Source organism: Paenibacillus chitinolyticus, from assembly GCF_045038035.1.
Lineage (GTDB): Bacteria > Bacillota > Bacilli > Paenibacillales > NBRC-103111 > Paenibacillus_F > Paenibacillus_F chitinolyticus_A.
Window position 1 is genome coordinate 2529745 of sequence record NZ_CP173427.1, and the last position, 57671, is coordinate 2587415.

Consider the following 57671-nt stretch of genomic DNA (forward strand, 5'->3'; position numbering starts at 1 on the left):
TTCTTAGACGGTGATTTGAAAGGGAAACATGGCGCAGCCGAAATGGTTTACTCGGCATACCGGGGGTCACGGATCAAGGCCGCGGGCCGGACCCTAATACCCGGTTCACTCCATCCGTGAAGGTAAGCAGGCCGTAAAAAGCGGATTTTACCGGGAAATGACTCCATACACAAGTAACCCGCAGGAGGGGCACTTTTTTAAAGTGTCCATCTTACGGGTTACCGCTCAGAGTTGAGGTTAGTGCTGTAATCTCATCCGCTTTGATTCGTTATTTCTTCGAGGATGTTTCATTTTTGTGCTCAATCACTTGCAGCACTTTGGGTTCAATAGCTTTTAACATTTGTTCCATTGAGCGATTGCCTTGAGGAACGTCGCCAATCTTTTCGCTTTGAATTTGGGCATCAATCTGTGTTTTTGCAATGACGTCAATCACTTGTTGTTTAGAGACCTGTTTAGATGCGGCCACTTCCACAACAGATTTGCCTTTTGCCAATTCTTCTTTCAATTCGGCCGGGCTGATTTTTAGTAAGGAAAACAGTTTGGCATCATTTAAAAAGGCGTCGGCAAAATAATCAGGCTTGCCATCTCTTGAGAAGAAGCCTTCTACTTGAACGGTTGAAGGTGTGGTCTCACCTCCGATAAGAGAAACGTTGATCGTATTGCCCTGAACAAATACTTGGTAGAATGGTGTTTTGGATCCCTTTAGGCTGTAATTCAGCATAAACGTTTTTTGATCCGGGTTCTCCATTTGCTCCATAGCAAACTGGTACTCTTTGACGTTGCCGTACAGTTTATCAATCAGGTAATCGGTCTTCGACTTGATTTCCTGATCGGTTAAAGCAGAGAGCGGCTTCTCCTTAGGCTCCCAATTCTCTTGAATCACGTGTTCAATCGCACCCGTAACGGCGTTGGTATGAAGGGTAATCTTTTTGCCGCTTCCTCCTTTTTCCTGCAGGGTGATGCTTGTTTGGACATCTTGAACGCTGCTTGCGTCGATAATCTCAAACGATTTTGTTTCGGGAAATGCGTGATAAAGCTTCTCAAGCGCTGCTTTGCCAATCTCATCCACCTTGACTTGTTCGGCAGTCATTGGTGTCCTTGTTAGCATTTCAATCAAAGTAGGGGCCGCATATGCCGCGGTTGGAATCAGAATCGCAGCAGCAACTATTCCGCCGATTAATCGTTTTTTCATGGTTGTTTCGCTCCTTTTTCGTTGCAAATAGTGAGAATAGGATTGTTCGATTCGTCTGGTAATTGCCGGAGGGCACTCCATCGTTTCCGCTTCTTCGTGCAGATGTTCACGGATTTTGCGTTCAATAGTCATTGATCTTTTCCATCCTTTCCGGGGGGAGATTCCATATGTTTTTTCGAAGCGCCTGGAGACCGGCGTGATATCTGGACTTGACTGTACCCAGCGGGATATCGAGCAATGTCGCGATTTCCTCCAGCGTATAGTCATGATAAAAGCGGAGGACAATCACCGTTCGCTGTTTGTCGGTCAGTTTTTGGATGGCCTGTGATATCATTTGGTTCGTCCCGTCCATCAACACCTCAGGTTGATCCCAATGAGACTCTTCCCTGGAGAAGGCGCGAATGCGTTCAAAAATCCGGAATCTCCGCCAGCTCTTGACCCGAAATCTCTGCACTTGACGGATGACTAAGCCGTGCAGCCAAAAGCGGAAAGGCCGGTTCGGATCGTAGCTGGCAAGTGAGGTCCACATTTGCATATAGATCTCATTCATCACATCTTCCCGATCCTGTCGGTGATCCACCAGAAAGGAGACGGTCCGGTAGACGTCCTGATAGGTGGCGTCATACAACGCGTGAAACGCCTGACCATCACCATCTTTCATTTTTGTGAGCAATTGGTACATAGAATCACTTTGCATTCAGAAGGCCCTCCTGAGTAAGCAGCTTACACCCTATATTGTCTCTCTATCGAAAAAAGGTTCGGTTCTTTAATTCTTTTTTGCGGAAGGCTGAGTATCGGCGGACTTAGATCAGGTAGACAACCGGGAATGTAGCTTCCCGCATGACGGCCGCTGCGATCTTTACGTCCCTTGCGGGAATAATACAAAAGCCGGATTCCTTAGAGTAGGAAACCCGGCTTTTTAACTATCTTAGCGTATATTTTTGTTAAAATGTGGTTGGGGCCCTTATACTGGAAAAGAAGCGGATGGGAACGTAAGCCGATTCGGCTTGCGGCAATTTTCTTCCGCAGCATGCGGCCCAAAATTTGACTGCTCCTGTGTTTTCACGTAAGGTTCTTGCGCTCGTCAAATCGCACTTCTCGTCCGGTCATTTCGTTCCATGTCCGGCGGCGGACCAATGCGGGGGATGAACGAGCGCTGCCGGAATCTTCGCGCGCGCATCGCCTTTCGCCGCATTCAGCTGGGCCTGCGTGAGGAATAAGCTCCCGCGCAGATCGGCTCCGCCGAGATCGGCGTCCCGGAAATCCGCGCCGATCAGGTCAGCCCCTCTCAGATCGGCGTTCCGGAGATCGGCGGCGATGAGGTACGCCCCCCGCAGGTTGGCGCCGCTCAGATCGGCTCCCTTCAGGCTCGCCCCCATGAGGTCGGCACCCCGGCCGACTTTGCGGCGCTGCGTGCCGCCTTTCCGCCGGCTTGAGGCATCGGCGCGGACGAGTTCGCTCGTCCGCAAAAGAAGCTCGTTGACTTTCCCCCTGTGTGCGGCGACGTCAAGCTCCAGAAGCGCTTCCGGGGCGAGGAAAGTCAGGCGCTCCGTCTCGTCCAGCGCGGTGCGCAGCTCGCCGTGTACAGAACGGGCGGGCTGGAGAGTCAGCGCTTCGGACAAGTACCACAGAAGCTCATGGAGCTGCCGCATCACCGGGAACACCTCGAACATCTGCTTCGCGGACCCGGGGACCCGGCGCCAGTCTTCTCCGGCGTAAGTTACCTGCGAAACCTTCTGTCCGGCGCCGAAGCAGTCGAAGACCGTGCAGCCTTTGAAGCCTTTCTGGCGCAGGCCGGTGTGAATGCCGCACCGGAAGTCCTGCCGCAGATTGGGACACGGCTGACCGGCGTCCTTGTCTTTCGCAAAGTCGGCGGATGCCGCATAGGGCAGCGCCACGCAGCAGAGGCCGAAGCATTTCTCGCAGTCGGTCAGAAGCCCCTGCGGGCTTTTATAGGAAACCGTTTCCGGATTTTCATCAGGTTGAGACATGGTAGATACTCCCTTCGTATAACCGTGCGTGTATAGCAGCAACCTCTATTTTAAAGGCAGGTACGCCCGGAGCGAAAGGATTTTTTTCTTATCAATCAAAAAAGCGGCTGTTTCGGACAGGCGAAAGAGGAGGAGAACCATGCCGTTTACGTTCGCGCATCCCGTCGCGGTTATGCCGTGGTGGAACAAAACGACACTTCCGGTATCCGCTCTGATTATCGGGTGCATGTCCCCGGATTTCGAATATTTTGTCCGGTTCCGGGCTGCCGGCGTATGGAGCCACGATGGAGCGGGGATCGTGCTGTTTAATCTTCCGGTGATCCTGGTGCTGTTTCTGCTCTTCGAGACCGTTGTCCGGCCTGCGCTTTACGATTATTTGCCCGGCCGGTTTCCTTACCGGTGGAGAAGGGAAGGCGGAATTCCCGTTTCCTTCAAAGGCTGGTTCACCGTCGCGGTTCTGGGATTGGCAGGTACGGGTACCCACCTGATTTGGGACCAATTCACGCACGAAGGCGCCTGGCTGGTCCATCATATTTCCTTCCTCAGTGGATCGATAACGGTGGGAAGGCTGGAAGTTCCCGTATACAAAGCGGCTCAGCACGGAAGCACGCTGATTGGTTTGATAGGAACGCTCTGGTGGATACATCGGCATTTACGCGTACCGGCAGAGGAGAGACCGCGCGTTTCCGCCGCGCCTTTCTGGTTTACCGTGATGGCCCTGTTTGTCTTGATTCTTGCGATGTCGGCTGTTTTCGTAGTGGACGGCAATGGGCTGGCGCTTCTTTTGCAGCTTGTCGTCCCGGCGATCAGCTCCGTTATGCTTGCCGTTCTTCTGGCTTGTCTGTTTTTTAGCAAAAGCGTAAGCGGAAACGGCCGAAGTTGAGCCGGTTTCAACGAGAGGATTACGGGTCGGCGGCTTTAAAAAGAGGCGAAAAAGAACGGGGGAAATCCTGCTCTTTTCAGCCTGTAGACAAAGTTCCTTTCGGAGCAGGGCCTACAGGCTTTTTGTGTGTGGAAGTAGTGAGGAGAGGTGAAAACGTCTTAGCGTAGATCCTATTGTTCTCATCAACTTGTTCCTATCCAGTATCTGTTTGGTATTCGATCCATGCGCCAGACGATCAAAGAAATTGAAACAAACATCGCCTACCGCTGGTTTATCGGCTACGACTTTACCCAGCCCATTCCTCATTTCACGGCCTCCGATAGGAGGAGCATGATACGGATACAGTTTATATAAAAAAGTTAGAATTTAAGTTTGTTCTTTCATTTAAAAAATGATTTAAAAATGACTAACGATTTAAAATCGTTAGCCATCATCTTCCATAATCGCGCCCGTTTGAGGAACATCTTTATTGCTGCTGATCATTTTGATCAATCGGTTTCGAAATGTTTATGAGCACAATGCCTAGTGCCACTAAAAGAAACGATATGATTTTGATGACAGATATGTTTTCATTAAAAAATGCTATGCCTATAATAGCCTGCACACCTGCTCCTGTCCCACCCCATACGGCATAGGCAATCGATAAAGGAACAACCTTCATAGAAAAAGATAAGAGTAAAAAAGCGATAAAATAAAAAGACAACGCGCCTGTTGTTGACCATGCATTAGAAAATCCATCAGACAAATTTAAAAACGTCCCTCCCGTTATTCCACATGCAATAGCAATTGTTAAATAAAGAGTGTGCTTCTCTAACATTGTTCCCATCCCTTCATACAAAATTTAGCAGAAATAGTCCCAAGAGTAGAGCGCATAATCCTGTTATGGCTTTCATGGTTATTTTTTCTTTCAAAAAAAGAATACCGATCAAAACGGTTAAAGCCGTTCCTATACCTGACCAAGTCGCAAAAACAATCCCCATGGGAAGACTTTTTAAAGACAATGCTAAAAAATAAAAGGTCGTACCATAACCAATTAAAGTAAATAAAGCTGGCCAGAATCTCTTAAATCCTTGCGACAATTTTAACTGAACAGAAGAAAAAACCTCTAACAAAATAGCAATAAACAAATATAAATAAGCCAAAGAATAATACTCCTTTCATAAATTAGATATAACGATCATTATATTTTTATCTAAAAAAAATAAAGGATCATCTCTTTTATTTTATTATTGTTTTTAGCAATCTCCTCGCCTCTTTTACCGCTTTTTCATGCCCGATTATTTCAGCCATGGAAGTAGACCCTTCAATAATGGTATGAATACGAAGATATAAATCTGGCGAACGGTTATTTTGGGATAGCACCTCTCTTAAATAGTTCATAAATGCCTGTTTATGATTTATGGTGAGTTTTTCAATCGCTTCGCTTCTTCCTCGATATTCTTCCAACGCTCGTAAAAAAATACAACCGATGTTCCCTTTTTCGGTCAGCCATTTAGCGTGACCATTCATCACATCTTCTATATCCCACTTTTCAGGATCGCTATTTTGTGGCCTTACAAAATTCCAATAATAAAGTTCTCTCTTTTTTAATACTTCCACAACCAAATCTTCTTTAGAGGAGAAATGATTATAAAAGGTCATTAAAGCTACATCAGCCTCTGATATGATTCTTTTCAATCCAATGGAGTGAAAACCATATTCATAAAACAAAGTCTCTGCTGTATTTAATATAGCTTCTCTTTTCTTTGATCCCATGATGTACACTCCTTTTTATAATGATCGTTATATACATAATAACACTTGAAATCATTTAGTAAAGTCGACCAGTCCTTTTACTTCAACAATCTGGCCTCCCTTGGTTTCGATGGAAACAAGGAAGTTTGTCTGCAATCTGAAAAGAGCGGGGGAATCCCGCTCTTTTTCTCCTTCACACGCCAGCTTTAAAAGTTAGGCGCCAACCGGACCAGCTTATCGGGTGTCCCGTCTCCGTTCTTATCCCCGTTGTTGCTGGTCACGAAATAAAGCGAGCCGTCGGGGGCCTCGACTATGTCGCGGATGCGGCCGTATTTGTTAACGTACAAATAATTGAGACTGCCGCTGTCGATGACGGGCTTGCCGCTTTGTTCCTTGACGGTCATGCGGATAATCTGTTTGCCCTTCAGGTTGGTGACAAGCAGATTACCGGCCCACGGCCCTTTGGTCACAAACGTGATGCCCGAAGGAGCCCAAGTAGTTCCGTTGGCGTAAAGGAGAGGCGGCGTAATGCCCGGTTGATTCTGATTTCCGCCCTCGTACTGCGGCCAGCCGTAATGCGCTCCCGGTTGGATAAAGTTAATCTCGTCTTTGGACGATTCTCCATGCTCGGACTCGAACAGCCGGTTCGTTCCGGGCTGCCAGGCCAATCCTTGCGGATTCCGGTGTCCCCGGCTGTAAATCGGCGAGGAAGCGCCGAACGGATTATCGGACGGGATCGTGCCGTCCAGATTCAGCCGGAATATTTTTCCTCCGAGATAGGTTAGCGTGTCGTCCTTGTTGCCGTAGTTGCCGTCGCTGAAATAGAGCTTCTTGTCCGGGCCGATTTTAAGACGGCCGCCGTTGTGATACACCGCCCCGGGAAGATTCGTGATCAGGACTTTATCGATTTTGGCGGTATTGTTGCTTTCGATCAAACGGACCACCCGATTGGCGACTTTGTTGTCGGAGGTCTTGTAGGAATGGTAAATATACATATAATGATTGCTGGCAAAATCCGGGTCGAGCGCGAGTCCCAGCAGACCGCCCTCGCTCTTGGGCATGTAGTAGAAAGGCGATCCCAGCGTAATGACCGGCGCGGATTTCAACTGCCCGTTCACGACGACACGTACTCTTCCGCTGTTGCGTTCGGTGAAAAAAATCCGGCCGTCCGGCGCGAAGTCGACCGCCCACGGCGTTTCCAGATTGGAAGCGACGACCTCGGGCGTGTAAGGTTCCGAAGAGGCCGGGTTCGTCTTAACCGACAGCGCTTTGCTGGCGGGGGACACATTGCCGGCAAGATCTCTGGCTTTCACCGTAAAGCTGTAGGAGGTATTGGCGGCGAGCCCGGTCACGTTAAACAAGGTCTTGTCGGTGCTGCCGGACAATTTCCCGTCCGTGAAAATATCATAGGCGTACACGCCTACGTTATCCGTCGCTGCGGTCCAGGTTAACTGGACGGAGGTGGAGGTTTTGCTGGAGCTCGCAAGTCCGGCTGGAGCGGCGGGACTCTCCGTATCGGACCCGCTGGTTGTCGTCACCGACAGAGGAGCGCTGGCTGCCGAGCTGTTTCCGGCCGCGTCCCTGGCTTTTACCGTAAACCGGTAAGTGGTGGCGGGTTTCAAGCCCCTAAAGGTATAGGAAGTCCCGGCAACGTTCGCCTGGGTCAAGACATCGTCCTTGTACAAATCGTAGCCGGTGACACCGACATCGTCCAGCGATGCGGTCCAGGCGATTTCCGCGGACGTATCGGTTACGGATCTGGCCTGAACGTTCGTCGGTTCGGTCGGCGGAAACACATCGCCCGCCGCATTTACCGTCACATTAGTAAACGTGGCGGTGCTAAGCTTGGAAGTGTTATGGCTGGAGACGGCAAGGCCGACAAACACGGAGGCGTTCATCTTTAAAGTAAGCGTCCCCAGGTCGCCCCAGTTCAATCCGTTGTTGGACACATACCCCCGGATGACGTTTCCTTTGCGCTCCAGCTTTACCCACGCCGGGCTGGTCGAAGCGATTTTCTCGCTCTCGGAGGCGCCGCCGGTTTCCGTTCTATACTGGAACGTGAATCCGTTGGAAGGCGTCAGAAGCAGATCGGCATGTTTGGAATCCGGCTTCAGCGTTTCCCGGATCGTAATGCCCGCTTTGGCGAAATCGTGGGTATTCGTCTGCGAGGAAACGAGAGCTACGATCGAGCCGTCTCCGGTCCAGGGATGATAGACGAAATTGAACTGGTCCGATTTGCCCCAAATATCCGTGCCGGAGCCGCTGACTTCAAAACGGCCCGCACCCGGGTCATAGGAGGCGCTGCCCGCCAGAGCGGGCGAACCGATGTTTTGCTGCTTCCAGGGAGCCGGCACGCTTTCCGCCCAGGCCGTTCCCGGTACGGGTATTAAAGCAAGCAGAAGACAAAAACAGAGACTTAAAGCAACCTGTTTGCAATGCATAATCATTCCCACACGTCCTTTTGGTTTGGAATGGCACTAAGGGTTTGCTTAAAGACGAAGGCGATCCTCCTTTCAAAAGTTAAAGCGCTTATACTTTCGTATTTCATTTTACCATAAATCCCAGTAAAAGGTATATAAGATATGTAAACGCTTAGCTTCTGGCTCGTAAGGGCCGTATTTCTTCTTCGGAAGCGCCGCGAGCATAGGGGGCAATCCTTTATCGCTTAACTCAATAAACGAAACCTTGGATGCCGATTTGGCATCTTTTTTTATGATTGACGCTTTCCTGCATTGTGAGTATGATAATAGTAATCGTTACGATTACGATTAAAGTTAGTCGAACGACGTGATCCTACATTTTTTTTAAAAAATCGGCCCAGGAGTAGTTGTCTGATGAAACATGAAATCGACTTTGTGAAATGCAATCCCACACAGAATATGACCATTCTTGTGAGAACGAATCACCTGGCTGAGGACTATAAGTCCATCGCCGCCAAAATGATGGCCTACGACAGTGTGTACGCCGAACAAGTAGGTTTCATCGAAAAACCCGGCAGTTATGAAGCCGCTGCCAATTTACGAATGGCGGGAGGTGAGTTTTGCGGGAATGCCTGCATGGCCTTAGCCGCTTTTCTTGCCTCCGAAAAAGGAATGAATCCGGACGATTTCATGGAAATTGTCCTCGAGGCTTCCGGAACGGAGCAGTTAGTCGCCTGTCAGGTGAAAAAAGTCAAGGAAAAGTATGTGTGCCGGCTTGCAATGCCTGTACCCAAAAAAATCGATCGGAAGACAATCAAGTTTGAAGGCGACGACTTGGATATTGTTACGGTGAGATATCCTGACTTTCTACATATTGTGATCGAAGTCGATCATTTCAATGAGACAGTGAGAAATCGGGCACAGACCTTGGCGAAGCTGCTTGGAGCGACTTCGGAAGCCAGCGTGATCGGCATTTTGTTATTTAAGAGTCATTCGGACGAATTGGCTCCGCTCATTTATGTCCCTCCATTGGATAGCATGATTTGGGAAAGAGGGTGCGGCTCCGGCACGGCTTCACTGGGTGCCTTCCTGTCTTGGAAACACCAAAGAGACGTTTCTGCGCAAATCAAGCAGCCCGGCGGCACCATGACTGTCATGGCCGAATGGGAGGAAGATGAGGTAACAAGCCTCGCCGTTGAAGGGTCCGTTGGAATCGTAGCCCATGGCAGAGCTTTTATTGATGTTTAACATCCTCAATCGGATTGGAGAGAAGGTATGCATTCGCACGAACAATTTCTACGAACTTTAACCGGGTTTCAAGCGAAATTTACGCATTTGGCAGATCGTTACGAGGATACCGTCCAACGAAGCGCCGAGTTAGAGGCGGTCCTGGATGACTATTCCGCTTTTATTACGAACGAGGCTAACGAAGAATCATGGGAACAATTGAACCGGCATGACCCCGGCCATATGTCCCGGCTAGTGGAAGATTTGAGGAAGACGTCGGCGTCTTGTGTCGCGATTATGGAAAAATACCGGGCATGGAAGCTGCTGAATGGAGACGCGGAAAGGACGGAGTATTTCCGAAATATAGAATCATGCATCGAAAAAGAATTCGGAAGCTTTCGAGTGAATGCGGATTCGAAAGTGCTGCTGGTGGGCTCGGGTTCATTCCCCATGACGCCATTGTACATAGCGAAGCAAACCGGTGCGGAAGTGGCCGGCATTGATATTGACAGGGAGGCTGTAGAACTTGGAAGAAGGGTGGTAGAGGAGCTGGGAAGCGGACTGAAAATCAGGCTGGAGAACGTGTTTGCAGAGCATCTGGACGGTATACAAGAGGTGACTCACATCATATTCAGCTCAACGGTTGCCAATAAATACGAACTGCTGGACCAATTGGCCGGGCTAACCAATCGGCATGTGATTGTGGCCATGAGATACGGCGGCGGCTTGAAATCTTTGTTCAATTACCCTATGCAAGAGGTGAACAGACGCAAATGGAGCTTAGTTGAAACCGTTTTGCGCCCCGGTCACGTGTTTGATATCGCTTTGTATCAAAAAGCTTAGGTTTCATTTTGGGAGAGGAAGGGTCAGATGGGTGATTTCCAACGGGTCTTAGTGCTGGGAACGGGTCCCGCTTCGATTCAATTGGCCGTACTGCTAAAAAAAGTTGCGAACTGCCGCGTAGGAATCGCCGGTCGCAAGTCCGTTCGTTCCGAACATTTTTTTGCGGCGCTTAAGCAGAGCAGCCGGCGTATCCGCGCAGACATTCAAAATGAAAAGCACCGGCAGCTGCAGGGCGAGTGCGTCATGGATGATGTTTTTCACGGATATGAGAGCATCACCGGAAGCTGGGATACCGTGATCTTGTCCGTTACGGCGGATGCATACATAGGGGTACTCCAACAAATCCGTGAACAGCTTTTACAGCAAGTAAGGTGTGTGGTCTTAATTTCCCCGACCTTCGGTTCAAACAGCTTAATTCGCCACTATATGACGGATATTCGTGCGGATGCGGAAATTATTAGCTTTTCCACCTATCTCGGCGATACGCGCTGGAGGCACGGCAAGCCGTCCGATCAGGTCATCACGACAGGAATCAAGAAAAAAGTGTTCATTGGCTCGACGAAGTCTCCATCCGATCATGTGACGAAGCTTCGTACGTTGTATGAACAACTGGGTATTACCTTGGAAATCATGTGTTCTCCATTCGAAGCGGAAACGAGAAATAGTTCCTTATATGTCCACCCGCCTCTGTTTATGAATGACTTTTCGTTAAATGTCCTATTCGGAGAAGCGGCCCCCAAGAAATTTGTATACAAAATGTTTCCCGAAGGTCCCATTACACCCGGTTTAATCCGCGATATGGTGGCCTGTTGGAAAGAGATGACGGCCATTATCCGTAAGCTAAATATAGAGGGCCTTAACTTGCTTAAGTTCATGACAGACGATAATTATCCGGTGCGGCCGGAAAGCCTATCGCGTCATGAGATCGATAACTTCCTTCATTTCGAAACGATCCATCAAGAGTATTTGGTGTACGTCCGGTATACATCGCTGTTAATCGATCCTTTTTCCGAACCGGATCAGGACGGGAAATATTTCGATTTCTCGGCCGTCCCCATTCGGCAAATCTTTGTCAATAATGAAGGGTACTGGGACATCCCGCGCATGCCCAAAGAAGATTACTACCGGATAAAAATCATACAAGGCATTGCAAGGTATGTGGATTCAAGCTGTCCGACGATCGATACCTTCATTGCAACCTATGAGCGGAGAATAGAGGAAGCGGCTCGACATAAGCTGCAGGACGAGTTGTTGTCGGAGGCATTCACCGTGCAAAGTTTTGAAGAAGACTTGAAGAGGATACGCAGTGAAATAGAAACCAGGTTGGGATCGAAGAAGAATGAGTTGGAGGAGACGACGTGACGAGAAGAATAGCGGGTTTATTAGCTGCTTTAATGATTTCCACTGCACTGCTGGCAGGCTGCGCGGGCGATAAGAGCGGGAAAACGGGGTCCACGGAACGAAGCCAAGAACTGGTGTACGCCACGGCGAAAGATATTAACGATATGAATCCCCACTTGTACACGGGTTCGATGCCGGCGCAGGGAATGGTGTACGAATCATTAGTCGAAAATACGGAAGACGGAATCAAGCCGCTGCTGGCCGAGTCTTGGGAAACTTCGAATGACGGGAAAACATACACCTTTCATCTGAGAAAAGATGTGACCTTTCACGACGGAGAACCGTTTAACGCGGAGGCTGTGAAGAAAAACATCGAAGCCGTTCAAAAAAATGCAAGCAAACATTCCTGGATCAAACTATCCGCTAAGATCGTGAGCTGTCATGTGCCGGATGAGTTTACGGTGGAATTGAATCTATCGGAGCCCTACTATCCGACTTTACTGGAATTGTCGATGACCCGGCCTTACGTATTCATCTCGCCCAAAAATTTCGTTAACGGGGAGACAAAAGATGGCGTGAACGGATACAACGGCACGGGACCCTATAAGCTCACGGAACATAAAACCGATCAGTACGCCACTTTTGAAGCCAATGAAAACTACTGGGCCGGCGCGCCTAAAGTAAAGAAAGTGACGGCAAAAGTTCTACCGGCCGGGGAAATGACATTTTTGGCGCTGCAAAAGGGTGAAGTCAACTTTATCTTTACGGATGATCGAGGCGCGGACAGCATTGATGTGGAAGCGATGAATCGGTTAGTTCAGTCGGGCGATTTCCAGCTTGTCAGAAGTAAAGCGATGAATACGAAAATGATCGTTGCCAACAGCGGCAAATCAGGCCCCGTTCATGAAACGGCCGTACGCGAGGCCATCTGGTATTCCATTGACCGGGAAACCGTCAGCAAGCAAATTTTTAGCGGGATGGAGACGGCGGCTAACTCTCTATTCTCCTCCAATGTCCCGTATGCGGACGTCGATTTGAAGAAGCGGGGCTACGATCCGGAAACAGCGAAAAAGATTTTGGAAGAAGCGGGCTGGAGCCTGGAGAGCGGCAAAACAGTCAGAACTAAAGACGGAAACCCGTTAGCCATGAAGCTTTACTACGACGTCAATTCTTCTTCCCAAAAAACGCAGGCTGAGTTCCTTCAACATGCGCTGACAGCAATTGGGGCTAAGCTGGACCTTATCGGCGAAGAATCTTCTTCTATCGCGAAAAGAAGAGCCACGGGAGACTATGATCTGCTGTTCAATCAAACATGGGGGCTCGCCTACGATCCGCAAAGTACAATTGCCGCATTTACATCGGAAGCTTCTTATCTGCATACAACCAAAGGCATACCGAAAGCGGCCGAGCTCTATAACAAAATCGGTGACGTGATGGTGTCCGCCGACGAGAAGACGCGGAGATCGTTATACGCGGATATTTTAACTCTTGTCCATGACGAAGGCGTCTTTATCCCCATCACCAATGGCAGCGTCACCGTTCTGGCTCCCAAAAATTTAAAAGGGATCTCGTTTAAGCAAACGCAATACGAGCTGCCGTTTGAGCGGATGTACTTTGAGTAGCTAAATAATTCCACAGGGAACCCCCTTGGTGCCATGTGCGAAAAAGGAGACGGCTATGGGCAGTTATATCTTCAAAAGAGCTTTATTATCGCTTCCTTTGCTTGTGATCATATCCTTTTTAACGTTTGTTTTAAACCATCTGTCTCCTTTGGACCCGGCCGAAGTAGTCCTGCACGCGCAAGGCGTGCCGAATATAACCGAACAATTAATCGCGGAAACGAAAGGGGCGCTCGGACTGGACCAGCCGTTTCTAACCCGTTATTTCAATTGGCTTCTTTCCTGCCTGCAGCTCGATTTCGGCCACTCGTACGTTACGGGAAAACCGGTCTGGTCCTTGCTGGGCCCCGCTTTTCTGAATACATTAAAGCTGACGCTGGTTTCGATGGCCGCCATTATCGCCCTATCTATTGTCCTAGGCGTGATCTGCGCATGGAAAGAAGGGACAAGAATGGACAAATCGGTTAGAGGAGTCTCGTTTTTTCTGACTTCTATGCCGTCGTACTGGCTTGCGTCGCTTATGGCGTGGTATTTTTCCGTCCATCTGGATCTTCTCCCGACAAGCGGCATGGACTCCTTCAAAAGCTACATTTTACCGGTTACCGTGATTACCGTCAGTTACACAGGCATTTATTTTCGGATCGTCAGAAGCTCCATGATCGGCCAGTTGAACGAGGACTATGTGCTGTACGGCAGGGCAAGCGGTTTACCGGAAAGGAAAATAACGATGCATATCCTAAGAAATTCGCTTCAGGTGGCCATTTCCGTGTTTTGCATGGCCATCCCCATTATTTTGGGAAGCACAGTCGTTGTAGAAAACCTGTTCGCGTGGCCCGGGCTGGGGACGTTAAGTGTCAAATCCATTCTAAGCAGGGATTTCCCGATCATCCAAGCATATGTCCTTGTGTTGGCGGCGGCCTTCGTTCTGTTCAATACCTTGTCGGACATGATTCTTGCGGCGATGAATCCCAAACTAAGGAAGGGGATGTAATGGAACGATTTAAACCTATAATGAAAGACAAGCCGGCTGTCCTATCTTTATTCGTTATCGTGACAACTATTACTGCCGGAATCTTTGCCCCTCTGATTGCGCCGCATGCTCCCGGGGAAGTTCATATGGAGCTTCGTTTTGCGGGTCCGTCGCTGGAATATCTGTTAGGCAACGATCACTTGGGACGATGTGTATTATCCAGATTGATTTACGGGATCCGTCCAAGCGTGCTTTGGGTGATGGCCGCCTTGATCCTAACGGTAGGGGTCGGTGCTTTTTTTGGCTTTATTGCAGGGTATTTCAGAGGAAGAACAGATGCCGTCGTGATGAGAATTTGCGATGTGATGCTTTCTTTTCCGGGCTATGTCATGATCTTGGCCGTGATCGGTATTGTAGGCGCAGGCTTTGAAAATATATTGATTGCGTTTATATGTACGAAATGGGCCTGGTTTGCCCGCGTCATCCGGACGTCCGTCATGCAAGTTGCCGAAGCGGACTATGTGAAGTTCTCTAAAGCGCTTGGCGCCGGCAGCGTTCAAATTATGGTCAAGCATATTGTGCCCGTCTCGCTTCCCGACATTGCCGTTCTATCAAGCAGTTCTTTCGGTTCCATGATTTTGCAGTTATCCGGCTTCTCTTTCCTCGGTTTAGGCGTTCAAGCTCCGAATGCGGAGTGGGGCATGATGTTGAATGAGGCAAGGGAAGCCATGTTCTCGAGGCCGGAACTTATGTTAGCGCCGGGGTTGGCGATCGTTCTTGTCGTGTCGGCTGTCAACTTTCTGTCCGATGCGCTCCAAGCTGCGTTAGATCCTAAATTAAGGACTTCCAATCCGAAGCTGCAAGGTCAGACCGTCGCTGCCGGTGCGGCGATTCAAGGAAACGGGGTGGCTTAATCCGGTCATGAACAGTTTAGAAGTGAAAAATTTAAAAGTTTGGGATAACCTGACCGGTGAAGTGATTATCCCGAACAGTTCCTTTCATGTAAAGCAGGGAAGCTGTCTGGCTATCGTTGGAGAAAGCGGAAGCGGGAAGTCTCTGACCTGCAGGGCCGTTATGAGATTGACTAAACCCAATATCCGCCAATCCGGCGATATTTTGTTCAACGGAGTAAACTTAAGCGAGCTGCCCGAGAAAGAAATGAGAAAAAGAAGAGGAAAACAGCTCTGCATGATTTTGCAAAACGGCATGCGGGCCTTCGATCCCTCTTGTGTGGTCGGGGTTCACTTAAAAGAAACGCTTGCCGAACATTTCGGCTGGAGCCGCGACGAAATAACGGCGAGGATGAAAAAAGCCATGGAAAGCGTGATGCTCAAAGATCCGATAGCGGTGATGAACAAGTATCCGCACCAGCTTTCGGGGGGCATGCTTCAGCGCGTGATGATTGCGCTGGCTATCGTGCTGGAACCCGATCTCGTTATCGCGGACGAACCGACTACGGCACTGGATACGATCTCCCAATTCGAGGTCGTTGAACAGTTTGCGCAATTGCGGGAGAGAATGGGATGCTCCATGATTTTTATTTCGCACGACCTGGGCATCGTCCGGAAACTTTCGGATGAGGTGCTGGTTATGAAAGAAGGAGTAGTGGTGGAAAGAGGGCCGACTCCGGCCATCTTCTCTGAAGCACGCCATGAATATACCCGCTATTTGGTATCCTCTAAGCTTTCGCTGAATCATCGTTTTAGGAACCTGATGGGAGGCGTAAGCCATGCTGAGCGTTGAAGGCGTCGGGAAATCGTACAAAACGGGAGGCTTATTTTCCGCGAAAAAACAAAACGTGCTAGCAAACATCAGCTTCGAATGCGGGCAGGGGGAATGCCTGGGCATCATCGGAGAAAGCGGAAGCGGCAAATCCACACTGGGCCGATTGATCATTGGGATTGAGGAGCCGGATCAAGGAACCGTTCTGTTCGAGGGAAAAAGGATAGGGGAGCGAAAAGCGAGACGGGGGAACATAAGTGCTGTTTTTCAAGACTATACCTCCTCCATTAATCCGTTTTATACGGTCGAGCAGGCTATTATGGAACCCTTGAAGCTGCAAAACAAAGCCCGAAAAGAGGCTTCAGGCAAGATCGATCTGCTGCTTCGTCAAGTCGGACTGGACTCGTCCTACCGAACCAAATACCCCCATGAATTATCGGGCGGAGAAGCTCAAAGGGTGTGCATCGCCAGAGCCGTTTCAACCGAGCCCAAATGGATTTTGTTGGACGAAGCCATCAGCTCGCTGGATGGTTCGGTTCAAATTCAGGTGCTCCAGTTGCTCAAAAGATTGAGGGGAATTTACGGCATGGGCTACATCTTCATCACCCATGACATACAGGCTGCCGCCTATATTTGCGACAGGGTTATTTTCATGCGACAGGGCCAAATCGAAGAAACGGTGAACATCGCACACTTAAAAAACGTTCAATCCGCGTATGCAAGGAAATTGCTGCAGATGATCATTACCTAGCGTTATGGGTCGGACGGAGAATTCGGGAAGGAGCAAGAACGGTGAGAGGAGCTTTATCCTGGCCTTTTCTGAGGCTGTATATGCTGACCCTGTTGTATTTCAGCGCCAACTCCATTTTAAATGTCATCATTCCTTTGAAGGGCGAATCGCTGGGGGCCACGAATACAACGATCGGGATTATTATGGGGGCGTACTTATTTACAACCATGTTTTTCCGGCCTTGGGCGGGTCATATGATTCACAAGCATGGTCCGATAAAAGTGCTGCGCACGATTCTTGTTATAAACGGAGCAGCCTTACTTCTGTACACGTTTACCGGGCTCGGGGGGTATTTCGCCGCCCGTATGCTACAAGGGGTCTGTACCGCTTTTTTCTCGATGGCCCTGCAGTTGGGTATAATAGACGCGCTGCCGGATAAGGACCGGTCACAAGGGATCTCGATGTATTCCTTATGCGCTTCCATGCCGAATATTCTGGGTCCTCTGCTGGCTATGGGCATGTGGCAAACAGCGGATAGCTGTTATTTTACAGCGGCCATGATCACGATTGCCATTCTTACCGGAGTGGTGGGCTATAGTGCCCGAATGGAAAAAAAAGAGGCCGAACCCGCTGCGGGTCAGCCGGGACATGGCGGCACGATGCTTCACTCTTTCGGCCATCTGGTTAAAAATCCGCATTTATTCAAATGCAGCATTCTGATGCTGACAGCTTCCCTTGTATTCGGAGCGGTGACAACCTTTATTCCCCTATATGCCATGCAGATCGAAGGCGGCAATGCGGCCATTTATTTGATGATTCAGGCGACGGCCGTAGTGGCAGCCCGTTTTGTGCTGAGGAAGAAAATTCCTTCGGACGGAAAGTGGCATTCGTCTTTTATGATGGCGATTATGCTGATTTTAGCCGCAGGAGCGCAATGTGTAAGCTTTTCCGCAGCCGGGGGAACAGTGTTTTTTTATGTCGGCGCAGGTTTAACAGGCATCGCGCAGGCCCTGCTTTATCCGACCTTAACCACGTATTTGACTTTTGTATTGCCGCAAAATAATCGGAATGTGTTAATCGGTTTGTTTATCGCTACGGCCGATTTAGGCGTTTCGCTGGGCGGCGTCGTTATGGGCTCCGTCGCGGATCTTTCCTCGTATTCGTTTATGTACCTGATTTGCGCGATTTTAGGTGTGTCGATGATCTTTTTTGCTTATGATCGCCGTCAAATGTTTGTCGGGTCCAAATAAGCTTGTATGCGGATCAGTCACAAACTTACAAGCTTGCAAGCTGCAGGCTATCTGCGTATTCAAATCAGCTTCTGATAACTGGCGATATCCAGCCATCTGTCGAACTTGCGGCCGATTTCTTTGAAATGGGCGCATTTTTCGTAGCCGAGTGTGGTGTTCCGTGGTGTTCGCTACATAGTATTGTAGTTAGTCTGCACTAAGGCAGATGAGGGAGGGCAAGTCCGCACAGCCTTGTATAAAAAGCTGTAGGATTGTTTATTCGGCGAATTTTCGGGAATTCCCGCTTACGACACATATGGAATGTCTAATATTGATGGTTCGAAATGATTGAGATGTGAAAAGCCGCCAGCTATTGGCGAAGGAGCTTAATGTTTCTGACCGTTACGGCGAACCGGATGAAATATGGCAGCAGCCCGATGGTTCCGCCGTATTGATATATACGGAACATAGCGTACTTCATGTAATATCCCTTGCCCATCATCGATCGTCTTTGTGTTAGATTCTAAATAAGTGATTCAATAATTCAACTCATATAGCATTGAAAGCAAGTGTTTATAAATAAAAAAACCTCTCCAATCGCAAAGTCGTTTCATGACGACAGCTTGTTTGCGATTAAAGGAGGTTTTTTTGTATTTAATCGATTAAGTTTCAACCGTATTATTCATGCAACTGCTTATAAAACTCGTCAAGCGGCCGGGACAGATTCTGCTTGATAATGCGTGCGGCTGTTGCCGAATCGCGATCCTGCAGCGCTTGAATGATTTGTTCATGCTCTTGAACCGCCGTTTGTGTCTGTCCGATTGGATGGTTTAAAAACGCATATTTAAAGCGGCGGATATGCAATTGGAGCGAAGAGCAAAAGGACGTGATATACGAATTGTCTGCGATTTCTACAATCAGGTTGTGAAACTCCTCATCATATTCAAGCGCCTGATACAGATCCTTTTCAAGAATGCACTTCGTAAATGCTTGATTCAATTCCCGCAATTGTTCGATCTGCTCCGGCTGAATCAGTTGGGCCGCCGTCTCGGCTGCCAATGCGTGCAGTACACCGAGGGGGGCGTACAGCTTATGAATATCGTCTTTGTCGATCCGGGTCACTCGCGTATCCTTGCCGGGAAACATCTGCACGAGTCCCTGTGCTTCGAGCAATTGCAGCGCTTCTCTAACCGGCGTCCGGCTCACGCCCAGCGCAGCGGCAAGTTCGGCATCATTGAGCTTTTCGTCAGGCTGCAGCGTGCCGTCAATAATCCATTTTTGCAATTGTGACAATGTCCGATCTTTGGCTGTAGAGCGGACTGGTGTCGAAAAATTGTCAGGTATTGGCATTCCATTCATCCTCTTTATCCTTGATAGACAAAACCAACAGTCACTATTCCATAATATTTTGATTTTTAATATATCGCGACAAAGATTTGTTCTTGTATCATTTAAACAATATGAAGCAATGATGAGGAGCAGGCAGAGGCTCTTATGTACAGAGATCGGTGCAGAAGCTGAGAGCATCGTCATAACCCTACTGCCAACTCGCCTCGGAGCTATTTCCTTGAACCAGTCAACGATTAGAGGAAATCGGAGTGGCGCACGTTACTGTGCCGTTGATCGGCTGTTAGCTGATTGGAAGTGGCTGTACGGGGTACGCGGACCTATCTGTGTATGCATGCAGCAATTATGGGTGGTACCGCGGAAGAATACTCGCTCCTTTCGTCCCTTATACGCGTGTTGCGTATCTGGACGGCAGGAGTTTTTTAATGAGAGGGGGATGAAGGAGAGAAGAATATGATTTTCACAAAAAGGGCTGTATGTCAGCCATCTTAAGAGAATGAGTTTCATTCTCTGGAGTGAGAAGCCACTACTATACGAGGAGAGGTTTGCAATGGCAACAAAAACCATACAACCGGCATCAATTGCCGCGAAGACGATTTATCCCATTTTGCTGACGATCAGCATGATGCATTTATTGAATGATACGATTCAGTTTATTGTCCCGTCGCTGTTCCCGATTTTAAAATCGTCATTGTCCCTAAATTTTGCTCAAATCGGTCTTATTTCACTAATGATCAATTTGACTGCAGCCATTATGCAGCCCCTGATCGGGATTTACACGGACAACAAGGCTAAGCCGATGATGCTGCCGTTCGGCATGCTATTTACAATGCTTGGCCTCATCACACTTGCTTATGCGCATCAATTTTGGGTTGTCATGATCGCCGTTATGCTGATTGGACTTGGCTCAGCTATTTTCCATCCGGAGTCGGCACGCGTGTCGTTTCTGGCAGCAGGCGATAAAAAAGGAACAGCTTCCTCGATTTTTCAATTTGGCGGGTTTATGGGGCAAGCGGTTGCTCCAGTGCTGACTGCTGTCTGGTTTGTCGTTACCGGCCAGCAAGGGCTCGTTTGGCTTTCGATCGTGATTGCGGTAGGCTTTTTTGCCCAGTTTTATGTGGCCCGCTGGTATCAAAATCAATTGGTTCCAGCTGATGCTGCCGGAGCCAAAACAAAACAAAGTCAAGTGAGTCCAACCGGGTTATCAACCGGCCGTATTGTGCTTGCCATTACAATTCTTATAATTTTGGTATTCTCGAAAAACTTGTATGTTGCGGCGATCAGCAGCTATTATTCGTTCTTTGTCATTGACCGTTTCGGTGTCACGATGGGGCAGGCGCAAATCATTCTGTTCGTATTCCTGGCGGCTAACGTTGTAGGCTTGATGCTTGGCGGCTTGCTGGCAGACCGCTTTAGCCGGCTGACACTGATCTGGTTCTCGATCCTGGGAACCGCGCCATTTGCATTGATGCTGCCCTATTCCAATCTGACTTTCTCAATCATCTGGATTTTCTTGGCTGGCACAATTTTGTCATCGTCTTTCTCGGTTATTATGGTTTATGCCAACGAGCTGCTGCCGGGCAAAGTAGGACTTGTCTCCGGGATCTTCTTTGGGCTTGCTTTCGGTTTAGGAGGTGTCGGCTCCGCCATTCTCGGCAACATGGCCGACACAACAAGTATTGATTTCATTATTCAATGCTGCGCTTACTTGCCGCTGTTGGGGCTGTTGACGATTTTCCTGCCGTCGGACAAAAAAGTGAAGAAAGAAGCGCAGCAGGTCTCTGTTGCTCAATCTTAATTTAATTTATGCTGTCCATGATGTCCTGCTCGCCCGAATAGCCGGAAGAAGAAGTTGGCCGGGCGTGAAGATAAAAAAATCATAACAGGCCTTTACGTTTCTGGCTCGCACCGTTTGATCGATATTAGAGATGTGCCGTCCAGCATCCTATCGTTAACCAGATGATTGAGCAGGTAAAAGCCAGTATGACGGAATTGCAGATTCCCGCTTATAATGAACGTACACGAGAAGGTGTGATGCGGACAGTCGTCGCCCGTGTCGGCGAAGTGACGGGGCATGTACAGCTTACAGCTTACACTCATAACCGCTACGGACTGGCTGCCGGATTCCAAGCGGTTTGTGCAGCGTATTCCTTCGAGGGATGCGCCGAGAAGCTGCTGCCGGAATGGGTCGGGCGCTGCATCAAGCCCGATGTTGTTGTCGTTGACCCGCCGTGGAGGTTGTGAACAGTCGCTGCTGCAAGCCATTCTCCAAGCCAGGCACGCGCGGCTCGTGTACGTCTCCTGCAACCCGGCCACTCTGGCCAAAGATTGCGAAACGCTGCTCCGCGGCGGCTACCAGATCGAATGGGTGCAGCCGGTGAATATGTTTCCACAGATGACGCATGTGGAGTGCTGTGTGTTGTTGGTTAGGAAGTAGAATTTCAGAGCCGCATTTACCTTTATATCAAGACTGATAGAGCCTAAGCGGAGTCATATAATTTGTAGTATAGAACATAGGAGGAGTGCATGTCCTGGAGCAAATTGAAACAAAATTTGGAGAGTTTTCTGTGTCCCGCGTTATATGGAAGGGTCGAATACCGCGCAACCAAGCTACTGCTATTTACCTGATAAGGCTGGACTTTGTTATATTGCGGTCGATAAAAAGAACGTACTCAATAAAATTTAATCCGATGGTATCAGACGGAGCAGGAAATTAAGAATGATTCAAATATCCAAATTCCTGTCAGCAATGAAGAAATTGAAGCAGTCAGAAAAGATACCAAGGGGGCAGTTCCGGAGGATAGTCTAATCGTAATAGCAAGAAGTAGAAAAATATCAGAATATGCAAAGGAGCTGTTGTCGGCATCCATTTCAATAGAGGAAAGCATGGAGAGCCACGAGATCTTATTGAATATTCTAGCTTGGTGGATAGACGAGTCGGGAAAAAGCGAATTGTAAACATGGCCGAGAAGATGAAGTTGAAACATTCAAGTGTGCAGTATTTTTATGAACTACGGCGCAGTACGCTATGAAAATAAGTAACTCATTTACCTTCAATCGGTTGCCCTACAAAACGAATACAGTAACTGTAAAAAGTAACCCGGTACCTTGATGATACTGGGGGCAAAAATAGAAGTATAACGACATAGAGTTCCCTATTAAGAAACCTTGATAAACCAGGATTTCTTTCTGTTTCTGGGATATTCTTGTCGTTTTATTTGCGATATGAAAATCCCTAAAAAGCATACGGGCAACAAGAACATCCCCCATATATTGCTTTCAAGAGCACCAGTTATAAGAATATACACCGTAGGGGAAGAGTTGTCACATACAAGGGGAATGTCTAGACTATTAGGATCTGCACCCCATGTCTCACACATCTGCAACACGTTTTCCAAGTTTTTTTGTGTTTTATGGATCTTCATTATAAGACTGCCTATTCCATTCATCCTAATCATTAATCAAGTAAGTTAGCACGTTAATAACTTTAAATGCTCAGATTGTCTACTTATTAGAAAACTGAATAACCTCAATATGGTATAATATACCCACAAGTTTAATAAAGGAGAAGATAATATGGCTCAACCAGGCGGACGCCAACATGTGATTCCAGCGAGTTTTTTTCTGCTGATATAAATCTTAATTTTCCTTTTGATGAATCTGTAAGGAGTGTATAGCATGGCCCAAATGTCCCCTGATAAAATTCACCTTGTATCGAGAAAAATTGAGCCTGGTGAAGAGTATGTGTATAGACTGATTGAGAATATGCCTGAGTCTGAGAAGTATTACGCTTATTTTGATACAAGGCAGAGTGGGCAGGAATATGATTATTATCCGGATTTTGTCATAATAACACCTGATTTAGGTCTATTCATTCTTGAAGTCAAGGACTGGTCAAAGGGATTCATTAAAAAAATAAATAAAGAGAAAGTATTAGTTCATTATAGCGGAAAGCCTAAATGGGTCTCCAACCCTTTAGTACAAGTTCGGAATTACACGAATTTGATGATTAATGAATTAAGTAAAGAGGAGTCTCTTATTAATTCTAAAGGGTTAAAATTTAGTTACTCTTTTGGAATCGTCTTTCCTTATATGACAAGATCTGAGTTTCAAAGTCAAGTTGGAAATGCTGATGTTATCAACTTGAAGGCATGTATTTTTAAGGACGAATTAAAATCTCCTGCTGATTTGCATAAAGGCTTACAGAGATTAGCTTCTCGGTATATAGGGAGATTTCCAACATTAAACAATGATGAATTAGCCTTGTGTAGGAAATACGTTTTTCCTGAAGTGAGCATGGACTCAGATGGTTTGAAAAAAGATTTGGCAAACGAACAACGAGAACTTGTGGAGACGATCGATTACGGGCTCCATTTGATTAATGCTCCTGTTGGGAGCGGCAAGACCGTTGTTTTATTTCATCGCACGTTATTATTGGCCGAACTTCAAAGAAATTGGAGAATTTTGGTGTTGTGTTATAATCCAGTTACTAGAAGCTTTTTAGAACGTGAACTAAAAAAAAATATGCCAATTGGGAATCATGCAATGGTTGATATCTACGATGTTAGAGAGCTGTTTCATGAGATTGTCCTGCATTGTAACCTAGATGAGGAACTGCCCACAGACAATTACATTCGTGTTCTTGATCGATTAAATTCACAAGGAGATCAGTTTCCTAAACGATATGATGCGATTTTAATAGACAAAGCGCAGGATTTCTATGAAGAATGGCTAACTTTTATCGATAGAAATTTATTCGAAAATAAGAATAAAAACGCTCATTTGTTTCTAACGATGGACGGAACACAAAACATCTACCGTCAGTCTTATACATTAAGTTGGGCTGGATTACATCGGTCAAAAGTTAGTAAGACATTAAAATTAGATATTAACTACCGGAACACACGTCAAATAATTGAATTTGCAAACGCATTTATTAATAATGAATACTTAGAAAAATGTGTTTCAGATAATGTAGATAGTATAAATTATGCAGTGACAGATTTCGATTGCATTAGAGATGGTGAAAAGCCTCGCGTAATTGTTGGGATTGATTTAAACGATGTAAACAGGAAAATAGTGAGTATGGTACACGAGGTATTCAACAAATCCACAAATCGGGCCCGGAAAATCTGTATACTTTGCACGCATGAGTCCATAATTCCGGATTTAATGGACGAATTAAATTTGCGAAGAGTGCCATTTAAATTGTTGTCACAAGAAGCTGATCACCACAACGAAGGCATATGGTTGGGTACCATTCAACAAAGCAAGGGGTTAACATTCGACCATGTTGTAATTACAGGAATAGAAAATAAGATTTTTACTAAAATGCCGGAAATAGACGCTACAAAGTTGATTTACGTTGGGATGACACGTGCTTCCAATAGACTTGTTATTGGACTGAGTGAGCGTAATATTTTTCGCTCAATACTTTCCAATAAAAGTTTTGATAAAATAAAGAAAGAGTTTAAACTTGCCGGAAAATATGAGTACGAAATTAAACTTACTACTTTTAGTTCAGACGGTGATTATACGGTCCTTGATGAAAGTACATTCCGAGGGAATGGCATTGAAAATATCGTGAATCAATACAATGAGAAGTTTTGGCTGCCTGTGTATTTTAGGAAAGAGATGTTTCAATTTTTATGCGATATTCGCAAGGGTGACCATGGTTTTGTTACTGCGGGGGATCGGTTGATGTATGCTAAAATTATAGAATCTCCTTTTCCTGACCATACTAGGACCCAATTTTTAGAGTATTTTACTATGTAGTAAGGAGGCAGGATTAATTGCTTCCCTTGTACTGGGAAGGGCTAAGAAAAGTGTGATTTTAATTGATGAAGGGCTGCCTCGAAACTATTAGGCAAAATCAACGGAATGAACGAATTACTTCTTCTCTCATCTCGTTATTAGCGTAGCCTAGTATGACAAGAATATCCTATCATAGGCCTGTTAAGCTTACTACTAAGTGAGCATCAGTGATGGCAGCCAAACGAGTACCATTTATATTCAGTAAATTTGCCAAGGCAACTGCCATGGCTTTTTTCTTATTAATGTCAGCACTTATTATAAGTATTTTCTTGTCGCCTTTTGAGAAAAATTACGATTACGATTGGTTGTAGGGACTTTCTTGTCACTAATGATGGAGTCGTTGTATTATAAAGAAGAAAGTCTTCGAGAAAGTGTCTGATTTTACAGACTTACAGAATTGGAACAACTCCAAACTGTTCCCGAGTACCGTTCATGTGGAATGCAGTTCACTACTCGTGAGAAAAGATTAATAACAAGATGTATCGGTGCGCAGACCCTTCATTGACTGGAAGGGTTTTTCATTTTTGAGTGGAATTTTTATGTGAAGTAAAAAAATCGGCGAAGATAATACCTTTATACATAAATTGAGCGAAGAATTCTTATTTGATATCCCATTATTTTGGGATTACTACAATAGTGTGAGGCAAATAATCAAAAGAACTCTTGATAAACGTTTAGTATTGAGAAATCTCTAGAGCAATTAGCTACACGCATGCAAAAATCTTAGAAAAAATAATATGGGAATATTCAGATAATAATTTCGGCCCAATTAAGATCTATCCGTTTGATAAACAGCATTTAATAATTGAGCATCTTGGTTTCATGGTAGACGGATAATTTCACGGTTATTTAATTGATGAAAGCAACTTTGACGAAGAATTACAAAATCCGTTACTCTCCAAAGAAAAAGTTGAATTAGAGCCGTCCATAATTCAATTAGGCTTTTATAGGGAGGGGGTTGACATCCATGCTGTGGGATTTAAAAATTAAGATAGAACCTATAGTGTATTTTTAAATGAAGAGGTACTCTCCGTATAGTTCAAACAAATTAAGTGAAGGACAATAATATGGCAAATCGGGATTTATAATTAAGAAACCGCAAAAAGGGGATTGCTTCGATGGCACCATATTTTTCAGTTCATTATTCTTTTCCATATTCAACTTTTACACAGGATTTTGTAAGCGAGATATATAACGTAATATTTAACTACTTCCCTTTTAAGTCAGGCTATTGGATGTCGGAAAATAATACCCTTGAAGAGATTATTAATTGGAATACTTCACTCCTTGCTAAGAAATTCAAATTAGGATTCGATCAGCATGTTAAGCATGATTATAAGCAAATTCTCCTGGATTCTGATTTATACAGCCATCTCCGTTTATTTTGGATGTATCAATCCAACGAAATTGTTTTGCATTTGATTGTCCCTGAAGATGATATTTTCTTGGATGATGAATTATTGAGGTACGACAACTCCAAGTTATTACCTCTCCTTAATCTTTCTGTGAAGATATGGGACTCATTTGAAGCTAACACAGTTCAGACATATCATGAGTTAGGCGCACCAACAAGTTATAAGAAAGTATTGAATGGTCAGCACCCATCCACGGAACCATTCTGCATTTTAGTATCCGAAGCGTTAAGTCGATTTGAAAATAAATTAAACGGTAATTTCTTAGCAAAAAAATTATTGAAACATGGTGTTTTGATAATTAAAGAGGACCTTTTTAAGTTAATTAGTGAATCCAATTTTTTCGAAACGAAAATGAGGTTGATGGAATAATATGAAAACTGTATTTGTACATGTTCGCCATTGGCTTTTTTGGTATGGAGTATATGGATTCTGTGACAAAAGTTGTAGTGATGAAATCACATTATATACAGATGAAAAGAAAATTAATTTTCTAGGTTATTTTGATTTATTAACTCAGCCCTGTCTAATAAATTTATTAAACAATGAACTTGATAAAATTGAGGACAAAGAATTCTGTAGTGAAATTGAAGAGTTTATAAACGGCAACTTGGATGTAGGGTATAGCTATATCTATCCGAAGGATGAGGAGGATATTTCACATCAAGTTACCCACTCTGTTCCAATGAATAACAACGGTCATAAGCCTACATATATTTATGTTTGGTCAAAGTTGTCAAAGGTTTGGGATACAAGTAGTATTGAGAAAATAGTGAAAATAATAGCTAATGACTTCTTTCTCTTGAATATTGAAAAAGTTCAATTTTTGGAAATACCTACGTATGAAGAGACGAAAGTATCCTATCAGAGGGATTACGAACCTTACATACAAAAATAATGGTGAACACTGTATTATGTTGATCTTTCCCCTCAGCGGTGTAGGTATTTTCATTCAAACATAGAGGATTGAGTGCCGGTTATTGTATGATAGATAATAGAGCGACTGCCTCAAGAGGTCGCTATTAATATAGAAAACAAGGTGGAGTACATGTCCTGGAGCAAATTGAAACAAAATCTGGAGAGTTTTCTTTGTCCTGCGTTAGATGGAAGAGTCGAATACCGTGCAACCGGTTACCGCTATTTACCTGATAAAGCAGGAATTTGTTATATTACGGTAGATAAAAAGAACGTTCTTAATATGAATGATGCAACTAACTTAATCAGATGGTATCAGACGGAGTTGGAAATTAAGAATGATCCGGATATCCAAATTCCCATAAACCCTGAAGAAATTGAAGCGGTCAGACAAGAAACGAAAGGGATGGTTCCGGAGGATCGTCTAAAAGTAATTGTAAGAAGCAGAAAAAGTTCAGAATGTGCAAAGGAGCTTTTGGCGGCACAGACATCATTAAGTAAATCAAATTTTATCGTTGTGGCTAATAAGTTTTTATCGATTCCCATTGAGGAAAGCATAGAGAGCCATGATATCTTATTGAATATTCTAGCTTTGGTGGACAGACGAGTTGGAAAAAAGCGGATTTTGAACATGTCCAAGAAGATGAAGGTAAAGCATCCGATTGTGCAGTATTTTTATGAACTGAGGCGTAATACGTTATAAAAAAACATCCTGCCTCTATGGTTGAATATGCCGATTTTCAGTCGAGCGCATCAAGATAAAGGCAGGATAGGGGCAGACCTGGGGCGGAATATAGTTTAGTTTCACCCCTGGTTCAGTCTATTTCACTTTTATTTAGTAACGACAGGGGTTCCGATCCCGCTGCGCATTTTTTTGAATAGTAAGATCGCGAGAAGTAAAGCTATGCTTACAGCGGCAAGACCCAGCCAGTTCAAATACAGGACAGATGTACGGCTGACGACAAGCCCGCCTAATCCGGATCCCAGCGCAAAACCAAATTGGATGAACGAAGTATTTACGCTTAGGGCAATGTCCGGATTTCGAGGCGCCATTGTAACCAGGTATAGCTGCTGGGCAGGGGAAGTACTCCAAGTGGCTAACATAAAAATCATGATAACCAAAATCAATACAAAGAGATGAACACCGGCTAGAGCGAATAAAAGGAGAGCTGCTGCTTGTAGCAGGAGTCCGAGACAAATGGTGAATTTCGCTCCCTTTGCATCTGCCAATTGTCCGCCTACTTTTGACCCGACGAAGCTGCAAATTCCCGCCAGGAATAGAACACCGCTAATTTCGGTAATGGAAAGAGAGGATGCGGCCTGCAAGAAAGGCGTCATATAAGTGAACAGGGTAGAATAGCCGCCGATATAAAATAAAGTAATAATCAAGGCGGTCAAAAGGTTTGAATTTCTTAAAATGGAGAGCTGCATCCCCAGGGTAACCTTTTCTTCTTCTTTGATTGAAGGAACCTTGTTATAGATGATGAGCAATGGAAGAACGCTTAATAAACCGATCCCCATAAATAAAACTCTCCATCCGAACATTTCACTAAAAAATGTGCCAATCGGAACACCCAGCACTAGCGAACTGCTAAGCCCCATCAAAATGATACCGATGGCATTGCCCCTTCTTTCTTTTTCAACGAGTCGTGTCGCTACTGCCATGGCTACCACGGTCGTGATTCCTCCGCTAGCCCCTTGAATAATTCGCACCCATAGTACGGTTTCGTAGGATAGGTTTACAAACATAAGTCCGTTGCTGGCAATAAACACACTAAGGGTAGCCATCAGCAGCTTCTTGCGATCCACATTTATCGTTAATGCAATCAGAATCGGGGCGATAATGGCCGCTGCGAGAGCAAATACAGTCACCAATAACCCGGCTTCGGAAGTAGATACTCTGAGGTCCGCGGCGATCATTTCAATGACTCCTGTAATAATGTATTCAATGGTTCCGATCAGAAAAACAGCAAGTGCCAGGACATAGATGATCCGGTTATTTTTCAATTCAATCCGCTCCTCCTCCGGTTATCTATGTACAATCGGGATTTGGATTTCCATTAATTGGGCATCTTGTTTTGTAGACAACGGTAAATAGATTTCACGCCCAGGCTCGTTTTCTTTGATCCCATAGTTATTTTTCTCAATCCATTGAGCTAAATCCACACAGGCTGTACAAGCAAAGCTAGAATCCGAACGAAAGGCCATTGTGGCCATCATCGGCTCAGGAGGAAGAGTCCGCAGCTGAAACGGACCCGGAGATAATAGAGGCTCGCAGGTTAAAAAATAACCGACTTCAAAGTCAAACTCATCCTCTTTTTCGTCTATTTCTTTCCACAAAATGACCTGCGGATATTGAACCAATTGGTGAGTTTCCTTTGTTAACAATTGATTAAAAGTATGAAAAAGGCCTGGAATGTCTTCTTCTCTCCCATGCGCTTTCAGAAAAAGAAACTGCCTGGCATCTTCTGCTTTGATCCTGATTTCTTGTCCCGTTTCGACTTGCCCCTCTTTTTCTATAAGCTGCATACGCTCCTCAATCCGGGCGAGCTTGGCTTGTTCCGTATCGATGATTTGCTGGATTTCGCTTCTTTTCAACTTAAACATGCCTTGAATATTCTCCAATGTAATATCTTCCTGGAGCAGTTGGGTAATTTGCGGCAAGGTGAAGCCCAGTTCCTTATAAATTAAGATTCGGTTGAGCTCAAGAAGCTGATCTGCGGAATAGTAACGGTAGCCGGTATCGTGATCTACCTTTCTCGGCTTTAGTATGCCAATTTGGTCATAATAGCGCAGTGTTTTTAAGGAGACCTTGCTTAGCCTGGAAAACTCACTGATTTTAAACAAACTATCACCTCCAATTTATATCATAAGAAGAGTATATAGTTTCCCGTGCAGGGGAAAGTCAAGTGTGTGGGAGGAAGTCATATTTGGCCTATGCCGTGTTTCATATTTATCACTGTACGATGAGGTTATTGTTAAGTCAAAGAAACGTTTCTGAATAGAACTTTCATTTTTTTGAATGAGTGGCTGGGGACTATCAAGAAAACCTCCTCTTTTTTTGTATAAAAAAAGAACCCACCTGTCAGGTAGGTTCTCTGTACGATCATGGTTTAAGTAACTGCAACACCGCTTGAGGATGCTGATTGGCCTGGGCCAACATCGTTTGGGCCGCTTGCATAAGCATATTGGATTTTGTCATAGTCGATATTTCCTTGGCCATGTCTGCGCCACGAATACGGGATTCGGCTGTCATTTGATTTCCAGCAGAATTATTCACGTTATTCAAAGTGTGTTCCATACGGTTTTGCAAGGCGCCATACATCGCCCGGTAGTGCAGAACTTTTTCAATGGCTCCATCCGCTTTCGCTAATGCTTGCTCAGCTATAGAGGGGGGGAGCAGCCCTAAATCCTTAATGCCCAATCCCTGCGTGCCCACATTGAACAGGGGGATAATAAGGGTCTCGTCTTTGTTAGCTCCTGCTTGAATGGTAAGTTTTGGCGGAAGATAGTCGATATCTGTGATGTCTGTATTCACGGTGGTTTCGATATGTTTAGTTTCGACGGTTTCTTGCGTTTGTTCAAAAGGTTCATAATTTAATGAAAACGGACCATATTTAAAGCCAAAAGTTACACTCGACCCGCTGGGCACGGTTAGCAGCCAATTAAAATTTACTTGGGGTTGTCCTGCCGCGGGATTATCTATGGAAAGTTCTGTTGGCGGTAAAGATCCAGGCGGAAACTGAATGCCTGCGTTAGCCTCTGTCCCCGTCATGGCAAAGGAACTGCCCCCGGGTGGACTTATTACGGTATGGCCAGTAGCTAATGGGCTTCCACCGGCACCCGTGATAACTGAATTTGTTGGAGGGTTAACTATATTGCTTAGATTAATATTCGTGTTGAATGAATCTTTATTAGTGATTTCATACCTGATTTCCATCGAATTATCTGCTAAAAGAGTCCTATATCTCATAATGGACAGGTTTGTACCGGGAAACCACATATGATCCCAAGCGGGATCACTGCCTGAGTTGCTGCGAGATGAATATTCAATTGGCGATGATCTTCCGTTAACCTCGATATCTTCGAACAACGAACCGTATGCATCGACAGAATGTCTTGGTCCGAAACTGGTTTTATTCATACCGTAAGTGTACCAGTAGGCAGGTTTAGAAAATTCAGGATCGTTCACAGCTGTCAACGATTCATAAATAGTCTTATTGGTGTCCGTTTTTGTTGTGGTTAGGGTGTCAACATTATATTCGTTAAATGCTTCTGTTCCATCCGGTAAAACAATGGGTGTAATATTGTTCGTATTTGAGAAGGTATGGGTCGTTTCGGATGTATCGGAACTACCAATCACATGTCTGGCTTCATCGGGTGTTCCCCGTGGTTTGTACACGATCGTTTTGTTTATGGAAGATACCGGTGGAGGGTCACTTGCCGAAAAGGTGCTGCTGCTGCTTGAACGGTCAGCCAATATCTTATAATCCGTTCTTGCTAACAAATTCATCGTATTAAAAGCGGTTTTCTTTGAAAGACTCTCGATTTCATCCGTAAGCTGACGGATTTCCGTGTCAATCTTTCGCCGGTCTTCATCGGTAAGGGGATCATTCAAGCCTTGAATGGTCAGTTCCCTTTGTCTTTGTAAAATATCCGTGATCTCTTGTAAACCGCCCTCTGCGGTTTGAATAAGTGAAATGCCATCCATAACATTTTTGGAAGCCTGATATAAGCCTCTAATTTGTGCCCTCATTTTTTCGGATATGGCCAACCCGGCAGCATCGTCAGAAGCTTTATTGATTCGTAATCCTGAAGAAAGTTTCTCCAGACTACTCGAACTCGCTTTAGAATTTTTTTGCAGCGTATTATTTATCCTAAGGGCAGGTATATTGTGGGATATTTTCATGTCTCATACCTCTGTAACAATGATGTGATAGGATTATTTTACCATGCCAATAGAACTAGCGTACATAAAGTTAACATAAAAACTTACATAACAGGGTCCGTAAATTGAATTAACCGAAACGAGACCTTTTCAGGAATATAGTTCCACCATTTTATTTAAATAAGTTCGAAAATCTTCAACGTATGCTTTGGGCTCTACGATTTTTAGATTTGTGCCGAAACTTGCTAAAAATTGAAATCCAGAACTGTTTTGAGGGACATCAATGGTGGCTAATAAGAACTCAGAATTATAGGTTTCAATACTCTTTCGACCGTATCTTTCAATGAATTGATCTTTGATGCTAGGCGAAATCAATGCCTGAATAGCGACTAGCTGCGGTTGATAACTTGCTTCCTGTTCTTGTGCCAACAAATCATCTCTAGGACTAAACGTTTGTTCATTCATATGAAGATGATCGATCCGAGATAATTTAAACGTTCTATTACTCATACGATGTAAACAGAATCCTTTGAGATACCAGCTCGTTTCGCTAAAATGAAGCTGATAGGGCTCGACAATTCTGTTCGTCACGGTACCGTTTTTATCTATATACTCAAATGAAACTAACCTTCTCTTTAGTATGGCTTCTTGACACATCTTCAAGGTTTGAATAATCTCAGACCGGCCCTCCCAATCATAAAAAGACAGTTGAATCGAACTTTTCGAAGCCAATGGGCTAACCATCGCTTCTATTTTTTTGATCGTTAGTTCAACTTCCTCGCTAATTAGAATTTGTTCCAATCCGCCGAGCGCAGCCAATATATTCTCTAAGTCGGAGCTGCTTAAAAGACGTTTATCAACCTTATATTCATCCATAATACCGTAGCCGCCATTAACTCCATGGATAGAATAAATCGGGATGTTGGATAAGCTCAAGGTTTCCATATCGCGAAGAATCGTTCGTTTGGAAACGTTAAATAATTGCGCGAATTCGTTAGTTGAAACGATATTTTTTTTCAGCAGGATCATAATGATAGAGATTAGTCTCTCAACCTTGTCCATCGGTTCGCCTCTTTTTCTACTTCCGTATGAAATGGTGACATACAGCTGTCATCTATTATCCATTATACTACATGCATAACAAGAAGGAGGTATTGCTTTATGGCAGCTGTTGTATATGTAAACTTGGATGGAAATGCTGAACAAGCGATTGAATTTTATTCGGAGGCTATAAGCGCCATTGAAGTGAAAAAAGTGAAATTTGGGGATATCCCTCAAGATCCAAACTACCCGATGCCGGAAAATGAGTTAAATATGATCATGGAGTCTTCCATAGAATTCGCAGGCGGGAAAATCATGCTGTCGGACATTTTGCCTTCCATGAAGGCGGTGACAGGCGAGCTGGTGAAAGGGAATAATATTCTGATTAGTCTGGTCATGGATGATAAGCAAAAGTTGGAAGAATACTTTGCTCGTTTGTCTGTCGGCGGTCATGTCATCATGCCGTTATCTAATACTCCTTGGTCGTCGTGCTTTGGAATGCTGGTTGATAAATTTGGAGTGAACTGGAAATTTAACAGTGACGCAGATAAGTTTCTGGATAACGTAATAGCCAACAAACAGTAACTCGTTCTAAATCAACTATGGAAATGAATCATTTAATTCCCGTTAAATCGAGAGAAGAGTTGAGGTTTTGGCTGCAGGAAAATTGGAAGACTGAAAAGTTCTGCTGGGTCTTGGTTAGTATAACGCCCAATCGGATACGCTCTTATATTTGGATGCGGTCGAGGAAGCTTTGTGCTTTGGATGGATCGATGGCGTCAAGAAGAAAATAGCTGAAACGGGGCTGGCTCAGAGACTGTCCCCTCGAAGCAAAAAAAGCTCATGGACTGAATTAAATAAAGAACGTGTCCGCCGTCTCGAAAAGTTGGGGTTGATGACGGACGAAGGAAGAAAAGTTCTTCCTGATATGGATGTCGATTCTTTTCGAATTCATCCGGTTATAGAGCAAAGGCTGAAAGAGGAAAAGCATGTCTATGAGAATTTCAAGGCATTTCCGGATCTTTATAAAAGAGTTCGGATCGACACGATACAAAGCATAAAAAATCAACCGGAATTATTTGAGAGCAGGTTAGACAAATTCATAACAAACACGAGAGAAAACAAAATGTACGGCCAATGGAACGATAATGGACGTCTGCTGGATGATTAAGATCTAGGATGTTGCAATGCAGAAGCTGGCATGTTAAGATCGTGCTGACACTTAACGATCGGAGTTGAAGAGGATAATGTAGGTTTTCTTGCCGCTTTTTAAAGAATAAAACAAATAATTTCGTTTATTCTTTATTGGCAAGAAAGTTACCTTATTCTTTTCGCACAAAAAATATATCCTTTTCCTACCCTGCACAGGGTTGGATGTGCTGTATTTTTTTGAGCTACAAGAAAGGTAACTTTCTTGTGGCTCTTTTTTATGTTGACAAAGAATGTGCAGATGAAAGAGATCAACCATTTCTAGGAGGATGAAAGCGATGAAGAACGAGGTTGTAGATGATTGTGTGAATCGGTTCTTGCTAGGTGAAGCGGTTCACAAAAAAACAATTCGGTTGCCGGAGGCTTACCCATCTATCGACAGGTGTACATAGCGATCCGTCTGAATCGTTATGCGCTTTTTCTGTCTAGTTGGTTAACGACGTGTCAAAGTGCCAACTAACGGTTGCTTTTTTTACGTTTTCTCCGGCAGTAAGGAGAAGACATGAGACTACCCTCGAAATATGAAACGATTCGGCGATTGTTGTCCGACTTCAATCAACCCGAGTATCGATATGCCCAGATTATGGACGCGATTTTCAAGCACAACGTCGGCGAATACGAACGGATGACCATGCTGCCCCAATTTTTGCGCGACGAGTTGACCCAGATGCTTGGTCCGAACGTCTGCAGTATCGTTCCGGTCAAAGAACTCACGTCGAAACAGGTTAACAAGGTGTTGTTTGCCATTGCGGGCGACGAGCGCGTGGAAGCCGTACGACTTACTTATGAGCGGGGCTGGAAATCGTATTGTATTTCCACGCAGTGCGGCTGCGGATTCGGGTGCAGATTTTGCGCCACCGGTACCATCGGCCTGAAACGAAATTTGACCGCCGAAGAAATTACCGAGCAATTGCTGTACTTTCGCTTGAACGGCCACGCTTTGGACAGCGTCTCCTTCATGGGGATGGGGGAGGCGCTCGCCAACCCGTATATTTTTGATGCCATAACGATTTTGACCGACCCGCAGCTCTTTGGTTTAGGACATCGACGAATTACCGTTTCCACCATCGGCCTGCTGCCGGGTATCGAAAGGCTGACACGTGAGTTTCCACAAGTCAATCTAACCTTCTCGCTGCATTCGCCGTTCGACGATCAGCGAAGCGAGCTGATGCCGATCAACGACCGGTTCCCAATCCATGACGTGCTGGAGGCATTGGATCGTCACATCCGACATACGGGGAGAAAGGTGTATATTGCGTATATTCTTCTTCGAGGAGTCAACGACTCGGCGGCGCATGCGGAAGCAGTTGCCGAGTTGTTAAGGGGAAGAGGACCTGTGGAACATCTCTACCACGTTAACTTGATTCCATTCAATTCGACTGAAGTTACGCCGGACAACTATCAACAATCTGAATCTAATCGGATTAAAGCGTTTGTTCGGATCTTGAAGTCAAAGGGAATCAGTGTCACGGTCCGAACTCAGTTCGGATCGGACATTAACGCGGCATGCGGCCAGCTATACCGCTCCGAATAATCGATCAGTCGGTTCCCGAAACAGTATTTGGGTCTGAGGACACAAGGTCATAAACAATAGGTGCTCGATATAGGAGACGCATCTGAAATCATGAAGCCTGCCTGCCGACGGCAGGCTTCTGACGTTTTATTGCCCTTTAGGTTCCGGCAAACTTGCTTTCCATAGCCTCGCTGTATTAGTTAATATTCCTTCATCAAATTCCATCTTGTAGATATCGGGCTTTGAAGTGTTTAATAAAAAGTCCAAGTCAAACTGGGGGTCGAAATATCCCATCATCATTGTCATAACGGCTCCATGAGTTCCAATAGCAACTTTCTGCCCCTTATATTCGCTTAGAATGTTTTTTAAAATAGTTACAACACGGTTTTGACTATTTGTAAAAGTCTCTCCTCCAGGCAACGAAAAGTCTGGGTCTGAAAACATTTTCTCTACTAACGGATACACTTCCTTATCAGGCAGTATTTTATCATCGCCAATAAATACGACTTCTTTTAGTTCCTCAAGAACAATCATTTCTTTGCCCAAAGACCGGGCTAGTCCCTCTAGTGTTAATATTGTCCTTTTGTATGGACTTGAGATGAACGTGTCTATACCCTCGTCTTTCAACAATTGAGCTACAATTTGGGCATCCGAACTACCCTTTAAAGTCAATCCGCGTGTTCTTTCATTTCCTTCCGTTTTAGGTGATTCTCCGTGCCTGACCATGTATACACAGGTTTTCATAAATTGTTTCTTCTCCTTTTTTAGTCCTCGACTAAAAAGTATGTTCCCTCATACTACCATTCTCAACTAAACATGTACATTCGTGTTATTACGGAATACTGCCGATAGATTATACGATATGTGACATTGACCCTTGAACGAATATTCGGGATAATTAAAACTAAAAAAGCAGGAAGGAAGTGGAAGAAAGTTGGCTGTCCCAACAAACGGCAAGCGAAAATATGGCCTCTGCCTTTGATGTATTGCCGCAACCGACTCGAAAGGAAGGGATATAAGCATGAAAGAACCATCTGAACAGCTCATTGAAATGCTTGGGCATCCGTACAGTCCCAAGAATGTTCAAGCTTTGCTGCAAACGTTCGGCATCAAGCGAATGCCGCCCGCGAACAGCTATTTTAACGACGATATCATCTGGTCTGTGAAAACATCGATACGCATCGATCTTTATCGCGTACCCAAACTAAATGATCTGACTGGGCTCAATTATACAAAAGAAGATGGATGGATCATTGGCGCGATACATTTTCTTGCGCCCGGGTCGGATGACAGAATTAAAAATCCGTTCCCCGGAAATCTTCCCAAGGGAATCACGATGAGCTCAACACCGGATGAGTTGATAAAGGCATATGGTGAGCCCCAACTGGATGAAGAATGCGAATGGCCCGGATTTTCCGGTCGAATTTTGGCATGGCGCAAGCCGGGCATAAATATCGTCATTACCTATGAGGACAGTGAGATCGGCAGCCGGATGATAAGCTGCACGGCCTGTTTAATCGGGTGCATAGGCGCCTGGCGAAATGACAATCCGGAAGTCTTTGCTCCCTGACCAACTGTTGAGGTGCACCGGCATCTGTACGTAAAAAGAACCCCCTGCCATATCGGCGGGGGCGAATTGCCTTACTATGAAACGGCTGTAACTCTTTACGTTCTTCTATGCATGCACTCCGGCATCGTGGAGATGGACGATGTTGTCATACGTGGTCTTTCCTCGCCTTCATATTCCCCATGTGTTTTTTGTCCCGCTTTTGCAGAGATTTCAGTTTGAGGTTTACCAGTGCAACACCGATGATAATTAGAATGAGTCCCATCACCATCTTGGGAGTGACCGTTTCGCCCAAAAAGAGAACGCTGATCACAATCGCAATGAGCGGGACCAGAAAATTAAACGAACCGATTTTGCCGGCTTCGCCCGATCTGACAAGCAGAAAGAAAACGAGCCAGGTCAAGGCCGTACAGAAGATCGCAATAACCGACAACGTCGAGATGAAGGGCTGGTTCCAGACGATATCCGTCCAGTTTTCAACGGTAGTACCCGCAACCAACAATACAATTCCGCCAAAGATCATCTGAAGAGTAGTCAACCAGATCGCATCGACTCTAGTTGAGGTTTTCTTCATATAGATCGTACCGAACGTCCAAGTAATCGTGCTGGCTAAACCGAGCAAGATGCCGGCGGACGAAATATTCCCGGAGCCATCGTTTATGCTGATAACAGCGACTCCGATGAAGCCGAGAATCAAGCCGATTATTTTGAAACCGGTCATGGATTCACCCAACCACAACCAAGCTCCGATACCGAGTAGAACGGGCTGCATGAACACGATCGTCGAAAATAAACCGGCCGGCATCATATTCAATCCGAAAGTTTGAAAGCCGAAAAAGAGAATGATGTTCAGCAATGCGGAGATCAGGTAGATGTTCCAAGTATGCTTCATATTAAGCTTCCTATAGCGTGGCAAAGCGAAAAGAAGCAAAATGAGACCTCCGATAAAGATCCTCAAGCCGGCGAAAAGCAACGGTGGCGCGAATTCGAGCGCATATTTGGAAAGCGGCCAGTTCACCCCCCACATCATAACTAAGAACGTTAAAAGGATAAAAGTAAGTGTTCGCGAAAGTTGCATGGTTCTACAGCTCCTTTGTGTGATGGTGCTTCCTATGGTACAATAGCTCACTAGATAAATAAAATGCATGTTTATTATAGAGGAGATACCATAATTGTTATGACACATTCGCAGCTGACATTGTTTGTGAAAATAGTCGAGACCGGTAGCTTTACCAAAGCCGGTGAGCAATTGAATATGACGCAACCTGCCGTAAGCCGCGCCATTTCTGCGCTTGAATCGGAATTAGGAGTCACCCTACTGATACGGGATCGGAAAAGCGGGGTCATTCTCACTGATATTGGCTTGCGCTTGCTTGCCATGTTCAGAGATATTTTGCACGGCTACGATAAGGTAGAGCAGGAGGTAACGGCTGAAAAAGGGTTTGAAGTCGGCACCGTTCGCGTCGGAGCGTTCCCGATTATGTCCGCGCACTTCTTGCCGAAAATATTGCGGGTGATCGGGGAGAAATACCCGGGGCTGACATTCGAACTGTATGAAGGGACCATAGACGAGATTAAAACATGGCTACACTCCAGAATGATTGATGTCGGATGGATTATTCCGCCGATCAACGAACTGGAAACGATTCCGTTTTTCCGAGATGAATTATGTCTACTCCTTCGGGACGATCATCCATTGCAAAGCCGCCCGACAATCCATATCACGGATCTGGACAATGAACCTATGATTGTGTGCAAAGGTGGGTTTGTAACGCCGATTTACGAGTTGTTCCAGCAATTCGGAACCACTTTGCGCGCCAAATATGACGGCCACAATATAAACACGGCGTTGAGCATGATTCAAGAAGGGCTGGGCGTCTCGATCGTATCGAAAACTTCGTTGTCGCTGTCGGCACTGCCGCCTAATGTCCGCGTCCGGACAATCGACCCACAGCCGTTTAGAGAGATTCACCTGGCGGTTCCTTCTTTGAAGGAGGCTCCACACGGGGTGAAACTGTTCCTGCAGACCGCAAGAGAGCTTTATTTGTCCGGCGACCGGGACCACTAATGTGCACTTTTTGCGCAGCCGTTCTGACGGGCATAGTTCCTACAAAACACCGTCGGACATGGACTTTTCTCATGATGACCAACATGGAGTGACCCGCATAACAAGGGAGATCTGTAAAATTAGAAAAAGCTTGAGCCGCATTTGGCCCAAGCTTTTATTTTGTTTAAACCATCAATCAGTAGATTTTATTGGTCAATCCGCTTAAAAAAGTGGGGGAATAAGCTTTCCATCGAATTTGAGTCGATCTGTCCCGCGGCTTATCCATGCCGGGTAGTTCCACGCTGGATAAGCTTTACTTCCAGTTGGTGGTTTTCCTCATCTAAATGTATTTGTTCAATTTTCTTGATCAGAATTCGCGCGGCGATCATGCCCATTTCATAAATAGACTGCGATACCGTTGACAATTCAGGGTAGACCATTTCAGCTAACGAAATGCCGTCATAGCCGATAATTTGGACTTGATCCGGCACACGAATACCATGTTCCTGCAAGGCGCGGAGCGTACCGATTGCCATCAGGTCATTACCGGCGAATACCCCGTCAATGTCCGGATGCTCCTTGAACAGCTTTTTCGCGGCTTCAGCCGCTTCTTTTAACTGGAAATTCCCATTGACAATAAGCTTAGGTGTAAACCATGGCATATTTTCAACCAAGTCAAGGTAGCCCTGGCACCGCTCTTCGGCAATCCACAAGCCCTTAGGTCCTCTGATATGCGCAATTTTGCTGCATCCTTGCCGCAATAAGGCTTGCACGGCCAATTGAGCCCCATCCCGATTCTTCGAAGTGACGGTGGGGATGACGGGGGAGCTGCTGCGGTCCACTGCAACCATCGGGATATCGAGCTGGTCAATTTCCTCTTCCGTTAAGGTATTGGTTGCCATGATGAACCCATCGATATATTTCTGCTTTAAATTCTGGATGTATTGCCTTTCGATTTTGGCCGACTCATTGGTGTTGCATAGGATCGTTGTATACCCGTACAACTGTGTTACTTTCTCCACGGCAAGCGCAAGCTCGTTAAAGAAAGGGTTGGTAATATCCGGAACAAACAGAGCAATAGTCTTCGTCGACTTCTTGGAGAGGCTGCGCGCGACGTCATTCGGTACATAATTAAGCAATTTAATGGCTTTATGAACTCGCTGCAGCGTATCCTCGTGAACATAACCTTTTTGATTAATAACACGAGAAACGGTAGCAACGGAAACTCCAGCTAATTTAGAAACATCTCGAATCGTTGCGATGCCCTCATCTCCCGTTCATTAAGATGTAATCGATTACACAAATAAATATGATTATCTTACTGTATCGTCAAACGATTGTCAATACAGGTTTTACAAGGATCTTCTTGTTGACATTAGTTTCGCATTGAATTAACATAAACTCAAAATAGGTAACCGGTTACACATTCCTCGGTTATTTTTTTGTTAGCTGTTTGGGAAGAATAAGCCAAAGGTTTAATTTTACAATTTGAGAGGATGTTGAGCAGAATGAGCATAAGAAAAACTCCTATTATTATTGACACGGATCCCGGAATTGACGATGCGGTTGCGATTGGCGTAGCCCTGCACCATGAATCGCTGGACGTCAAGCTGCTGACAACCGTCGCCGGTAACGTATCCGTTGACAAAACGACCCAAAATGCGCTTAAGCTGATCGAGTTCTTCGGTACAGGCACTCCTATTGCCAGAGGGGCAAGACAACCGCTCTGCATGCCATATGAGGACAGCAGTCACATTCATGGGGAGTCCGGTATGGGTGGATACGAGTTTCCGGAGCCGACAACGAACATTCATCCCCAACACGCCGTCAACGCAATTCGTGAGACGATTATGAACAGCGAGGAGAAGATGACGCTCGTGCCGATCGGGCCGCTGACAAACATTGCTTTGTTCCTGGCGATGTACCCGGAATGCAAATCACGCATTGAACGGATTGTCTTGATGGGTGGTTCGGCGTCAGCAGGGAATCATACTCAGACGGCAGAGTACAACATTTATGCGGATCCGGAAGCGGCCAAGATGGTTTTTGCCTCAGGCTTGGATATTACAATGGTCGGATTGGATGTAACCCATAAGGCAACTTTGACACCCGATAATGTGGTCAAAATTCGCGATTTGAATGAAACCGGTAACATGCTGTATTCCATGTTCCAGCACTATCGCGGCGGCAGCTTAAAAACGGGGCTGAAAATGCATGATTTATGCGCGATCGCCTATATCGTTAAACCTGAATTGTTCAAAACCGAGAAATACTTCGTAGACGTTGAGAATGCGGGTGTGTACACGGCCGGCACGACGATTGTGGATCAAAAAAACCGATACAATAAAGAACCGAATGTAAACGTTTGCCTGGATATTGACGTGGACGCATTCCGTACATGGGCAATCGAATGTATTGCGAAAGCAAAATAAATCTAACAACTTAGAGGGGAGATCTCGACTTGGCAGAACTTATATTTGGCTTGATCGTGGTCGTGCTTGCAGGCTGGATGATCAGTAAGAAAGTCAATGCTACCGTTGTTTTGTTCGTTGCAGGAATTGCACTCTTATACGGCGCTGTATTTATGGGACATAACGTTTTGCCCGCGGAAGCGGCGACGGGTTCCAGATGGTTTGACCCGATGAAGTCGATTACAAACAATTTTATAAGCAATTTAGGCAATATCGGTATGACAATCATGGTATTATTCGGCTTCTCATCCTATATGACGAAAATTGGCGCGAACGAAGTAACCGTTCAAACCTTGATGAAGCCGTTAGCCGGAATTAAATCGGTCTATGTGCTCGTCCCTGTCATTTTCGTAGTCGGTAACTTGCTATCGCTTGTGGTTCCGAGCGCTTCGAGCCTTGCCATTCTGCTCATGGCTACGCTGTACCCGGTTTTGAAGCGAATCGGCATGTCCGGATTGACGGCAGGCGCCGTTATTGCGACAACAGCGACGATCATCCCGACACCGCTGGGCGCGGATAATGTCATTGCCGCACAGACGCTGGGCATTGATTTAATGGAATACGTCATGAAATATCATGCCGTCATATCGATTCCGACGCTTATATTGATGACCTTCGCGCATTATTTCTGGCAGAAATATATGGATAAGAAACATCCCGAAACCGACGCAATCGACGAATCGAAGCTTGGAACGCTGCGCACGGATTTGCCGCCAACTTATTATGGCTTCCTTCCGATTCTTCCACTCGTTCTGATTACCGTATTCGGTATCTTCGTTAAATCGATCAAAATCGGTCTTGTGGAAATCACGTTTATTTCGCTGATCGTTGCAGTCATTGTTGAAATGATCCGTAAACGTAAAATTCAGCAAGTGTTCGAAGAATTAATGGTGTTCTTCCGGGGTATGGGGGACGGGCTTGCAATGGTTGTTTCGCTGCTTGTTGCCGCAAGCTTGCTTGTTGACGGTCTGAAGGCTCTTGGCATTGTAGATATGCTGACCGATTCGGTAAAAGATTTAAACGGCGCCGGCATGATTCTGATGTTTGCCTTCTCGGGAATTACCGCCCTCATCGGCCTGATCAGCGGCGGCGGACTTGCGGTGTTCTACGCCTCGGTCGGATTGCTGCCCGCCATTGCGCAAAACGTAGGCATTGACGGGGCGATGCTGTCAATTCCGATGCAGTTGATCGCGAACCTTGTGCGTTCGGTCTCGCCGGTGGCTGCATGTATCATTGTCGTTTGCAGCATCATTCAGAAAAGCCCGATGGCAGTTATCAAGCGGACCTCTGTTCCGATTATAGTCGGCATCATCAGTACGCTGGTGTTGTCCTACGTGATGTTCTCTTAAGTGGTAACGATGATCGCTGTGCAAGGCCATTTAAACAGAGGGTTTTATAGGATTGGAGTGAGAGAAAAATGAAAAAGATATGCATACTTGGAAGTATTAATATGGATTCCAGCTTATTGCTGGAATCCCTCCCGCACGAAGGAGAGACCCTATTTGCATCGGGAAAGCTCGTCGGTCCCGGCGGAAAAGGATTTAACCAGGCCGTGTCGGCGGCCCGGCTCGGAGCTTCCGTACACTTTATCGGCAAAGTCGGGGCGGATGAATACGGCAAGCAATTGGTCGCTACCCTGCAGCAGGAAGGCATTCATACCGAGCATGTCGGCGTAAATCCGGATTTGCCTACGGGAGAAGCTTTGATCCTATTCAGCACCAGCGGCAGCAACATGATCGTCGTCAGCGCCGGCTCGAATATGGCCATTACTGCGCAGGATATAGAAGAATCCAGAGACATTATCCAATTATCCGATGTCATTCTGGCTCAATTCGAAGTGCCGATCGAAGTCATTCAGCATGTTTTTACAATTGCGAAGGAAGAAGGGAAGGCTACGGTGCTGAACCCTGCGCCGGCCAAGGCGATTCCGCCCGCACTGCTTCAAGTCACGGATTTCCTCATCCCGAACGAAAGCGAGATGCACATGATCACCGGTTGCGATACGAACTGCGAACAGGATATGGTGCAAGGGGCAGCGGCTCTGCTTGAACAAGGCGTAGGATGCGTAATCGTCACACTCGGTGACCGGGGCAGCCTCATTTGTCACCCTGACGGCAAGTTATCCATTCCTGCCGAAAAAGTTGCCGCGATCGATACGACTGCCGCCGGCGACAGCTTCATAGGGTCCTTCTGCACAAAGCTGCGAAGGCAGGAACGGAAGCAGCTCGGGCATGTCGCGGAAGCGGTCAAGTTTGCCAGCCGCTTCTCGTCTATTGTTGTCCAGCGCAAAGGCGCATTCCAATCCATCCCCTATGCTTACGAACTAGCAGAAATGAGCTGATAACATGAGCATTTTATGGGGACTTCTAGGCTTAGCCGTTATTTTGGGGATTGCCTATTTGATGTCTGACCATAAGAAAAAGATTAATTATCGTACGGTTATCGTTGGGCTTGGAATTCAACTGGTATTCGGTTATATCGTACTCAAATGGGATACCGGCAAGCAGATGCTGGAGGTCGTATCCACAGGGTTTACGAACTTATTCCATTACGGATACGAAGGTCTATCCTTCGTGTTCGGAAGCTTGGCCGATAAGACGCAGGCCACGGGTAATATATTCGCCATTCGCGTTGCGATGCTGGCTGTGTTTATTACGCCGCTGATCGGCATTCTATACCGATTCGGCATCATGCAGTTCTTCATGCGGGTCGTTGGCGGAGGGCTCGGCAAATTGCTGAAGACAAGCCGTGCGGAATCGTTGGCAGCGGCAGGCAATATTTTTCTGGGGCTGCAAGAAATTCCGATCATGATCAAGCCCTATATGAAGTTCTTGACTCGGTCGGAGATGTTCGCGATCATGGTCGGCGGCCTCGCCTCCGTCGCGGGAGGAATCATGGTGGCCTATGCCGCATTAGGCATTCCGATAGCCTATTTATTGTCCGCGAGCTTGATGTCGGCTCCAGCGGGTCTCATCGTTGCGAAAATTATGATTCCGGAAACCGATACGCCGATAGAGGCAGGCTCTCGCGAACTTGAAGAGGAAGATTCGGAAACGAAAGATAATCTTATCAATATTATTTCAAAAGGCGCTTCGGCAGGGATGAGGATGGCGGTACAGATTATCGCCATGCTGATCGCGTTTGTTTCTATGGTAGCGCTGCTAAACGGACTGCTAGGTTGGATCGGAAGCTGGTTCGGGTACGGAGATTTATCGCTTCAGATGATTCTGGGCTGGGTGTTTGCTCCCCTTGCATTTGTGATCGGCGTTCCTTGGTCTGAGGCTACGATAACAGGCAGTTTTTTGGGGCAGAAATTCGTCATGAATGAAATGATCGCTTTTGGTTCATTTGCTAAGGAAATGGAGCATTTGTCACCAAAGACGATTGCGATCGTAAGCTTCGCGCTTTGTGGTTTTGCGAATATAGGTTCAATGGGGATCCTGATAGGCTCCATGCGATCGTTAGCTCCTGAACGAAGTCATGAAGTGGGACGTCTTGCCTTTAAGGCAGTGATTGCAGCTTCGCTGGCTAATCTGTTAAGCGGTACGATCGCCGGCATGTTTTTGTAGAGGTAAAGAAGTCAACGGAAAGTCATTGAAGCATTGCAATCTCGACATGATAACCTGCAAAGCTTTTTGTTGCAGACTAAAGCCGTTCCCGGGCTTAACGCCTGAGAGCGGCTTTGCTGTATTTGTCTCCGGTCGCTTAGAGGCAGAAGAAACGGGAAGGCGCACCCGTTAAGGGGACTGTTCTTCCCGACGAGGCGTCAGCAAGATTCGGACAGCTCGGAGGATTTGGCACCCGCAGGATGTTCACGAAGCTGCTGCCCTCTGTGAAAGAACGGAAATGCGGCGAACGCTAGCAGCGTCAAAATGCCGAAGATGACCGGTCCCTGACCGAAGCCCAGTCCCTGCAGCAGGAGCCCGCCGATCCAGGCGCACAGGCTCTGTCCCAGAAATGCAAAGCCGCTGGCTCCGTAGTAGGCACCCCGGAGACGCTCGGGAGCGATTTCGCCAATGAGCACATCCCCGACGACGAAGCACAGAATCTCGCCCATGGTGAACACAATCATCGAGAGAAAGAGCAGAGCCGTATTCTCAAAGAGGCCGAAACCGAAAAGTCCCGCGCCGAACAGGAGGCAGCCCGTTTTCAGCGCCGTCAGGGACGTGTAGCGCTTCATAAATCGGGTTAACGGATATTGCAGGAGCAGCACGCATAATGTGTTGACGATAAACAGACTGGAGTAGACCGCTACCCGGTCGTGGCCGATGTACTGCGACAAGGTTGTGTCTAGGTGCGAGTAAGCCCCGGCGACGAAAAAATTGCCGAGCAGCAGATAGAGAAACACCTTATCGGTAAAAACAATCTTCATCATTTGCTTTACGGTCGCGCCGGGCTCATCCCTGCTCCGGAGCAGATGCCTGAACGAGAACATAAAGACGAGGAGCAGCGCGGCGTACACGGCGTAGATAGCGGCGCTGACCAGAAAAGGAAGCAGGGAAGACGTGCCCCCGATGCCCAGCTTCAGGCCGATTAAAGGCCCGACGGCACCGCCGATATTGATGGCGAAATAGCGTGCGTTAAACACTTCCGTGCGGCTTTCGGCCGGTGTCACATCGGCCAGCAGGGCACGCGCAGCAGGTTCGAACACGTTCCGGAACAGCCCGTTCAAAGCGCTGAGGACAAAAAACAGCCAGGTCGCATCGGCGAAGGCGAAACCGATAAACACCAGACTCCAGGCCGCCATCGACGCAATCATCACGGGATAACGGCCCAGGCGGTCGGACAGCGCGCCTCCGGCAAAACTGCCCAGCGTGCCGACGAACAAGCTTACCCCGAGAATGGCTCCGATCGTCGCGGGATCTATGCCTTTGACCTTGCCCAGATAAATGCCGAGAAACGGAATCGTCATAAAAAAACCTGTCCGGGACAGGAAAGTCCCGATAATGACTCCCCAGGCGACGGGGTGAAAGGAGGGAATACGGAATCGTTTTGTCGTTTTCGCTTTCATGGGGATCACCCTTCTTTTTTGTCGTTATGTTCAGTATAGCTACACAAAAGGGGATGAAAAGTGTATGATTTGATGGAATCAGTTCACCTTTTATAACGGATTTATCGAAACGGAGGAACGAAAACATGCAGACCGTGCTGCCTTTTTTGGAACTCCGGCTGTTTTTCAGAGACCGGGAGCCGCAGAAGCCTTTTCCCGTTACGGTCGATGAGCTGGCCGGTATCTGGCACTGCACGCCCCGCTACGTGAAGCTGATCGTCCGCACGCTGTGTGAGCAGGGATGGATCGATTGGCAGCCCGGCAAGGGCCGCGGCAACAAATCGAAACTGACCCTCGTGCTGGATTCCGACGAGCTTCTGCTGGAGGAAGTCCGCCGGCGCACGGAGCAGGGGGAGGTTCATGAAGCGATGGAGCTGATGAATCGGTTCGGCGGTCCCGCCGTCAAGGACCGGTTTATGGATTGGATTTCCGAAGGCATCGGTTTCTCGACAGCAGGAGTGCCGGATTCCCCGCAGGAGACACTTTGTATGCCCGTTTTCCGCTCGATTACGACGCTGGACCCCGGACTTGTCTACTATGCTTTCGACTGTCATATGGCCCGGCAGTTGTTCAACACCCTCGTCGAATATGACGAAGAGCTGCAGACGGTTATTCCCTGCATAGCGCATTCCTGGGAAAGCAGTGCGGACGCCAGAGAGTGGACCTTTTATTTGAGAAAAAACATTCTGTTCCATCACGGCCGGGAACTTACGGCGGAAGATGTGATGTTTACGCTAAATCGTCTCAGGCACGATCAAGGCCGTTATGACAGCGGGTGGATGTTCCGGGACATTGAGCGGATGGACTCTCCCGACCGGAAAACGGTCGTCATCCGGCTAAGGGAACCGAATTACTTGTTCCTGAGATTTTTGTGTACGATCGCGGCCGCAATCGTACCGGAGGATGTTGCGCGCCGGGACGAGGCCGCATTTGGGGAGATGCCCGTAGGCACAGGGCCTTTTCGGGTCGTATGCCGCAATGAGGGTAGATGCGTGCTGGAAGCTTTCCCCGCTCACTTCCGGGGCCGGGCCCATCTGGACCGCGTGGAAGTGCTCATTTTTCCGCGGGAGGAATCCGGGCGGTTGAAAGAGCCCGACTGGACGTCCATCATGACGTCCCACGGAGAAACATCCGGCGCGAGGCGGGAGGCTCTGGTCAGCGGAGGAAGGGGATGGCGGAACATGGAAACGATGTTCAGCTGCAGCAGCATGCTCGTCTTCAACCAACGGAAAAACGGCCCCCACAATCACCCTTTGTTCCGGGAAGCGTTTCATCATATTCTCGACCGGGAAGCGCTGATCGCCGATCTGAAAGGCGAAAGATTATGTCCCGCCGGAGGCTTCCATCCGCAGGAAGATATGGGGAAGAGGGAGGGAGCGTTTTATCCCATCAAGAGCCGATCTGAAATTATGGCGCTGCTGGAGAAAAGCGGATATGCCGGAGAGGTGCTGGAACTCGTCACGTATTCCTATCACGAAGAAGACGCCTGCTGGATTCAGGCACGCGCCCGTACGTTCGGCGTTTACATTGAAATCCGGGTCCGGAATGCGGAGGAATGGTCGGACCGTGCTTCGCTGCAGCGCTACGACTGCCAGCTTTACGGAATTGTTCTGGGAGGCGACGAGGTGCGCGAGCTGGAAGTTTATCTTCAGAACAATTTTTTTGCCGCCTTGTGGGACAGCGCGACGGAAGAGGTCGTCCGCCGGGAGACGGCCGCGATTTTGCGGGAGCCGGTTGAGGCGGCGCGTAGGGAGAGATTTGCGGGTCTCGAACGGTGGATTCGTGAGACCCACGCGATTGTGTTCCTCGTTCATAAAACGACGAACACCGCCTTCCACCAATCCGTCCGCGGGGTGAAAATCAACTCTTACGGGTGGGTCGATTTTTATCATATCTGGTTCAATAAAGGGGCGGCGGTCTCAACTTGACAGACTGTCGATAGCTGCGATCGTTACTTCGGGTAGAATGGTTGATACTTATATGAAAATGGAGATTAAGCATGAAAAAATTTCGGGGAAAGAAAAGATATTTCCGTCATTTATGGAAGCGAGTTAACGCCTTTTATTTACACCCGGATAACGAATCTTGGTTCGATTTTTGGCATTTCCATCTTGATTTTTGCGGGATTGGAGAACATAGCTTAAAGCTTAGAAGAGAACATATTAAAGCCCATCTTGCGCTGTACAATATTTTATTAAATAGGCTGGAACGATTCAAAAAGCCTTTTCAAAGCTGGATCTGCATTCATGAACAAGACGCGGGTTTGGATGCCGTTTATATTCATACACCCAATCCGAACGGTGACAATTTCCCCCGTAAGCTTGCATCAATAGATTGGCATTATAAGTTACCGGATATGTTCAAGGATTTAATTGATCTTAATCAATTCAATGTCGGCTATTATAAGTCCGATGATGGGAATATTTATTTTATTCAATCGAAGGAGCAAGACATGAAATTATAATGAGATCCGGCTTGAATTTGAAAGCAAGAGGAGACTTGCGTCACGCTGGATACAACGAGAGGAGCGGAACGATGAAGAAAATGATGAACAAGCCGGAAAACCTGGTTAAAGAGATGTGCAGCGGTTTTGTGCTCGCTCATCCGAATCTGGAGTTGGACCGTAAATATACGATCATCCGCAAAAGAACGATCCGTCCCGATAAAGTGACGCTGATCAGCGGCGGGGGAAGCGGGCACGAACCCGCACATGCGGGATTTGTGGGCAAAGGGATGCTGGATGCCGCGGTCTGCGGCGATGTTTTCGCTTCTCCGTCCCAGATTCAGGTGTATCAGGCGATCCGTTCAACGGCCAGCCGGAAGGGAACGCTTCTCATTATCAAAAATTACAGCGGCGACATCATGAACTTCAAGAACGCGGCGCATCTTGCGGGCGAAGACGGCATACGAGTCGATTTTGTGAAAGTGGACGACGATATTGCCGTAGAGGACAGCTTGTACACCGTCGGGAGAAGAGGAGTTGCCGGAACGGTTCTCATACATAAAATAGCGGGCGCGGCCGCGGAAGCGGGGATGTCCCTGGAGCAGGTCAAACAGGCGGCGCAGAAGGCCGTGGACCGTACGAAAAGCATCGGATTCGCTTTGTCTTCCTGCACGGTACCGGCCAAAGGCAGTCCGACTTTCTCCATGGAAGAGAATGAAATGGAGTACGGGGTGGGCATCCACGGCGAACCCGGTATCCGGCGTGAAAGTGTGCTTACGGCCGATGACCTGGCCCGCAGAATGGTAGCCGAGCTGCTGCAGAGCCTGCCCGGAGACGATGATCATCCGCCGGAAGTGGCCGTGCTGGTCAACGGGTTCGGAGGCACTCCCTTGCAGGAGCTTTATCTGCTTAATCATTCCGTACAAAGGGAGCTCGCCTCACGGAATGTTGCCGTATATAAAACGCTTGTCGGCAATTACATGACCAGCATCGACATGGAAGGCGCCTCGCTCACCCTCATGAAGCTCGACGACGAGCTGAAAAACCTGCTCCGCGCGGAATGCGATACGCCGGCTCTCACGGTCCGTGAATATACGGAGCCTGCGAGCTTCGCGGAAGTCGTTCCTGCCGAGGAGGCGCTCGGGGACAAGCCGGTTTCCTTCAACGTTGTGACTCCGCAAGAGAGCGCCGTTATTCATAACGGCAGGCTGTCTCTGGACAATATGATTTATCTGATCGATACGATGAGTGAAATCATTATCGAAAACGAGGTGCCGTTCTGCGAGCTGGACGCGCATGCGGGAGACGGCGATTTCGGCATGAGCGTTGCGAAAGGCTTCAAACAGTTGAAAACGGAATGGAACGAACTGACCGCCCGGGCTTCGGACATCGCATCGTTCTTGGATGCCTGCTCCCTGATTATTATGGAGCACTGCGGCGGCGCTTCCGGCCCGATCTGGGGATCGGCTTTCCGGGCGGCGGGCAGAAGCGTCCGAGGCAAAGCCGGTCTGGATGCGGCGGATATCGCTGAGATGCTGCAAGCCGCAGTCAAAGGAATTCAGGATACGGGAGAAAGATCGTTCGGCAGGGGAGCGCTAGTCGGTGACAAGACGCTGATCGATGCGCTTGTTCCTTACGCCGACTCGTGGGAGGCGAGCAGCGCCGCAGGCACGGACCTGAAGCTGGCCGGAGCCGCGGCTGCAGAAGCTGCGGTAGAGGGGGCGAAGAAGACGGAAGCGATTGTCGCCCGGATGGGCAGAGCGGGAACCGTCGGCGAGCGGAGTATCGGCTATCCCGATGCGGGAGCGCATGCGCTGGGGGTTATTTTCACGGTCCTCGCCAAAGCGCTTAAATACCCGGAGTGAGGATGCCAGTTGTCCTTGCGAAACGTTAAAGAACCGGCCTCTTTTAAGGGGCCGGTTCTTTTTGCCGATGAGGCGCAGCAATTCGCTTTGCGTCTCCATAACCTTATTTTCCGTATAGCGGAGCGATTCTGTCTATGCGGTTCGTCCAGATTCCGCCGGTATAGCCGGAGGGCAGCCGCTTGATGTCTTCAGGGGAATCGAAGCCGCCGGAAAAATCGCTGCCATCTCCTCCGACTACGATAACGCGGGTGTCTGCCCCGTCCATCCGGTTCAGAAATTTGTCCGGCCAGCCCCATAACCAAGGCGCGATTTTCTCCGGAATGTGCAGCTGTGTCCGTTCGCATGCCGAAGGTATATAGCCCGACCAGCCTGCGGCTATGTAGGGGATAAGACAGCTTTTCATCGTGGCTTTCGACGTTACCCGTATTCCGGTAAGCTCCGCTTTTAACGCGTCAATAGGTTCGTCTCCTCCGTATACGGTGAGCCGGTCCAGTTGTTCTTTCGGCCGTACCGCCAGAAACCCCGCCAGCTGTTTACCTTCCGCGGCATCGTTACTTTTAATATGAATCAGAAAAGAACAGTCGGGAAATAACTCAAGCACTTCCCCCAGAGATGGCATAAGCCCTGTTCCTTTGCCTCGAAAAGGATACGTCTGCCCGTGATCGGGGGTATAGCCGTAGCCGATATCCAGTTCTTTCAGCTGCGCCATCGTGTAATCAACGGTTTTATCGGAGGCAGGAGTCCGGCAATCCAGGGGACGTATCCGCAAGGTCCGTACAGCTCGGCTATGACTGTGGATAGGGTGCCGTCCCCGCCGAACTTGCTTCAAACGAATTTCACCGTATGCAAGCATATCTGCCGGAGGTGCGCATACGATTAGGCGAAGAAACGGGAAAAAGGAGGATCGCCTATGCCGGCTGAAGAGATGCAGGTGACTTCGCTTGTATCGGGGTTTTTACCCGAAGGTGCGAAACTGATGACGATAGAGAAACCCGCCCCGCACACTGCGATTCACCTGGCCGACTTAACAGGAGACGGTATACCGGAAATTGCGGCGGTTTACCGGTTAAACGGTGAAATGTACCTGCTTGTATTGACTTACCGGGACGGCGTTTGGCTGAAAGCGGCGGCTGTAAAAGGAACCGGCTACGCCGTAACGCTGCTGTCGTCCGCCCCCGTACTGCGGGCCGGTCTGGACAATCTGCTCGTAGGCTGGCAGATCGGTTCCATCTGGTCGAAGCTGTCGGTTTACGAATGGACACCGGAAGGGCTTAGAGACGCCGCTCCCGCGGACATGAGCTACAGTTATATCGAAGTGGGGGATATGCCGGGTCTTGTCGGGCCTGACGGAAAAGCCGAAGTGGCGCTCTGGATTCATGATACGGGAGAAGCCTACAGCGTCCAGGTGCTGAGGTGGAGCAACGGGGCGTTTGTGCCGGCGCCGGATGTCTATCCCTATTATTTTCCGCGTGTGGTCCGGTACTACGAGGCGATGACCCGGCGGCATCCGGATTATACGTTTTACTGGTACTATCTGGCCGACGCCCAGTACCGGGCAGGGCTGCCGGAAGCGGCGTTGGTATCGGTCCGGAAAGCGCTATCTTTTCCGAATCCCTTTCCTTCGCGTGAAAAACTGCTGGAGCTCCGGCTGAACATTTTGGCGGCGCTCGGCAGATCGCCCGAAGCACGGATGCCGGCCCTGTTGCCCGCTTCCTTGAAAACAACGTCCGGACTGAAATGGGGCTACATCGATCCGGACGGAAGGCTGGCGATCCGGCCGATTTACGAGGACGCCGCAGATTTTCAGCAGAACGGACTCGCCGTCGTCGGAAAGAACGGGAAGTACGGCCTGATCGACCGGTCGGCGCATTTTGTCGTGCCGCCTGTTTACGATTCGATCCATCCGTTTTCCGGTCGGCGGGCGGTCGTCATCGACGGCGAAGGCTTCAAGCTGATCGACGAGAAGGGCAAAGTTCTGACCGGGCGTGCCTATTCGTTCATCGCCGATATGGAGGACGGGAGAGCCGTTTTCTACGTCACCGAAGGGGGAAGCGGCGATACCGGAACGAGCAGGTACGGCTATCTCGACGTGCAGGGCAGAGAGGTGATCCCGGCGCAGTACGAGGAAGCGAACGATTTTCACGGCGGCCGGGCCGTCGTGAAAATCCGGGACGGCGACTACGCGCTCATCGCTTCGGACGGCCGCAAACTGGTGTCCTACCCGTACGCGTATGTCGGTCCGAACGGAGACGGCCTTCTGGCGTTTCAGCAAACATCCGGCGGCAAGTACGGCTACATCGATGAACGGGGGAAAGTCGTGATTGCGCCATCCTTTACGGTGGGACTGCCTTTCCATGACGGCCGTGCCGTTGTCAGCGCGTCGGAAGACTACAAGTGGACATACGGCGGCATCGACAATGCGGGCCGGTATGTGATCAAACCGGCTTACAACGACATCCGGGATTTGGGAGAGAAGCGGTTTGCACTCGGCAGGGCGTTAGATCCCGAACAGCCTTTCCTCGGTTCGGTTTACGCGATCGCGGACTGGAACAGAGCGCAGCTGTCGGATTTTCTGTACGACGAGGTTTCCGGCTTCAAGGACGGTTTAGCTTCGGTGGCGGGAGCCGAACAAACCTATTTCGTCAACCGAGGCGGCAAACCGGCGCCGGGCTATCCGAGAGTGGAAGGAAGCGGCTCACTCACGCTCGAGCGGGGAGGGCTGATCAAAGCGTACACCGATCGCAGGCTGGCTTATCTGAACCGGACCGGCAAGGTGATCTGGCAACAGAATACGGTCATTTCCTTGACAGCGCCTTACGCCGTAAGAGAAGGCAAATATAAGCCGAACCGCGACTATCTCGTCTACTACCCGCAGGTCGAAGGCATGAAGGACGGGACGGCACAGCGTACGGTCAACGACAGACTGAAGGAATGGAGCCAGGTGAAGCCGGTTCCCGGGGACCGGAAGCTTGATTCTTCGTATTCAGGCGATTTCGAGATCGCTTTTTACAAGGAAAAACTGCTTGAGCTGGAACTGACCGGGTACAAATACCCGTTTGGCGCCGCCCACGGCATGCCTTCCAAAACGGTTGCGATCCTTAACCTGGAGAACGGCCGCATGTATGCGCTCAAAGATTTGTTTAAACCGGGAAGCGACTATGTCCGCATACTCAGCGGTATCGTGGGCAGGCAGATTAAAGAAGACCCGCAATATGCGTACGTGTTTACGGACAGCTATACGGGCATTAAGCCGGATCAGCCGTTTTATGTGACCGAGGATGCTCTTCATCTCTATTTCTTTCCGTACGATATCGGCCCGTATGCCGCCGGTTTTCCGACTTTCACCATCCCTTTTGCCCGGATTGGGGCCATCGTCGACCGGGAGGGAGAGTTTTGGAAAGCGTTTCATGCTTGAGGGGGGAACGTTTTTCTTTTATTGTTATCATTGATAATCATTATCATTTAACTTAAAATAGAGAGAAGCAGGGGAATCGCGACGTCGATTAATATAAATCCCAGATGAGGGGGAATGCAGATGAAGCCGAGCAAATCAGCGGCACGCATCGAAGGTCGCGGAGAACGCGCGGCGGCCACGAGACCATACCTGACTGACATCCGGGTGTATATGGATTCGCATTATCACGAGCAACTGACCGTCCGGCAGCTTGCCGAACGCGTTCATGTCAGTCCGAAATATTTTGTCGATCTGTTCAAAAAAACATTCGGCCAGAGTGCCATGGACTATTTGACCGATTTGAGGATCAACCGGGCCAAACGTTATTTGTCCGAGCCCGAACCGCTTCTGTTGAGGGAAATCGCCCAGCGTGTGGGATACAAGGACGAGTACTACTTCAGCCGGAAATTTAAAAAGGAAGTGGGTATGTCACCTACGGAGTTCGCGCGGAGTTCGAAACACCGGATCGCGGCCTGGTCCCCCGACATGACCGGGTATCTGATCGCCCTCGGCCTGACGCCGCTGGCGGCTCCGCTTGATCCCAAGTGGACGGCTCATTATTACTACTCGTACCGGAAAAAAATCAGATACGCGCTGAAGCTGACCGACCCTTATATTACGGGCACCTTCGAGGAAAACGCGGATCTGATGGCGCGTCTGAGGCCGGATGCCGTCGTGGCCGGGGACGGATTAAGCGACGAGCAGCAGGATACGATCAGTAAAATCGCGCCCGCTCTTTTTGTCCCGACTTCACGACAGCTTGGCTGGCGGGAGTATTTGCGCCTTATCGCGGTTTTTCTGAAACGTACCGACGAAGCGGAGCAGTGGATCCGGGGCTACGACAAGCTTGCGGATGAGGCCCGTATTCAGTCGGAGGGGACGCTTGGAGATGACCGGATCCTGATCGTGCGGCTTTACGGCAAAGGGCTGTATTCCTACACGAACCGGGGCATGGAGGATGTGCTTTTCAAAGATTTGAACCTGCGGCAGGTCTCGCCCGGCAAGCAGTCGGCCCCGATCCGGCCGCAAGATATCCAAGCGCTTGATCCAAGCCGGATTCTCGTCCTGGTCTGCCCGGAATCGGAGTCGAGGGCTTACTGGCTTGCCCTTCAGCATTCACCCGAGTGGAAAACGATCGGAGCGGTCCGTTCGGGAAGCATTTATCCCATATCGGCCGATCCTTGGCTGGAATATTCCCCGGTCGCCGTCGCACGTATGCTGGATGAGGCGATGCTGCTGTTTACGGGAAAATGTCCAAACGCCTTTCTGGATCATGTGCATGGCGGATGCCCTCCCGCTGACTTATAATTCCTGTGAATGAGAATCATTATCATAGGGGGCAGAGCTTAGTTATGCGCAATCATTTCTTGAATAAAATCGTTACGGTGAAGGTGCTCGCCGTTATATGCACCGCTCTGATGCTGACCGCTTGCGGTGCTAATCCGAATGCGGGAACCGCTGACGGCAAAGCGGGAGACACAAGCGCTTCGGCGGCACCCACCGGTGCGGCCGGCGGACAGGAACGGACGTTTACGGACGAGTTTGGCCATACCGTCAAGGTGCCCGCTTCTCCCAAACGGGTCTTTGCGCCCTACTTGGAAGATTCGCTCACAAAGCTTGGAGTGACTCCGATCGCCCAATGGTCTGCGGGAGGACAAGGCAACAGTTACTTGAAGGAAAAGCTGAGCCAGGTGCCCAAGCTTGACTTTTCGGGCGGCGCCCCTTCTCCGGAAGTCGTGACGGAGCTTCAGCCCGATCTGATTATTTTGCAAACCGAATCGTACGCATCCAACGGAGTTTACGAGAAATACTCCAAGATCGCTCCGACGTATGTATTCAAAAACGCTTCAAGCGACCCGGCTGCTTCACTAAGCAAGCTCGGCGAGCTGCTGGGCAAGACAGAAGAAGCGAAGCAAGCTTTGCAGGCCCACGATAAGAAAGTGCAGGAAGCGAAAGCGAAGCTGCAGCAGGCTGCGCCGGGTAAAAAGGCCGCTGTCATCCGTTTCGCGAGCAGAGGCGTAAGCCTGATGGGCGGCAAATATCTGGCCGGTGCTGTCGTCCACGATAAGCTCGGATTCGGAATGTCCAAGCTGGTGGACGGCAAAAACTCCGCGGCCATCTCGCTTGAAGTGCTGCCGGATCTGGATGTGGATTACATATTTATGATGAACCAATACGGCCAGGGGACGGAGCGGATGAAAGAAATCACCGAAAGTCCGTTTTGGAAAAAGATACCTGCCGTCCAGGCCGGTCACGCTTATGAGGTGAACAGCGAATACTGGCTGGGAAGCGGAATGATTGCGGACGAAATGATGATCGACGATGTGGTTAAGCTGATTGCAAAATGATGGAGAGAACCGTGTTCGGGATTAGCCCGGACACGGTTTTTTTCTGTAATTATATTTGTTAAAAATGGATTTTGACCAAATAAATTCCGGATTTCTTCCATGTGCCGGCGAGAGAGGAGCCTATATAATTTTAAATGAAAATGATTATCAATATCACTTAATGGTTGATTACATTTCTTTACTAGGAGGCCGCAAAGAATGGTTTCACGTGTGGAAACAAGCCGCAGAACGTTTCAGGGAAAGACGGCGTATGGCGGCGTGGAGATTCCGAACACCGAACAGCGGGTGATGCGTTCGTCCGGAACGAATCTTTCCTACCGGATTATGACGGCACTTCCGCCGGGACCGCCTCCTGCGGCGGGCTACCCCGTCTTTTATGTCCTGGA

48 protein-coding genes and 4 pseudogenes (1 of these 52 running past the window's edge) are annotated in these 57671 nt (G+C 47.7%); 35 read left to right on the forward strand and 17 right to left on the reverse strand.

Going from position 1 to position 57671, the window contains the following annotated elements:
* Positions 1–268 precede the first annotated feature (268 nt).
* From ACI48J_RS11640 to ACI48J_RS11650, 3 genes are all read right to left on the reverse strand, one after another.
* On the reverse strand, positions 269–1324 hold the full coding sequence (locus tag ACI48J_RS11640) for a hypothetical protein (RefSeq protein ID WP_405082861.1): 1056 nt from the start codon (positions 1322–1324) through the stop codon (positions 269–271).
* Positions 1314–1889, reverse strand: a complete 576-nt coding sequence (locus ACI48J_RS11645; RefSeq protein ID WP_405082862.1) for a sigma-70 family RNA polymerase sigma factor — start codon at positions 1887–1889, stop codon at positions 1314–1316. Before ACI48J_RS11645 ends, ACI48J_RS11640 begins: the two co-directional genes overlap by 11 nt.
* 409 nt (positions 1890–2298) lie before the next feature.
* Positions 2299–3183, reverse strand: coding sequence for a pentapeptide repeat-containing protein (locus tag ACI48J_RS11650; protein ID WP_405082863.1), 885 nt, complete (start codon positions 3181–3183; stop codon positions 2299–2301).
* Between the two features lie 139 nt (positions 3184–3322).
* On the opposite strand from ACI48J_RS11650, the gene ACI48J_RS11655 reads away from it, so the two are divergent.
* Both ACI48J_RS11655 and ACI48J_RS11660 read left to right on the forward strand, forming a co-directional pair.
* Positions 3323–4066, forward strand: a complete 744-nt coding sequence (locus tag ACI48J_RS11655; protein ID WP_405082864.1) for a DUF4184 family protein — start codon at positions 3323–3325, stop codon at positions 4064–4066.
* A 154-nt stretch (positions 4067–4220) separates the two neighbouring features.
* Positions 4221–4378, forward strand: a pseudogene (locus tag ACI48J_RS11660) (transposase); the annotation flags it as partial.
* Between the two features lie 154 nt (positions 4379–4532).
* On the opposite strand, the gene ACI48J_RS11665 reads toward ACI48J_RS11660, so the two are convergent.
* The 4 genes from ACI48J_RS11665 to ACI48J_RS11680 form a co-directional block, all read right to left on the reverse strand.
* Positions 4533–4883, reverse strand: a complete 351-nt coding sequence (locus ACI48J_RS11665) for a DMT family transporter (RefSeq protein ID WP_405082865.1) — start codon at positions 4881–4883, stop codon at positions 4533–4535.
* Positions 4884–4896: 13 nt separating this feature from the next.
* Entirely contained in the window at positions 4897–5208 is a 312-nt protein-coding gene (locus ACI48J_RS11670) for a multidrug efflux SMR transporter (protein WP_326056591.1), read from the reverse strand.
* A gap of 76 nt (positions 5209–5284) precedes the next feature.
* On the reverse strand, positions 5285–5821 hold the full coding sequence (locus tag ACI48J_RS11675) for a TetR/AcrR family transcriptional regulator (RefSeq protein ID WP_405082866.1): 537 nt from the start codon (positions 5819–5821) through the stop codon (positions 5285–5287).
* 185 nt (positions 5822–6006) lie between these two features.
* Complete coding sequence (locus tag ACI48J_RS11680; RefSeq protein ID WP_405082867.1) at positions 6007–8247, reverse strand: PQQ-dependent sugar dehydrogenase; 2241 nt, start codon at positions 8245–8247, stop codon at positions 6007–6009.
* Positions 8248–8634: 387 nt separating this feature from the next.
* Here ACI48J_RS11680 and ACI48J_RS11685 point away from each other — a divergent pair, with 387 nt between their 5' ends.
* From ACI48J_RS11685 to cntE, 9 genes are read left to right on the forward strand one after another with little or no spacing between them, the layout of a single operon-like run.
* The gene (locus tag ACI48J_RS11685; RefSeq protein ID WP_405082868.1) at positions 8635–9468 is read left to right on the forward strand and encodes a diaminopimelate epimerase; all 834 of its coding nucleotides are present in this window, start codon (positions 8635–8637) and stop codon (positions 9466–9468) included.
* Positions 9469–9495: 27 nt separating this feature from the next.
* Entirely contained in the window at positions 9496–10290 is a 795-nt protein-coding gene (locus ACI48J_RS11690) for an SAM-dependent methyltransferase (RefSeq protein WP_405082869.1), read from the forward strand.
* 27 nt (positions 10291–10317) lie between these two features.
* Positions 10318–11652 (forward strand): opine metallophore biosynthesis dehydrogenase, encoded by a 1335-nt coding sequence (locus tag ACI48J_RS11695; RefSeq protein WP_405082870.1) that lies wholly within the window; start codon positions 10318–10320, stop codon positions 11650–11652.
* A 32-nt stretch (positions 11653–11684) separates the two neighbouring features.
* The gene (gene cntA, locus ACI48J_RS11700) at positions 11685–13253 is read left to right on the forward strand and encodes a staphylopine-dependent metal ABC transporter substrate-binding lipoprotein (RefSeq protein ID WP_405083208.1); all 1569 of its coding nucleotides are present in this window, start codon (positions 11685–11687) and stop codon (positions 13251–13253) included.
* A gap of 55 nt (positions 13254–13308) precedes the next feature.
* Positions 13309–14241, forward strand: coding sequence for a nickel/cobalt ABC transporter permease (gene opp1B / locus ACI48J_RS11705; RefSeq protein ID WP_405082871.1), 933 nt, complete (start codon positions 13309–13311; stop codon positions 14239–14241).
* Entirely contained in the window at positions 14241–15134 is an 894-nt protein-coding gene (cntC, locus tag ACI48J_RS11710) for a staphylopine uptake ABC transporter permease subunit CntC (RefSeq protein ID WP_405082872.1), read from the forward strand. The genes opp1B and cntC overlap by 1 nt, the downstream gene beginning before the upstream one ends.
* A 7-nt stretch (positions 15135–15141) precedes the next feature.
* Positions 15142–15963 carry a staphylopine uptake ABC transporter ATP-binding protein CntD gene (cntD, locus tag ACI48J_RS11715; protein WP_326056607.1) on the forward strand — a complete coding sequence of 274 codons (822 nt, stop codon included), beginning with the start codon at positions 15142–15144 and terminating at the stop codon, positions 15961–15963.
* Positions 15950–16693: an ABC transporter ATP-binding protein gene (locus ACI48J_RS11720; protein ID WP_405082873.1), complete on the forward strand. Its 744-nt coding sequence runs from the start codon at positions 15950–15952 to the stop codon at positions 16691–16693. The genes cntD and ACI48J_RS11720 overlap by 14 nt, the downstream gene beginning before the upstream one ends.
* A gap of 41 nt (positions 16694–16734) precedes the next feature.
* On the forward strand, positions 16735–17922 hold the full coding sequence (cntE, locus tag ACI48J_RS11725) for a staphylopine family metallophore export MFS transporter CntE (protein WP_405082874.1): 1188 nt from the start codon (positions 16735–16737) through the stop codon (positions 17920–17922).
* A gap of 657 nt (positions 17923–18579) precedes the next feature.
* Here the strand turns inward: cntE and ACI48J_RS11730 are convergent.
* Positions 18580–19251 carry a GntR family transcriptional regulator gene (locus tag ACI48J_RS11730; RefSeq protein ID WP_405082875.1) on the reverse strand — a complete coding sequence of 224 codons (672 nt, stop codon included), beginning with the start codon at positions 19249–19251 and terminating at the stop codon, positions 18580–18582.
* A 547-nt stretch (positions 19252–19798) separates the two neighbouring features.
* On the opposite strand from ACI48J_RS11730, the gene ACI48J_RS11735 reads away from it, so the two are divergent.
* The 8 genes and pseudogenes from ACI48J_RS11735 to ACI48J_RS11770 all read left to right on the forward strand — a co-directional run bounded on the left by ACI48J_RS11735 (position 19799) and on the right by ACI48J_RS11770 (position 28092).
* Positions 19799–21046 (forward strand): MFS transporter, encoded by a 1248-nt coding sequence (locus ACI48J_RS11735; protein WP_405082876.1) that lies wholly within the window; start codon positions 19799–19801, stop codon positions 21044–21046.
* Positions 21047–21231: 185 nt separating this feature from the next.
* Positions 21232–21492 (forward strand): hypothetical protein, encoded by a 261-nt coding sequence (locus ACI48J_RS11740; protein WP_405083296.1) that lies wholly within the window; start codon positions 21232–21234, stop codon positions 21490–21492.
* Positions 21458–21685, forward strand: coding sequence for an RNA methyltransferase (locus ACI48J_RS11745; protein WP_405083209.1), 228 nt, complete (start codon positions 21458–21460; stop codon positions 21683–21685). Before ACI48J_RS11740 ends, ACI48J_RS11745 begins: the two co-directional genes overlap by 35 nt.
* Before the next feature lie 89 nt (positions 21686–21774).
* Positions 21775–22280, forward strand: a pseudogene (locus ACI48J_RS11750) (hypothetical protein).
* A gap of 646 nt (positions 22281–22926) precedes the next feature.
* The gene (locus ACI48J_RS11755; RefSeq protein WP_405082877.1) at positions 22927–25023 is read left to right on the forward strand and encodes a 3'-5' exonuclease; all 2097 of its coding nucleotides are present in this window, start codon (positions 22927–22929) and stop codon (positions 25021–25023) included.
* Between the two features lie 1157 nt (positions 25024–26180).
* A complete protein-coding gene (locus tag ACI48J_RS11760) occupies positions 26181–26846 on the forward strand; it encodes a hypothetical protein (protein WP_405082878.1) in 666 nt (221 codons plus the stop codon).
* Position 26847: 1 nt separating this feature from the next.
* Positions 26848–27372, forward strand: a complete 525-nt coding sequence (locus ACI48J_RS11765) for a hypothetical protein (RefSeq protein WP_405082879.1) — start codon at positions 26848–26850, stop codon at positions 27370–27372.
* A gap of 150 nt (positions 27373–27522) precedes the next feature.
* The gene (locus ACI48J_RS11770) at positions 27523–28092 is read left to right on the forward strand and encodes a hypothetical protein (RefSeq protein ID WP_405082880.1); all 570 of its coding nucleotides are present in this window, start codon (positions 27523–27525) and stop codon (positions 28090–28092) included.
* 128 nt (positions 28093–28220) lie between these two features.
* Here ACI48J_RS11770 and ACI48J_RS11775 read toward each other — a convergent pair whose 3' ends face one another.
* The 4 genes from ACI48J_RS11775 to ACI48J_RS11790 all read right to left on the reverse strand — a co-directional run bounded on the left by ACI48J_RS11775 (position 28221) and on the right by ACI48J_RS11790 (position 33339).
* Positions 28221–29396: an MFS transporter gene (locus tag ACI48J_RS11775; protein ID WP_405082881.1), complete on the reverse strand. Its 1176-nt coding sequence runs from the start codon at positions 29394–29396 to the stop codon at positions 28221–28223.
* Between the two features lie 21 nt (positions 29397–29417).
* The gene (locus tag ACI48J_RS11780; RefSeq protein WP_405082882.1) at positions 29418–30236 is read right to left on the reverse strand and encodes a MerR family transcriptional regulator; all 819 of its coding nucleotides are present in this window, start codon (positions 30234–30236) and stop codon (positions 29418–29420) included.
* 259 nt (positions 30237–30495) lie between these two features.
* Entirely contained in the window at positions 30496–32298 is a 1803-nt protein-coding gene (locus ACI48J_RS11785; protein ID WP_405082883.1) for a flagellin, read from the reverse strand.
* A gap of 129 nt (positions 32299–32427) precedes the next feature.
* Positions 32428–33339: a helix-turn-helix transcriptional regulator gene (locus ACI48J_RS11790; RefSeq protein WP_405082884.1), complete on the reverse strand. Its 912-nt coding sequence runs from the start codon at positions 33337–33339 to the stop codon at positions 32428–32430.
* A 99-nt stretch (positions 33340–33438) separates the two neighbouring features.
* Between ACI48J_RS11790 and ACI48J_RS11795 the strand changes: the two genes are divergently transcribed.
* The 3 genes and pseudogenes from ACI48J_RS11795 to ACI48J_RS11805 all read left to right on the forward strand — a co-directional run bounded on the left by ACI48J_RS11795 (position 33439) and on the right by ACI48J_RS11805 (position 36061).
* On the forward strand, positions 33439–33903 hold the full coding sequence (locus ACI48J_RS11795) for a VOC family protein (RefSeq protein ID WP_405082885.1): 465 nt from the start codon (positions 33439–33441) through the stop codon (positions 33901–33903).
* Between the two features lie 17 nt (positions 33904–33920).
* A pseudogene (locus tag ACI48J_RS11800) lies at positions 33921–34489 on the forward strand (YdeI family protein).
* Positions 34490–35029: 540 nt separating this feature from the next.
* Positions 35030–36061 carry a Cfr family 23S rRNA (adenine(2503)-C(8))-methyltransferase gene (locus ACI48J_RS11805; RefSeq protein ID WP_405082886.1) on the forward strand — a complete coding sequence of 344 codons (1032 nt, stop codon included), beginning with the start codon at positions 35030–35032 and terminating at the stop codon, positions 36059–36061.
* A 126-nt stretch (positions 36062–36187) separates the two neighbouring features.
* On the opposite strand, the gene ACI48J_RS11810 is transcribed toward ACI48J_RS11805, so the two are convergent.
* Positions 36188–36784, reverse strand: coding sequence for a histidine phosphatase family protein (locus ACI48J_RS11810; protein WP_405082888.1), 597 nt, complete (start codon positions 36782–36784; stop codon positions 36188–36190).
* A gap of 277 nt (positions 36785–37061) precedes the next feature.
* On the opposite strand from ACI48J_RS11810, the gene ACI48J_RS11815 reads away from it, so the two are divergent.
* Positions 37062–37610: a hypothetical protein gene (locus tag ACI48J_RS11815; RefSeq protein WP_405082889.1), complete on the forward strand. Its 549-nt coding sequence runs from the start codon at positions 37062–37064 to the stop codon at positions 37608–37610.
* Positions 37611–37755: 145 nt separating this feature from the next.
* Here ACI48J_RS11815 and ACI48J_RS11820 read toward each other — a convergent pair whose 3' ends face one another.
* Positions 37756–38685 carry a DMT family transporter gene (locus ACI48J_RS11820; protein ID WP_405082891.1) on the reverse strand — a complete coding sequence of 310 codons (930 nt, stop codon included), beginning with the start codon at positions 38683–38685 and terminating at the stop codon, positions 37756–37758.
* Positions 38686–38784: 99 nt separating this feature from the next.
* Here ACI48J_RS11820 and ACI48J_RS11825 point away from each other — a divergent pair, with 99 nt between their 5' ends.
* Complete coding sequence (locus tag ACI48J_RS11825; protein WP_405082892.1) at positions 38785–39675, forward strand: LysR family transcriptional regulator; 891 nt, start codon at positions 38785–38787, stop codon at positions 39673–39675.
* A 257-nt stretch (positions 39676–39932) separates the two neighbouring features.
* On the opposite strand, the gene ACI48J_RS11830 is transcribed toward ACI48J_RS11825, so the two are convergent.
* Positions 39933–40916, reverse strand: coding sequence for a LacI family DNA-binding transcriptional regulator (locus tag ACI48J_RS11830; RefSeq protein ID WP_326056676.1), 984 nt, complete (start codon positions 40914–40916; stop codon positions 39933–39935).
* Positions 40917–41162: 246 nt separating this feature from the next.
* On the opposite strand from ACI48J_RS11830, the gene rihC reads away from it, so the two are divergent.
* The 4 genes from rihC to ACI48J_RS11850 all read left to right on the forward strand — a co-directional run bounded on the left by rihC (position 41163) and on the right by ACI48J_RS11850 (position 45694).
* The gene (gene rihC, locus ACI48J_RS11835) at positions 41163–42086 is read left to right on the forward strand and encodes a ribonucleoside hydrolase RihC (protein ID WP_405082893.1); all 924 of its coding nucleotides are present in this window, start codon (positions 41163–41165) and stop codon (positions 42084–42086) included.
* 29 nt (positions 42087–42115) lie between these two features.
* Positions 42116–43474, forward strand: coding sequence for a C4-dicarboxylate transporter DcuC (dcuC, locus tag ACI48J_RS11840; RefSeq protein WP_405082894.1), 1359 nt, complete (start codon positions 42116–42118; stop codon positions 43472–43474).
* A 101-nt stretch (positions 43475–43575) separates the two neighbouring features.
* Positions 43576–44466: a ribokinase gene (rbsK, locus tag ACI48J_RS11845; RefSeq protein WP_405082895.1), complete on the forward strand. Its 891-nt coding sequence runs from the start codon at positions 43576–43578 to the stop codon at positions 44464–44466.
* A gap of 4 nt (positions 44467–44470) precedes the next feature.
* Positions 44471–45694: a NupC/NupG family nucleoside CNT transporter gene (locus tag ACI48J_RS11850; protein ID WP_405082896.1), complete on the forward strand. Its 1224-nt coding sequence runs from the start codon at positions 44471–44473 to the stop codon at positions 45692–45694.
* Between the two features lie 197 nt (positions 45695–45891).
* Here ACI48J_RS11850 and ACI48J_RS11855 read toward each other — a convergent pair whose 3' ends face one another.
* The gene (locus ACI48J_RS11855; RefSeq protein ID WP_405082897.1) at positions 45892–47136 is read right to left on the reverse strand and encodes an MDR family MFS transporter; all 1245 of its coding nucleotides are present in this window, start codon (positions 47134–47136) and stop codon (positions 45892–45894) included.
* A 125-nt stretch (positions 47137–47261) separates the two neighbouring features.
* Between ACI48J_RS11855 and ACI48J_RS11860 the strand changes: the two genes are divergently transcribed.
* The 3 genes from ACI48J_RS11860 to dhaK all read left to right on the forward strand — a co-directional run bounded on the left by ACI48J_RS11860 (position 47262) and on the right by dhaK (position 51483).
* Positions 47262–49103: an ABC transporter substrate-binding protein gene (locus ACI48J_RS11860; RefSeq protein WP_405082898.1), complete on the forward strand. Its 1842-nt coding sequence runs from the start codon at positions 47262–47264 to the stop codon at positions 49101–49103.
* Between the two features lie 71 nt (positions 49104–49174).
* The gene (locus ACI48J_RS11865) at positions 49175–49639 is read left to right on the forward strand and encodes a hypothetical protein (protein WP_405082899.1); all 465 of its coding nucleotides are present in this window, start codon (positions 49175–49177) and stop codon (positions 49637–49639) included.
* 71 nt (positions 49640–49710) lie between these two features.
* Positions 49711–51483 (forward strand): dihydroxyacetone kinase subunit DhaK, encoded by a 1773-nt coding sequence (gene dhaK, locus ACI48J_RS11870; protein ID WP_405082900.1) that lies wholly within the window; start codon positions 49711–49713, stop codon positions 51481–51483.
* A gap of 103 nt (positions 51484–51586) precedes the next feature.
* Here dhaK and ACI48J_RS11875 read toward each other — a convergent pair.
* A pseudogene (locus tag ACI48J_RS11875) lies at positions 51587–52237 on the reverse strand (glycerophosphodiester phosphodiesterase); the annotation flags it as partial.
* Positions 52238–52393: 156 nt separating this feature from the next.
* Here ACI48J_RS11875 and ACI48J_RS11880 point away from each other — a divergent pair.
* The 4 genes from ACI48J_RS11880 to ACI48J_RS11895 all read left to right on the forward strand — a co-directional run.
* Positions 52394–54898, forward strand: coding sequence for a WG repeat-containing protein (locus ACI48J_RS11880; protein WP_405082901.1), 2505 nt, complete (start codon positions 52394–52396; stop codon positions 54896–54898).
* 120 nt (positions 54899–55018) lie between these two features.
* Positions 55019–56245 (forward strand): AraC family transcriptional regulator, encoded by a 1227-nt coding sequence (locus tag ACI48J_RS11885; protein ID WP_326056658.1) that lies wholly within the window; start codon positions 55019–55021, stop codon positions 56243–56245.
* A 44-nt stretch (positions 56246–56289) separates the two neighbouring features.
* A complete protein-coding gene (locus ACI48J_RS11890; RefSeq protein ID WP_405082902.1) occupies positions 56290–57285 on the forward strand; it encodes an ABC transporter substrate-binding protein in 996 nt (331 codons plus the stop codon).
* Positions 57286–57483: 198 nt separating this feature from the next.
* On the forward strand, positions 57484–57671 hold the 5' portion of the coding sequence (locus ACI48J_RS11895; protein WP_405082903.1) for an alpha/beta hydrolase. It continues 679 nt past the right edge of the window; only the first 188 of its 867 coding nucleotides appear in the window; the start codon lies at positions 57484–57486; its stop codon lies beyond the right edge, outside the window.

What these genes read in the sequence shown, in the direction of transcription:
- ACI48J_RS11640 (WP_405082861.1), bottom strand. Translation starts at nt 1,324, where the DNA reads ATGACTATTGAACGCAAAATCCGTGAACATCTGCACGAAGAAGCGGAA.
- ACI48J_RS11645 (WP_405082862.1), bottom strand. Translation starts at nt 1,889, where the DNA reads ATGCAAAGTGATTCTATGTACCAATTGCTCACAAAAATGAAAGATGGT.
- ACI48J_RS11650 (WP_405082863.1), bottom strand. Translation starts at nt 3,183, where the DNA reads ATGTCTCAACCTGATGAAAATCCGGAAACGGTTTCCTATAAAAGCCCG.
- ACI48J_RS11655 (WP_405082864.1), top strand. Translation starts at nt 3,323, where the DNA reads ATGCCGTTTACGTTCGCGCATCCCGTCGCGGTTATGCCGTGGTGGAAC.
- ACI48J_RS11665 (WP_405082865.1), bottom strand. Translation starts at nt 4,883, where the DNA reads ATGTTAGAGAAGCACACTCTTTATTTAACAATTGCTATTGCATGTGGA.
- ACI48J_RS11675 (WP_405082866.1), bottom strand. Translation starts at nt 5,821, where the DNA reads ATGGGATCAAAGAAAAGAGAAGCTATATTAAATACAGCAGAGACTTTG.
- ACI48J_RS11680 (WP_405082867.1), bottom strand. Translation starts at nt 8,247, where the DNA reads ATGATTATGCATTGCAAACAGGTTGCTTTAAGTCTCTGTTTTTGTCTT.
- ACI48J_RS11685 (WP_405082868.1), top strand. Translation starts at nt 8,635, where the DNA reads ATGAAACATGAAATCGACTTTGTGAAATGCAATCCCACACAGAATATG.
- ACI48J_RS11690 (WP_405082869.1), top strand. Translation starts at nt 9,496, where the DNA reads ATGCATTCGCACGAACAATTTCTACGAACTTTAACCGGGTTTCAAGCG.
- ACI48J_RS11695 (WP_405082870.1), top strand. Translation starts at nt 10,318, where the DNA reads ATGGGTGATTTCCAACGGGTCTTAGTGCTGGGAACGGGTCCCGCTTCG.
- cntA (WP_405083208.1), top strand. Translation starts at nt 11,685, where the DNA reads ATGATTTCCACTGCACTGCTGGCAGGCTGCGCGGGCGATAAGAGCGGG.
- opp1B (WP_405082871.1), top strand. Translation starts at nt 13,309, where the DNA reads ATGGGCAGTTATATCTTCAAAAGAGCTTTATTATCGCTTCCTTTGCTT.
- cntC (WP_405082872.1), top strand. Translation starts at nt 14,241, where the DNA reads ATGGAACGATTTAAACCTATAATGAAAGACAAGCCGGCTGTCCTATCT.
- cntD (WP_326056607.1), top strand. Translation starts at nt 15,142, where the DNA reads ATGAACAGTTTAGAAGTGAAAAATTTAAAAGTTTGGGATAACCTGACC.
- ACI48J_RS11720 (WP_405082873.1), top strand. Translation starts at nt 15,950, where the DNA reads ATGCTGAGCGTTGAAGGCGTCGGGAAATCGTACAAAACGGGAGGCTTA.
- ACI48J_RS11730 (WP_405082875.1), bottom strand. Translation starts at nt 19,251, where the DNA reads ATGCCAATACCTGACAATTTTTCGACACCAGTCCGCTCTACAGCCAAA.
- ACI48J_RS11735 (WP_405082876.1), top strand. Translation starts at nt 19,799, where the DNA reads ATGGCAACAAAAACCATACAACCGGCATCAATTGCCGCGAAGACGATT.
- ACI48J_RS11740 (WP_405083296.1), top strand. Translation starts at nt 21,232, where the DNA reads ATGACGGAATTGCAGATTCCCGCTTATAATGAACGTACACGAGAAGGT.
- ACI48J_RS11745 (WP_405083209.1), top strand. Translation starts at nt 21,458, where the DNA reads ATGTTGTTGTCGTTGACCCGCCGTGGAGGTTGTGAACAGTCGCTGCTG.
- ACI48J_RS11755 (WP_405082877.1), top strand. Translation starts at nt 22,927, where the DNA reads ATGGCCCAAATGTCCCCTGATAAAATTCACCTTGTATCGAGAAAAATT.
- ACI48J_RS11760 (WP_405082878.1), top strand. Translation starts at nt 26,181, where the DNA reads ATGGCACCATATTTTTCAGTTCATTATTCTTTTCCATATTCAACTTTT.
- ACI48J_RS11765 (WP_405082879.1), top strand. Translation starts at nt 26,848, where the DNA reads ATGAAAACTGTATTTGTACATGTTCGCCATTGGCTTTTTTGGTATGGA.
- ACI48J_RS11770 (WP_405082880.1), top strand. Translation starts at nt 27,523, where the DNA reads ATGTCCTGGAGCAAATTGAAACAAAATCTGGAGAGTTTTCTTTGTCCT.
- ACI48J_RS11785 (WP_405082883.1), bottom strand. Translation starts at nt 32,298, where the DNA reads ATGAAAATATCCCACAATATACCTGCCCTTAGGATAAATAATACGCTG.
- ACI48J_RS11790 (WP_405082884.1), bottom strand. Translation starts at nt 33,339, where the DNA reads ATGGACAAGGTTGAGAGACTAATCTCTATCATTATGATCCTGCTGAAA.
- ACI48J_RS11795 (WP_405082885.1), top strand. Translation starts at nt 33,439, where the DNA reads ATGGCAGCTGTTGTATATGTAAACTTGGATGGAAATGCTGAACAAGCG.
- ACI48J_RS11805 (WP_405082886.1), top strand. Translation starts at nt 35,030, where the DNA reads ATGAGACTACCCTCGAAATATGAAACGATTCGGCGATTGTTGTCCGAC.
- ACI48J_RS11810 (WP_405082888.1), bottom strand. Translation starts at nt 36,784, where the DNA reads ATGAAAACCTGTGTATACATGGTCAGGCACGGAGAATCACCTAAAACG.
- ACI48J_RS11815 (WP_405082889.1), top strand. Translation starts at nt 37,062, where the DNA reads ATGAAAGAACCATCTGAACAGCTCATTGAAATGCTTGGGCATCCGTAC.
- ACI48J_RS11820 (WP_405082891.1), bottom strand. Translation starts at nt 38,685, where the DNA reads ATGCAACTTTCGCGAACACTTACTTTTATCCTTTTAACGTTCTTAGTT.
- ACI48J_RS11825 (WP_405082892.1), top strand. Translation starts at nt 38,785, where the DNA reads ATGACACATTCGCAGCTGACATTGTTTGTGAAAATAGTCGAGACCGGT.
- rihC (WP_405082893.1), top strand. Translation starts at nt 41,163, where the DNA reads ATGAGCATAAGAAAAACTCCTATTATTATTGACACGGATCCCGGAATT.
- rbsK (WP_405082895.1), top strand. Translation starts at nt 43,576, where the DNA reads ATGGATTCCAGCTTATTGCTGGAATCCCTCCCGCACGAAGGAGAGACC.
- ACI48J_RS11850 (WP_405082896.1), top strand. Translation starts at nt 44,471, where the DNA reads ATGAGCATTTTATGGGGACTTCTAGGCTTAGCCGTTATTTTGGGGATT.
- ACI48J_RS11855 (WP_405082897.1), bottom strand. Translation starts at nt 47,136, where the DNA reads ATGAAAGCGAAAACGACAAAACGATTCCGTATTCCCTCCTTTCACCCC.
- ACI48J_RS11860 (WP_405082898.1), top strand. Translation starts at nt 47,262, where the DNA reads ATGCAGACCGTGCTGCCTTTTTTGGAACTCCGGCTGTTTTTCAGAGAC.
- ACI48J_RS11865 (WP_405082899.1), top strand. Translation starts at nt 49,175, where the DNA reads ATGAAAAAATTTCGGGGAAAGAAAAGATATTTCCGTCATTTATGGAAG.
- dhaK (WP_405082900.1), top strand. Translation starts at nt 49,711, where the DNA reads ATGAAGAAAATGATGAACAAGCCGGAAAACCTGGTTAAAGAGATGTGC.
- ACI48J_RS11880 (WP_405082901.1), top strand. Translation starts at nt 52,394, where the DNA reads ATGCCGGCTGAAGAGATGCAGGTGACTTCGCTTGTATCGGGGTTTTTA.
- ACI48J_RS11885 (WP_326056658.1), top strand. Translation starts at nt 55,019, where the DNA reads ATGAAGCCGAGCAAATCAGCGGCACGCATCGAAGGTCGCGGAGAACGC.
- ACI48J_RS11890 (WP_405082902.1), top strand. Translation starts at nt 56,290, where the DNA reads ATGCGCAATCATTTCTTGAATAAAATCGTTACGGTGAAGGTGCTCGCC.